Annotated in this window: 56 protein-coding genes, 1 tRNA gene, 1 pseudogene and 1 riboswitch (2 of these 59 only partly in view); of the genes and pseudogenes, 26 read left to right on the top strand and 32 right to left on the bottom strand. The window is 68.0% G+C overall.

Features of this window, described 5'->3' with window-relative positions; genetic code table 11:
• The 5 genes from ribH to AC3WLF_RS20360 form a co-directional block, all read right to left on the bottom strand.
• Positions 1–95 carry the 5' portion of a 6,7-dimethyl-8-ribityllumazine synthase gene (ribH, locus tag AC3WLF_RS20340; protein ID WP_010813763.1) on the bottom strand. 406 nt of this gene lie to the left of the window's left edge, so the window shows 95 of its 501 coding nt (coding positions 1–95); it begins with the start codon at positions 93–95; its stop codon lies off the left edge, out of view.
• Positions 96–168: 73 nt separating this feature from the next.
• Positions 169–1,278 carry a bifunctional 3,4-dihydroxy-2-butanone-4-phosphate synthase/GTP cyclohydrolase II gene (ribBA, locus tag AC3WLF_RS20345; RefSeq protein WP_010813762.1) on the bottom strand — a complete coding sequence of 370 codons (1,110 nt, stop codon included), beginning with the start codon at positions 1,276–1,278 and terminating at the stop codon, positions 169–171.
• 294 nt (positions 1,279–1,572) lie between these two features.
• Positions 1,573–1,818, bottom strand: a complete 246-nt coding sequence (locus AC3WLF_RS20350) for a hypothetical protein (protein ID WP_010813761.1) — start codon at positions 1,816–1,818, stop codon at positions 1,573–1,575.
• Positions 1,815–2,408: a hypothetical protein gene (locus AC3WLF_RS20355; protein WP_492356404.1), complete on the bottom strand. Its 594-nt coding sequence runs from the start codon at positions 2,406–2,408 to the stop codon at positions 1,815–1,817. Before AC3WLF_RS20355 ends, AC3WLF_RS20350 begins: the two co-directional genes overlap by 4 nt.
• Before the next feature lie 13 nt (positions 2,409–2,421).
• Complete coding sequence (locus tag AC3WLF_RS20360) at positions 2,422–2,718, bottom strand: hypothetical protein (protein ID WP_010813759.1); 297 nt, start codon at positions 2,716–2,718, stop codon at positions 2,422–2,424.
• A 470-nt stretch (positions 2,719–3,188) separates the two neighbouring features.
• Here AC3WLF_RS20360 and AC3WLF_RS20365 point away from each other — a divergent pair, with 470 nt between their 5' ends.
• Positions 3,189–3,431: a hypothetical protein gene (locus AC3WLF_RS20365; RefSeq protein WP_492318807.1), complete on the top strand. Its 243-nt coding sequence runs from the start codon at positions 3,189–3,191 to the stop codon at positions 3,429–3,431.
• 9 nt (positions 3,432–3,440) lie between these two features.
• Here AC3WLF_RS20365 and AC3WLF_RS20370 read toward each other — a convergent pair whose 3' ends face one another.
• The 16 genes from AC3WLF_RS20370 to glyA form a co-directional block, all read right to left on the bottom strand.
• Positions 3,441–4,061 carry a riboflavin synthase gene (locus tag AC3WLF_RS20370; protein ID WP_010813757.1) on the bottom strand — a complete coding sequence of 207 codons (621 nt, stop codon included), beginning with the start codon at positions 4,059–4,061 and terminating at the stop codon, positions 3,441–3,443.
• Between the two features lie 60 nt (positions 4,062–4,121).
• Positions 4,122–5,237, bottom strand: a complete 1,116-nt coding sequence (ribD, locus tag AC3WLF_RS20375; protein WP_492356405.1) for a bifunctional diaminohydroxyphosphoribosylaminopyrimidine deaminase/5-amino-6-(5-phosphoribosylamino)uracil reductase RibD — start codon at positions 5,235–5,237, stop codon at positions 4,122–4,124.
• Between the two features lie 52 nt (positions 5,238–5,289).
• Positions 5,290–5,838, bottom strand: a complete 549-nt coding sequence (locus AC3WLF_RS20380) for a GspH/FimT family pseudopilin (protein WP_492318805.1) — start codon at positions 5,836–5,838, stop codon at positions 5,290–5,292.
• Between the two features lie 7 nt (positions 5,839–5,845).
• Entirely contained in the window at positions 5,846–6,304 is a 459-nt protein-coding gene (locus AC3WLF_RS20385) for a type IV pilin protein (RefSeq protein ID WP_492318804.1), read from the bottom strand.
• Positions 6,301–7,824, bottom strand: coding sequence for a pilus assembly protein (locus AC3WLF_RS20390; RefSeq protein ID WP_492318803.1), 1,524 nt, complete (start codon positions 7,822–7,824; stop codon positions 6,301–6,303). Before AC3WLF_RS20390 ends, AC3WLF_RS20385 begins: the two co-directional genes overlap by 4 nt.
• Positions 7,825–8,147: 323 nt before the next feature.
• Positions 8,148–8,753, bottom strand: a complete 606-nt coding sequence (locus tag AC3WLF_RS20395) for a pilus assembly protein (RefSeq protein WP_492358739.1) — start codon at positions 8,751–8,753, stop codon at positions 8,148–8,150.
• Complete coding sequence (locus AC3WLF_RS20400) at positions 8,747–9,661, bottom strand: PilW family protein (RefSeq protein WP_492358740.1); 915 nt, start codon at positions 9,659–9,661, stop codon at positions 8,747–8,749. The genes AC3WLF_RS20395 and AC3WLF_RS20400 overlap by 7 nt, the downstream gene beginning before the upstream one ends.
• A complete protein-coding gene (locus tag AC3WLF_RS20405) occupies positions 9,658–10,050 on the bottom strand; it encodes a type IV pilus modification PilV family protein (protein WP_492351398.1) in 393 nt (130 codons plus the stop codon). Before AC3WLF_RS20405 ends, AC3WLF_RS20400 begins: the two co-directional genes overlap by 4 nt.
• Positions 10,051–10,178: 128 nt before the next feature.
• The gene (locus tag AC3WLF_RS20410) at positions 10,179–10,712 is read right to left on the bottom strand and encodes a GspH/FimT family pseudopilin (RefSeq protein WP_492318799.1); all 534 of its coding nucleotides are present in this window, start codon (positions 10,710–10,712) and stop codon (positions 10,179–10,181) included.
• Positions 10,712–11,167 carry a type IV pilin protein gene (locus AC3WLF_RS20415; RefSeq protein ID WP_492351397.1) on the bottom strand — a complete coding sequence of 152 codons (456 nt, stop codon included), beginning with the start codon at positions 11,165–11,167 and terminating at the stop codon, positions 10,712–10,714. Before AC3WLF_RS20415 ends, AC3WLF_RS20410 begins: the two co-directional genes overlap by 1 nt.
• A complete protein-coding gene (locus AC3WLF_RS20420; RefSeq protein ID WP_492351467.1) occupies positions 11,164–15,006 on the bottom strand; it encodes a pilus assembly protein in 3,843 nt (1,280 codons plus the stop codon). The genes AC3WLF_RS20415 and AC3WLF_RS20420 overlap by 4 nt, the downstream gene beginning before the upstream one ends.
• Before the next feature lie 35 nt (positions 15,007–15,041).
• Entirely contained in the window at positions 15,042–15,650 is a 609-nt protein-coding gene (locus AC3WLF_RS20425) for a pilus assembly PilX family protein (RefSeq protein WP_492356409.1), read from the bottom strand.
• Positions 15,647–16,681: a PilW family protein gene (locus AC3WLF_RS20430; protein WP_492351396.1), complete on the bottom strand. Its 1,035-nt coding sequence runs from the start codon at positions 16,679–16,681 to the stop codon at positions 15,647–15,649. The genes AC3WLF_RS20425 and AC3WLF_RS20430 overlap by 4 nt, the downstream gene beginning before the upstream one ends.
• A gap of 1 nt (position 16,682) precedes the next feature.
• The gene (gene pilV / locus AC3WLF_RS20435) at positions 16,683–17,312 is read right to left on the bottom strand and encodes a type IV pilus modification protein PilV (RefSeq protein ID WP_492318794.1); all 630 of its coding nucleotides are present in this window, start codon (positions 17,310–17,312) and stop codon (positions 16,683–16,685) included.
• Between the two features lie 133 nt (positions 17,313–17,445).
• Positions 17,446–17,913, bottom strand: a complete 468-nt coding sequence (gene nrdR, locus AC3WLF_RS20440) for a transcriptional regulator NrdR (protein ID WP_010813743.1) — start codon at positions 17,911–17,913, stop codon at positions 17,446–17,448.
• Between the two features lie 156 nt (positions 17,914–18,069).
• Positions 18,070–19,317, bottom strand: coding sequence for a serine hydroxymethyltransferase (glyA, locus tag AC3WLF_RS20445; RefSeq protein WP_010813742.1), 1,248 nt, complete (start codon positions 19,315–19,317; stop codon positions 18,070–18,072).
• A gap of 127 nt (positions 19,318–19,444) precedes the next feature.
• Positions 19,445–19,590: riboswitch (ZMP/ZTP riboswitch) on the bottom strand.
• 155 nt (positions 19,591–19,745) lie between these two features.
• On the opposite strand from glyA, the gene ybgC reads away from it, so the two are divergent.
• The 11 genes from ybgC to AC3WLF_RS20500 all read left to right on the top strand — a co-directional run bounded on the left by ybgC (position 19,746) and on the right by AC3WLF_RS20500 (position 30,396).
• On the top strand, positions 19,746–20,150 hold the full coding sequence (gene ybgC / locus AC3WLF_RS20450; protein WP_010813741.1) for a tol-pal system-associated acyl-CoA thioesterase: 405 nt from the start codon (positions 19,746–19,748) through the stop codon (positions 20,148–20,150).
• The gene (gene tolQ / locus AC3WLF_RS20455) at positions 20,147–20,830 is read left to right on the top strand and encodes a protein TolQ (RefSeq protein WP_011615851.1); all 684 of its coding nucleotides are present in this window, start codon (positions 20,147–20,149) and stop codon (positions 20,828–20,830) included. The genes ybgC and tolQ overlap by 4 nt, the downstream gene beginning before the upstream one ends.
• A 71-nt stretch (positions 20,831–20,901) precedes the next feature.
• Positions 20,902–21,345 carry a protein TolR gene (gene tolR, locus AC3WLF_RS20460; RefSeq protein WP_010813739.1) on the top strand — a complete coding sequence of 148 codons (444 nt, stop codon included), beginning with the start codon at positions 20,902–20,904 and terminating at the stop codon, positions 21,343–21,345.
• Between the two features lie 36 nt (positions 21,346–21,381).
• Positions 21,382–22,413 carry a cell envelope integrity protein TolA gene (gene tolA, locus AC3WLF_RS20465; RefSeq protein ID WP_492318793.1) on the top strand — a complete coding sequence of 344 codons (1,032 nt, stop codon included), beginning with the start codon at positions 21,382–21,384 and terminating at the stop codon, positions 22,411–22,413.
• A 207-nt stretch (positions 22,414–22,620) separates the two neighbouring features.
• Positions 22,621–23,994 carry a Tol-Pal system beta propeller repeat protein TolB gene (tolB, locus tag AC3WLF_RS20470; RefSeq protein WP_492318792.1) on the top strand — a complete coding sequence of 458 codons (1,374 nt, stop codon included), beginning with the start codon at positions 22,621–22,623 and terminating at the stop codon, positions 23,992–23,994.
• Between the two features lie 15 nt (positions 23,995–24,009).
• Positions 24,010–24,516 (top strand): peptidoglycan-associated lipoprotein Pal, encoded by a 507-nt coding sequence (pal, locus tag AC3WLF_RS20475; protein WP_340521164.1) that lies wholly within the window; start codon positions 24,010–24,012, stop codon positions 24,514–24,516.
• A 17-nt stretch (positions 24,517–24,533) separates the two neighbouring features.
• Positions 24,534–25,292, top strand: a complete 759-nt coding sequence (gene ybgF / locus AC3WLF_RS20480; RefSeq protein ID WP_010813735.1) for a tol-pal system protein YbgF — start codon at positions 24,534–24,536, stop codon at positions 25,290–25,292.
• A 127-nt stretch (positions 25,293–25,419) separates the two neighbouring features.
• Entirely contained in the window at positions 25,420–26,103 is a 684-nt protein-coding gene (gene queC, locus AC3WLF_RS20485; RefSeq protein ID WP_492318791.1) for a 7-cyano-7-deazaguanine synthase QueC, read from the top strand.
• Between the two features lie 26 nt (positions 26,104–26,129).
• Positions 26,130–27,245, top strand: coding sequence for a YeeE/YedE family protein (locus tag AC3WLF_RS20490; protein ID WP_492318790.1), 1,116 nt, complete (start codon positions 26,130–26,132; stop codon positions 27,243–27,245).
• Between the two features lie 56 nt (positions 27,246–27,301).
• Positions 27,302–27,377, top strand: a tRNA-Lys gene (locus AC3WLF_RS20495).
• A 118-nt stretch (positions 27,378–27,495) separates the two neighbouring features.
• A complete protein-coding gene (locus AC3WLF_RS20500; RefSeq protein WP_492318789.1) occupies positions 27,496–30,396 on the top strand; it encodes an EAL domain-containing protein in 2,901 nt (966 codons plus the stop codon).
• 21 nt (positions 30,397–30,417) lie between these two features.
• Here the strand turns inward: AC3WLF_RS20500 and AC3WLF_RS20505 are convergent, their stop codons facing one another.
• The 3 genes from AC3WLF_RS20505 to AC3WLF_RS20515 all read right to left on the bottom strand — a co-directional run bounded on the left by AC3WLF_RS20505 (position 30,418) and on the right by AC3WLF_RS20515 (position 31,797).
• Positions 30,418–30,924, bottom strand: coding sequence for a DUF3318 domain-containing protein (locus AC3WLF_RS20505; protein ID WP_492318788.1), 507 nt, complete (start codon positions 30,922–30,924; stop codon positions 30,418–30,420).
• On the bottom strand, positions 30,921–31,301 hold the full coding sequence (locus tag AC3WLF_RS20510) for a phage holin family protein (RefSeq protein WP_492353328.1): 381 nt from the start codon (positions 31,299–31,301) through the stop codon (positions 30,921–30,923). Before AC3WLF_RS20510 ends, AC3WLF_RS20505 begins: the two co-directional genes overlap by 4 nt.
• Before the next feature lie 169 nt (positions 31,302–31,470).
• Positions 31,471–31,797, bottom strand: a complete 327-nt coding sequence (locus AC3WLF_RS20515) for an ElaB/YgaM/YqjD family protein (RefSeq protein WP_010813729.1) — start codon at positions 31,795–31,797, stop codon at positions 31,471–31,473.
• Positions 31,798–32,053: 256 nt separating this feature from the next.
• On the opposite strand from AC3WLF_RS20515, the gene AC3WLF_RS20520 reads away from it, so the two are divergent.
• Entirely contained in the window at positions 32,054–32,692 is a 639-nt protein-coding gene (locus AC3WLF_RS20520; RefSeq protein ID WP_492318786.1) for a peroxiredoxin, read from the top strand.
• 149 nt (positions 32,693–32,841) lie between these two features.
• Here the strand turns inward: AC3WLF_RS20520 and AC3WLF_RS20525 are convergent, their stop codons facing one another.
• Positions 32,842–34,035, bottom strand: coding sequence for an acyl-CoA dehydrogenase (locus AC3WLF_RS20525; RefSeq protein ID WP_010813727.1), 1,194 nt, complete (start codon positions 34,033–34,035; stop codon positions 32,842–32,844).
• A 248-nt stretch (positions 34,036–34,283) separates the two neighbouring features.
• Here AC3WLF_RS20525 and AC3WLF_RS20530 point away from each other — a divergent pair, with 248 nt between their 5' ends.
• Entirely contained in the window at positions 34,284–35,093 is an 810-nt protein-coding gene (locus tag AC3WLF_RS20530; RefSeq protein ID WP_340526275.1) for an IclR family transcriptional regulator, read from the top strand.
• A 24-nt stretch (positions 35,094–35,117) separates the two neighbouring features.
• Here the strand turns inward: AC3WLF_RS20530 and kynA are convergent, their stop codons facing one another.
• Genes kynA through kynB form a run of 3 tightly spaced genes read right to left on the bottom strand, consistent with a single transcriptional unit; the run spans position 35,118 to position 37,958 of the window.
• Positions 35,118–36,002: a tryptophan 2,3-dioxygenase gene (gene kynA, locus AC3WLF_RS20535; RefSeq protein WP_492318785.1), complete on the bottom strand. Its 885-nt coding sequence runs from the start codon at positions 36,000–36,002 to the stop codon at positions 35,118–35,120.
• A gap of 13 nt (positions 36,003–36,015) precedes the next feature.
• Complete coding sequence (gene kynU, locus AC3WLF_RS20540; RefSeq protein WP_492318784.1) at positions 36,016–37,272, bottom strand: kynureninase; 1,257 nt, start codon at positions 37,270–37,272, stop codon at positions 36,016–36,018.
• A 35-nt stretch (positions 37,273–37,307) separates the two neighbouring features.
• Positions 37,308–37,958: an arylformamidase gene (gene kynB / locus AC3WLF_RS20545; protein ID WP_340525972.1), complete on the bottom strand. Its 651-nt coding sequence runs from the start codon at positions 37,956–37,958 to the stop codon at positions 37,308–37,310.
• A 158-nt stretch (positions 37,959–38,116) separates the two neighbouring features.
• Between kynB and AC3WLF_RS20550 the strand changes: the two genes are divergently transcribed.
• Complete coding sequence (locus AC3WLF_RS20550) at positions 38,117–38,599, top strand: Lrp/AsnC family transcriptional regulator (RefSeq protein WP_010813722.1); 483 nt, start codon at positions 38,117–38,119, stop codon at positions 38,597–38,599.
• On the opposite strand, the gene AC3WLF_RS20555 is transcribed toward AC3WLF_RS20550, so the two are convergent.
• On the bottom strand, positions 38,596–39,051 hold the full coding sequence (locus AC3WLF_RS20555) for a MarR family winged helix-turn-helix transcriptional regulator (protein WP_492318783.1): 456 nt from the start codon (positions 39,049–39,051) through the stop codon (positions 38,596–38,598). The genes AC3WLF_RS20550 and AC3WLF_RS20555 overlap by 4 nt on opposite strands.
• 16 nt (positions 39,052–39,067) lie before the next feature.
• A complete protein-coding gene (locus AC3WLF_RS20560) occupies positions 39,068–39,625 on the bottom strand; it encodes a flavin reductase family protein (RefSeq protein ID WP_492318886.1) in 558 nt (185 codons plus the stop codon).
• A gap of 156 nt (positions 39,626–39,781) precedes the next feature.
• On the opposite strand from AC3WLF_RS20560, the gene AC3WLF_RS20565 reads away from it, so the two are divergent.
• The 5 genes from AC3WLF_RS20565 (at position 39,782) to msrA (ending at position 45,165) form a co-directional block, all read left to right on the top strand.
• Positions 39,782–40,852 (top strand): 2,5-dihydroxypyridine 5,6-dioxygenase NicX family protein, encoded by a 1,071-nt coding sequence (locus AC3WLF_RS20565; RefSeq protein WP_492358741.1) that lies wholly within the window; start codon positions 39,782–39,784, stop codon positions 40,850–40,852.
• Complete coding sequence (locus tag AC3WLF_RS20570) at positions 40,849–41,670, top strand: alpha/beta fold hydrolase (protein ID WP_492318781.1); 822 nt, start codon at positions 40,849–40,851, stop codon at positions 41,668–41,670. The genes AC3WLF_RS20565 and AC3WLF_RS20570 overlap by 4 nt, the downstream gene beginning before the upstream one ends.
• Before the next feature lie 88 nt (positions 41,671–41,758).
• Complete coding sequence (locus AC3WLF_RS20575) at positions 41,759–43,012, top strand: acyl-CoA dehydrogenase family protein (protein WP_492358742.1); 1,254 nt, start codon at positions 41,759–41,761, stop codon at positions 43,010–43,012.
• The gene (locus AC3WLF_RS20580; protein ID WP_492358743.1) at positions 43,009–44,544 is read left to right on the top strand and encodes a class I adenylate-forming enzyme family protein; all 1,536 of its coding nucleotides are present in this window, start codon (positions 43,009–43,011) and stop codon (positions 44,542–44,544) included. Before AC3WLF_RS20575 ends, AC3WLF_RS20580 begins: the two co-directional genes overlap by 4 nt.
• Positions 44,545–44,622: 78 nt before the next feature.
• A complete protein-coding gene (gene msrA, locus AC3WLF_RS20585; protein WP_492358744.1) occupies positions 44,623–45,165 on the top strand; it encodes a peptide-methionine (S)-S-oxide reductase MsrA in 543 nt (180 codons plus the stop codon).
• A 35-nt stretch (positions 45,166–45,200) separates the two neighbouring features.
• On the opposite strand, the gene AC3WLF_RS20590 is transcribed toward msrA, so the two are convergent.
• Positions 45,201–45,947: an IclR family transcriptional regulator gene (locus tag AC3WLF_RS20590; RefSeq protein WP_492318777.1), complete on the bottom strand. Its 747-nt coding sequence runs from the start codon at positions 45,945–45,947 to the stop codon at positions 45,201–45,203.
• Between the two features lie 159 nt (positions 45,948–46,106).
• On the opposite strand from AC3WLF_RS20590, the gene AC3WLF_RS20595 reads away from it, so the two are divergent.
• From AC3WLF_RS20595 to AC3WLF_RS20620, 6 genes are read left to right on the top strand one after another with little or no spacing between them, the layout of a single operon-like run.
• A complete protein-coding gene (locus tag AC3WLF_RS20595; RefSeq protein WP_492358745.1) occupies positions 46,107–47,726 on the top strand; it encodes an acyl-CoA carboxylase subunit beta in 1,620 nt (539 codons plus the stop codon).
• Positions 47,727–47,779: 53 nt separating this feature from the next.
• Positions 47,780–48,940 (top strand): acyl-CoA dehydrogenase family protein, encoded by a 1,161-nt coding sequence (locus tag AC3WLF_RS20600; protein WP_492318775.1) that lies wholly within the window; start codon positions 47,780–47,782, stop codon positions 48,938–48,940.
• Positions 48,941–48,974: 34 nt separating this feature from the next.
• Complete coding sequence (locus AC3WLF_RS20605; protein WP_492358746.1) at positions 48,975–49,820, top strand: enoyl-CoA hydratase/isomerase family protein; 846 nt, start codon at positions 48,975–48,977, stop codon at positions 49,818–49,820.
• Positions 49,821–49,861: 41 nt separating this feature from the next.
• Positions 49,862–51,865, top strand: a complete 2,004-nt coding sequence (locus AC3WLF_RS20610; RefSeq protein WP_492358747.1) for an acetyl/propionyl/methylcrotonyl-CoA carboxylase subunit alpha — start codon at positions 49,862–49,864, stop codon at positions 51,863–51,865.
• Positions 51,862–53,670, top strand: a complete 1,809-nt coding sequence (locus AC3WLF_RS20615) for an acyclic terpene utilization AtuA family protein (RefSeq protein WP_492318772.1) — start codon at positions 51,862–51,864, stop codon at positions 53,668–53,670. The genes AC3WLF_RS20610 and AC3WLF_RS20615 overlap by 4 nt, the downstream gene beginning before the upstream one ends.
• Positions 53,671–53,723: 53 nt before the next feature.
• Entirely contained in the window at positions 53,724–54,734 is a 1,011-nt protein-coding gene (locus AC3WLF_RS20620; protein WP_492358748.1) for a tripartite tricarboxylate transporter substrate binding protein, read from the top strand.
• 47 nt (positions 54,735–54,781) lie between these two features.
• Here the strand turns inward: AC3WLF_RS20620 and AC3WLF_RS20625 are convergent.
• Positions 54,782–54,910: pseudogene (locus tag AC3WLF_RS20625) on the bottom strand (acyl-CoA dehydrogenase family protein) (its annotated part continues 861 nt past the right edge of the window); the annotation flags it as partial.

Consider the following 54,910-nt stretch of genomic DNA (forward strand, 5'->3'; position numbering starts at 1 on the left):
AGTTCGGCGCAGACCGGCTCGTTGAAGCGGGCCTGCACGATGCCGATACGCAGGCCTTCACCGTCGAGGTTGCTGGGGTAGAAGCCGTGATCCATTGTTCAGTTCTCCAGTTTTCGGGGGCGGCAACGGCGCTGGTGCGCGCTGCCGGGGTGTCCGGGTGGCGCAGGCTCAGTCGGCCTGGCCGTTCATGGGTTGGTAGCCGGTGACTTCAAGGTCGAACCCGGTCATGCTGGGCATGCGCTGCGGCGACGCCAGCACGCGCATCCTGCCCACGCCCACGTCCTTCAGGATCTGCGCGCCCATGCCGTAGGTGCGCAGGTCCGGCTTGCGGCGCGGGCGCGACTGCGGCGCGTCCAGCGCGCTGAACTGCGTGAACAGCTGGTCGGCCGAGTCGCCACAGTTAAGCAGCACGATCACGCCGCTGTCGGCCTCGGCGATGGCTTTCATTGCCGCCGGAATGCTCCAGGAATGCGTGGTGCACTTCACTTCCAGCAGGTCCAGCACCGAGAAGGGCTCATGCACGCGCACCAGCGTTTCCTGGTCCGGCGCGGGCGAACCCTTGACCAGCGCCAGGTGCGCCTGGCCGGTGGGCTTGTCGCGGTAGGCGATGCTGTGGAAGGTGCCGTAGGGGGTCTGCATGGCGCGCTCGCCCACACGCTCGATAATGCTCTCGGTGCGGCTGCGGTAGTGGATCAGGTCGGCAATGGTGCCGATCTTCAGGTCATGTTCCTGCGCGAACTCGATCAGGTCCGGCAGGCGCGCCATGGTGCCGTCGTCCTTCATGATCTCGCAGATCACAGCCGCCGGCGTCAGGCCTGCCAGCGCGCCCAGGTCGCAGCCGGCCTCGGTATGGCCGGCGCGGATCAGCACGCCGCCGGGCTGGGCCGTCAACGGGAAGATATGGCCGGGCTGGACCAGGTCGGCCGGCCTGGCGTCGCGGGCGACGGCTGCCTGCACGGTGCGTGCGCGGTCGGCGGCGGAAATGCCGGTGGTCACGCCCTCGGCAGCCTCGATCGACACGGTGAAGTTGGTGCCGTGCTGGGTGCCGTTGCGGCTGACCATCGGGTGCAGGTCCAGCTGGCGGCAGCGCTCGGCGGTCAGGGTCAGGCAGATCAGCCCGCGGCCGTGCTTGGCCATGAAGTTGATCGCTTCCGGTGTGACGAAATCGGCAGCCAGCACCAGGTCGCCTTCATTTTCGCGGTCTTCCTCATCGACGAGGATGACCATGCGGCCGGCGCGGATGTCGGCAATGATGTCTTCGGTACGGGCGATTTTCATGGCGTGCTGAACGGCAAATTGGGGCGAATCGAGCGAAAAACCGGCGAATAGCTGGGGCAGGAAACATGGCCGCGGTTGAAAGCGGCCGGACTGAGGCGGGGCGTCGGGCCGGGCCGGCCAGGCCATATACGCCCGGCAGGTTGCCCAGTCAAGCCGGGTATTGTACGCCAAGGCAGGCAAGGCGTGAGGCGACGGCGCCGGAAAGTACGGCGCCTGCCTGAAGCGGGTGGGGAGCGCGGTGCTGCATGGGCCGCCCCGTTGCCGGCAGGGTGCCGGCGCCTGGCCCGGCCGGGGCTATGCGGCGGCGGCCAGCGCGGTGCGGTCGTGGCCTGCGGCACGCAGCCGCGAGGTCCTGGCGATGCGCGCCCTGGCCGCGCGGGTCGCGTCAGCCAGCGCGAGCTCGCGCGTGAGGAAGCCGGCGTTGGGTTTGGTGAACCTGGCATGCGCATCCAGCGCATAGGTCCATTCCCACTTGCCGAAAGTGACCTCGGCCAGTGTCACGACAACGTGGCAATGCTGATAGAAAAAACTCTCGCTCATGCTTGTTTCCTGTGTGGGACAGCGCGCTGGCCATGGCCTGCAAGCCATGCGGGCCAGTGGCGGTCTGTCAGCCAGCCGCGCAGGGGCAGCCGGCCATCCTGTGGGTCGATGGCGGCGGCGCCGGCATCCTGGGCGATCTCGCAGAGCCGCCCCTTTGCGTGCGGGTCGCATGCGCAGATCATCATCAGCTGGCCTGCGGTCATTTGTCGCTTCTGCCGCCTCAGGCCGGCGCGCATGATGCCGGCGCCGATCACGCTGCCCAGCCACCGGCCGACCACGGCGCCCAGCGCCATGCCGCCGAGGTAGGCCATGAAGCCCGTGGCCGCGTTGACCGGCGTGCCGTAGCGGAACACGATCCAGGCCACCAGCAGCGCGCCGGCGGCCATGCCGGCCGCCGCGACTTCATTGCGATAGGTGATCTGCGCCGCGTCGGGCGCGGGCAGGCCTTCGGCCGGCTGGTTGTCGCGCTGGAAGAACCATGGCCCGTCGATGCGTGCGGGAGTCGCGGCCAGCTCGCCAAGCTGCGCGTGCGCGTGCCTTGCCGCGGCAATGTCGTTCAGCCGGAAATACAACAGGGTGAGCATGGTCATGCCTCGCTTGGTGTCAGGTCCATTTGCCGCTGGACCACGGAAAGCCTGCGAAGCGCCGGGCGCCTGGGCGCCGGAATGTCTTCGCCAGGGGGGAGGACGGCGGCTGCAGCCGCGGCCATCCGTTGCCCACGGCCTGGTCCCAGTCGATCAGCAGCGTGGCGGCACGGTGCAGGTGGGTCGCGGCCAGGCGCACAAAGCCCAGGCGCGCGCGCATCGGCGCAGTGGGATGCCGGTCACGCAGCAGGCGCGTGGCCGGAAGTCGCTGATACAGGATTCTGGCGGTGGGATCGGGCACAGTGAGTTCCTTCATGGGTGCCGGGCAGCAATCCGGCCGGCAGTTGAAAGCAACGGCGGGAGCGCCAGCTCGCGGACGAGCGCGCGGCGCGGCGGGCAGGGGAGCATGAAGGTCCAGGTGGTCCCCGTGAGTGACTTCAGCAGTCACCGGTGCTAGACGTTGTCGAGGGGGGAGGCCCGGGAACGAGTGGCGAGCGCCTGTGGGCATACATGGACTGCAAGCGCTGCTCAACCATTCTAGGCTTCGGGCGCTGCAGGCACCAGCTGACTTACAACAAAGCTGCCAGGCCCCGCGCGGCGCACCTCCCAGGGGGCCGGCGGTGCAAGCAAATTGCCACAGGAGGGGTTTGTCAGCGTATGCTCGCGACCAAAGGGGGGCACGCCCCGCCCTGAATGCCGCCGCGCTGGCAAGCGGCGGCCCGGACTTCAAATCAGGGCGCCGGCCCGATCGCGCCCGCGGACTTTGCACTACAAAGGGAGACAACCATGTCGAGGCAGATCAAGCACAAGGCCGAACTGCGTGCCCTGGTACGCGCCGAGCAATCGAAGTTCGCCGCTTGCGAGGGCGCCTGCTTTGGCGACGTGGTCTGGCACGCGCCGGACGCCGGCGGCTGCAACTGGAGCCTGTCCACGATGGAAGGCGGCAACAGCAGCGCCTGCGTGGAAGCGCTGCGCCCCTTCACCGACAAGCTGCGCGAGGCCTATAACGTGCCCGACGAGGGCAGGTAGCCCGCGCTATTACGCGGGGGCCTGCGCGGTCGACAGCATCCGCTCCACATAGCGGGCGATCAGGTCGATCTCCAGGTTCACGCGCGCGCCCGGCTTCAGTTCCTGCAGCGTGGTGACTTCCACGGTGTGGGGGATCAGGTTGATGGAGAACACGCAGCCGTCGGCTTCGTCATTGACGCGGTTGACGGTCAGCGACACGCCGTTGACCACGACCGAGCCCTTGTAGGCCAGGTAGCGCGCCAGCTCGCGCGGGGCGCGGATGCGCAGTTCATGCGATTCGCCCACCGGCGCGAAGTGCACGACTTCGCCCAGGCCGTCGACGTGCCCGGACACCAGGTGGCCGCCCAGGCGGTCGGCCAGGCGCAGTGCCTTTTCCAGGTTGACGCGGCCGGTGCTCTCCAGCCCCACGGTCTTGTCCAGCGACTCGCGCGAGACCTCGACGTCGAAACTGTCGGGCGCCATGGCGATCACGGTCATGCAGGCGCCCTGGATGGCAATGCTGTCGCCGATGATGACGTCCGACAGGTCCAGCCCGCCCGCGGCGATATGCAGGCGCACGCCGGCATCGGCGGCGCCCAGCGGGGTTACGGAATCAATGCGGCCGACTGCCGCGACAATGCCTGTAAACATGGTGGTGTCTTCTGCTTTGGGTATTTGGAATCTGGATACGCGGTGCCGGTGGGTGGCGCGCTACGCGTCGTTGCGCCGGGCAATCAGGCGCAGGTCGTCGCCGATCTGCCGGATCTCATGCCAGCGGAACTGCGCGGCGTCCTGCAGCCGCGCCAGCGGCGGCAGGTTGAACATGCCCTGGGCATCGCCCAGCAGCTTGGGTGCGAGGTAGATCAGCAGCTCGTCGGCGCAATGCTCGCGCACCAGCGAACCGTTGAGCTTGAAGCCGGCTTCCACGTGCAGCTCATTGATGCCGCGCCGGCCGAGTTCTTCCAGCATGCGGCGCAACTCGACCTTGCCGTGCGGGTTGGGCAGGACCACGACTTCGGCGCCGCGGCCTTCCAGTGCGCGCTGGCGTTCCCGGTCCTCCACCGCGCAGAACACCAGCACCGGCTTGGCGAACTCGCCGGTGTCCGGCGTCAGGATCTGCGCGTCCAGCGGGACCTCCAGCCGCGAATCGACCAGCACCCGCTGGGGCTGGCGCGGCGTGGCGATGGCCCGCACCGTCAGCGCGGGGTTGTCGTCGCGCACGGTGCCGATCCCGGTCAGGATCGCGCACGCACGTGCGCGCCAGGCATGGCCGTCGTCGCGCGCGGCCTGGCCGGTGATCCACTGGCTGGTGCCGTCATGCAGCGCGGTGCCGCCATCCATCGATGCCGCCACCTTGACGCGCACCCACGGCAGCCCGCGCGTCATGCGCGAGACGAAGCCGATATTCAGGTCGCGCGCTTCCTTCTCCAGCAGGCCGCAGCGCACGTCGACGCCGGCCTCGCGCAACCGCTGCAGGCCGCGCCCGGATACCGACGGGTTGGGATCTTCCATGGCCGCCACCACGCGCGCCACGCCCGCGCGCACCAGCGCTTCGGCGCACGGCGGCGTGCGTCCGAAATGGCTGCACGGCTCCAGCGTGACATAGGCGGTGGAGCCGGCCGGGTCCAGCCCGCGCGCCAGCGCGTCCTTCATCGCCTGGATCTCGGCATGGTCCTGCCCGGCCGGCTGGGTGAACCCCTGGCCGATGACCTGGCCATCCTTGACGAGCACGCAGCCGACGCGCGGGTTGGGCGTGGTGATGAACATGCCCCGCGCGGCGAGCGCGAGGGCCTGTTCCATGGCGGCGTGGTCGGTATCGGAAAACATTCGGCGGTTGCGTTTGCCTTGGCGCAGCGATCTGGAATACAGGGCTGCCGGGTTATGGTGGTCCGGAGGACTCCGTCGCATCGCAGTCAGCGTCGCGGCCGGGGGTGCAGAGTCGGATACGTCCCTGCGCGCCCAGCCTGACTTGCCGCTGCTCGCCACGGCAGCCGAGCGTGAAAGTGGCGGCCTGGAAACCGCCCTGCTCAGAACGAGAGTATCCCACAGGCAGGAATTTCAGCACATTCGTGCCGCGGGCGGTCTGGCGCAGCGTCACCCACAGGCAGGGCATGGCCGGTTCGACCACGGCCAGCACCGCGCGGCGCTCCGGGTCGCCGTCTGCCGCGACCAGTTGCCAGCCAGGGCCCAGCGTGGCCTCGCCCGGCAGCGGCTGCAGCGTCACCTCGAGGCGGCGCGCCAGTGCGGTGGCCCGCGCCAGCGCCAGCGATGCCGCCAGCCGGTCGGCCGCCAGTGTGACCTGCTGCCGGGCGAGCAGGCCGCTGAACACCGGATAGGATGCCGCCGCCAGCAGTGCCAGGATGGCCAGGCCGGCGAGCAGTTCGGCCAGGGTCAGGCCATGGTTGCGGCGGGGTGCGTGGCTGTTCATCGCGCCTTCAGCAATGGGACGGAAGCGGCCGTGGCACGGCTTCACCTTCGGGCAGCGTCAGCCACTGTCCGGTGCTGCGCAGGATCAGCACGCCGCACTCCGGATCTGGCCGCTGCGGCACGGCACGCAATTCAACACAGGTATCCAGGCCGGCCTGCGGGCATGCCGCGGCTGTCACGACATGACGCACGGTGCCGGTGTCCGGTACGGGAAGTGGCCATTCCCCGGCGGCCACTCCGGCACCGGGTTCGGCGGCAAACGTCATGGCGCCGACGGCATGGCGTTCCAGTTGCAGCATTCCCTCGGTCAGCGCGGTACGCGCCTGCGCCCGCCATCCCCGCATCAGGTGGCCGTGCCAAGCGGGCACGGCGACGGCCGCGAGGATGGCGAGGACGGCCAGCGCAACCGCAAGCTCGACCAGGCTGAACCCGGCCCGGGGCCGGGAGGCAGGCGCCGCGGCAGTCATGGCAAATCCTCCCGTGCCGGTCCGACGAGCTCGCGCCAGCGCAGGCGCCCGGTGCGCCGGCTGGCCATGGTTTGCGACACCCGCGTGACCGAGTTGCCATCGACAGCCCACAGCGACAGCTCATAAGCCTGGTGCGCGGTGCGGCCCGGCTGCACCGGTGCGGCGGGCAATTCGGCAGCGGTCACGAACACGCTGGCGCCTGGAGGCAGCAACTGGCCGGTGGCCACGTGCAGGCGTTCGCCGGTTCCGCTCTGGCTGACCGATTCCCCGGTTGCCGCCAGCACCAGGTAGCTGCGTTGCGCGCCATCGGGCGTGCGCGTCACGAACAGCAGATGGCCGGGGAAGACCGGCTGGACCTCCACCACCTGTTCGCCGGCATGGGGCAGGGTCAGATGCCAGCCGGCATCACCGGCGCCGGCAGGCTGCGCGCGCAGGATGTGCCCGCCATCTGCGGCCTGCGCCGCGACTTCCACCAACGGGCCCGCCGTGGCGGCGCGCGTGGACGACAGGTCGGGCACCGCTGCAAGTTCGTTGCCCGCGCCATAGACCACGACCGGCGCAGTCGGCGATCCGAGCAGCACGGGCGCTTCGGGCATGAGCGGTTGCGCCGACGCCTGCATCCGGTGGAGGCATGACACCGCGGGCGCACCGCCCGGCTGGGGCGCCTCCGTGAGGGGGAAGCGCCATAGCTGGCCGGCATCGTCCGTCGCATAGGCAGCGCGTGCCGTGCCTGTCATGTCAGACAGCACGCTGGCCGCCACCAGGTTGCCGGTTGCCGGCCAGCCCAGGCAGTCGTGCTCCGGCAATGGCAAGGTGCGGACGGCGTACTGCCCGGCCCATGCCGCGCCGGCAGGCTTGTCCAATGGCAGCAGCGCAAGGCCGGAGCGGGCTGCCTCCGACTTGTCATGGGTCGCGGCAGCCAGCGTCACGACTGCGTACCAGCGCAATCCGTCCTGGCCGGGAATGCCGGCGGCACGCACCGGGCCGCGCGCTGATAGTGGCAATGTGTCCGCGGCGGCGATCTCCCACAGCAATGCAAAGGGCATCGGACCGTCGGGATCCGAGATGTCTAGCGCGAATGCCGCAGCGGGGTTGCCGGTCCTGGCGCTGCCAGGGATGCCGCACAGCAAGACCGTGCGCCACTCGCCATGGATCGTCACATCCTGCGCTTCGGGGCGAGGGCAGGGCGGGGGCGCCAGCGGCGCGTCGTTCGCCGGCGTGGCGGCGGCATGGGGCAACAGCACGCCGGGCAGATAGGCGGCGCGCTCCTCGCCGGTCACGGCGTCGAACCCGTGCAGCAGGCCGTCGTTGGTGCCCAGCCAGACGACATGCGGGCGCAGGCTGTAGCGCGTGCGAAAGCCGGCGTGCCCGGGTTTGCCAGGCGCCCAGGCCGGAGGCGCCACCACCCGCACGCGCGCGCCTGCGGCATTGCCGAGTCGCGTGTCGCGCTGGCGCAGGGCCGCCTCGGTGCGGTCGCCGCGCAGCCATTCGAGGTGAGCGCGGTCAAGGCGGCCAAGCATGTCGGCGCTATCCGTATTCCGGAAGGCGGCATCGATGGCATCCCATTGCAGCGCGATGACGCGCTGCGGCGGCGCTGACGACGTGAATATGCGACGCGATCCGACAGGCCGATGGTCGAGGCTTGCGCCGGCCTCCCATAGATAAGGCGACAGCACTGGCGCCGGTCCTTGCCAGCCGACAGCGAACAAGCGCCCGGTCCATGGATATGCGCCGGCCGCGGTCCGGTAAGCCAGGGGCAGCCGGCCTGTTTCGGATCCGGTGGCGGCGGACGCTGGTGCAATGGCGATGGCCAGGCAGGCGAGGGCAAAGGCAACGAGGCGATTCACGGCTGGATCACGCTCTGTATCACGGCACGTGTCGCACGGCTGCGGCCGAAGCCGATGGCCGTGATCCGGATCCGTGGTGCCGGTGTGGTAGCGGAAGGGACATCCGGAGCGCTGTAGCCGGACGGTGGCTCTTCCAGAATCTCGGCGACATACCGCGGCAGTTCGCGCGTGCCGGCGGCACCCGCGGGCAGCACCGGCAGCGTCGCACCGGTGAAGCGGCCGAATGGCACGCCGACGGTGTCCGCGCTGGTGTCGGCCAGCAGCCAGGGCTGCCACACGGGCGGGCCGGTCACCGCTGGCCGGCACACGCCAGCCTGTTGGCCGCTGCCGCAGTGTCCCGGTGCCGGCCAGATGCCAAGCCGGCCCATCATGTCTTGCGATATGGCGGCCGCAAGCAGGTCCGACTCGGCATCAAGCAACGCGACCTCGGCGGCCCGGAATGCGATTTCGCGTTCGAGCTGCATGACGGCAAGTTGCCGCGCGGACAGCAGCATGTGCAGCGTGCCGGCAGCGGTCAGCACTATCAGCAGCAGCATCGTGGCGCAGAGCAGCAGCGTGACGGCGCCTGCATTGTGGCGACGTGGAAGGCGGCGGGCTAGCACAGCGTCTCCTGGCAGCGTGGCGCATTGCGCAGCCGCACCGTGGTGGCGAAGACGCGGCGGGCGGTGCTGGCCTGCGACGGCGGCACCGGCGCCAGATCGCCGGCGGCGGTGCCGGGTGCTGGCAACGGGTCGTCGCCTTTGCCCGGGCTTGCCGCCGCCGAACCCGGGCGCTCGCCGCGCACGGCAATGGCAATCTGCACGGCCACCACGCGATGCCAGGCGGATTCATCCAGCGAGTGGATCGCGGATGCCGTCTCGAAGCGGTCGGCCCGGCCGTCGCGGTCCGTATCCAGGCCGTAGCGCACTTGCAGTGATTCAACGCCGCGGACCAGCGCGCCGGAGGTCCAGCCAGTGCCGTCGATCACGCCACCGCGGCGTGCCGGGTAGCGGCACAGCAGTTGCGGCACGCCATCGCTGCCCGCCGCGACATAGATCAGGTTGGCTGCGACGTAGCCACTGCGCGCGTCAGCACTGGCCACGCGCGCGGCGACGGCGTAGCCGCTGCAGTCGGTCATGGTTTCATCGGGCTGCGACGGCGCCGCCGGCAGGCCGCTGCCGCTGAAGCGGACCAGCAGCGCATCGCTGCGGCCGACGCCGGCCCTGCCGCAGGACGGCACCGCACCGATGGCAGGCTGGCCGCAGTCGTCGGCGCCGCTGACGGCCGGTGGCGCAGGGTAGGAGGTGGCGGAAAGGGGCTCGCCCGGCCAGCCGGACTGGCGCAGCAGCGCGGCGATGATCGTCAGGGCGCGCTGGCCGCGTTCTTCGAGCAGGATGCGGTCGGTGGCGGTGAGGTAGGCGGTACGAGTGGCATGGAATGCCGCAACGGCTGCCGCGGTGACGATCAGGCCGAGTATCATTCCGACCAGCAGCTCGACCAGCGAGAATGCCCTGGATGCGTCCCGCCTCATGGCTGCCTCCACAACGCGATCGCGGGTATGCCGGCCTGCCCGCCAAGCCATCCTGCCATGATCAGTGGCGAATCTTCCGGGCACGGAAACGCCGGGTTGTTCCCGCACCGGCTCGACCAGAGGTCTGGTCGCCCGCTTTGCAGTGCCGGCTGCGCTGTATCCAGCTCTGCTATCTCCACGGCAAGGCGGGCGGACCGGGCCAGCGCGTCGAGTTCGCGCAGCTGGGCCAGCGCCTTCGGCGCCAGCCCCATCATTGGCATCAGCCCGGCACCAAGGACGATCAGCGCGCACAGCGTTTCATGCAGCGCGAATCCCGCGGGGCGGCCGGCGCAGCGCGGTCTGCGGCGCGGGCGGGCAGGTTGATGTGCTGGCTTGCGAAGATCCGGCATGGGCGGTCACCGAGACTGGCAGGGACCGTCAGACTAGCTGTCGCGAGCAGGCGAATACGTGCCTAAGCGTGGAGGATTTGCAGAATGTTGTTTCGGTCTTCCTGGGAACAGCTACCAGGCAGCCTCGCTTACTGGCACACCGTGGCTTGTGTCGGCACGGGCGCGCATACGCGGACCCTGCCCAACTGGCTGATATCGATGAGTTTCTGGTTGCCGGTGCCCAGTCCCATCAGCACCTGGGCAGACTGCATCGCATCTGCCAGCGTGCGGGTATAGCCTACGGGCGAGTAGGAGAGGACCCCCGACTGCGGCGTGCTGGAGAATGCTACGGTCAATCCCTGGGCGGAGGGTACATGCTGAACCAGCACGGTTTGGCCCGTGCAGTCCGCGCTTCGATTTGGGTTCAGGCAGACAGTCCAGCCGTTGCGCCAGTCATTACTGACCGGCGCCACGGTAACCCAGCTATTGCGCGATAGCGCATTGGCCCGTGCCAGGGAAAGCGAGGAAGCCAGCGCGTCTGCTTCAGTGGCAAGCGTGTTGCGCTGAATGAAGGAGGTGTAGGCGGGTGCCGCCATGCCGGCGAGGATGACCAGCACGACCAGCGTGACCAGCAGTTCGATCAGCGTGAACCCGGTCTGGGGTCGGGGGGCTTGGGCGCGCATCACCAGCACTCCTGGGGCAGGTTCGCGAAGGCGGCGACATTGTTGATCAGCACGCCGCGCTCGCCGGTGCTGCGCAGCAGCAGCGTGCCGCACCGGTTGTCGGCGATGGCGGGCGTGGCGCTGACCTGCACGCATTCGTTGAATGCCAGGCCTGCGCACGCGCCGGATGCGATCGTGTAGTTGCCGCTTTCCGAGGCTTGCGGGAAGCCGCGCCAGGCGCGCGTGCTGTCGGCGGGGTCGACATAGGAGTTGGCCTGTGCATACCGACGCTCCAGTGCCTGCATGGCCGTCATCAATGCGGCCTTGGCTTCGGTGCGGCGCCCGCGGGCAACATGTTCGGCGTAGCTGGGATAGGCAATGCCGGCGAGGATGCCAAGGATGGCGATGGCAATCAGCATCTCCATCAGCGTGAAGCCGCTGGCGTGGCGACGCCGGTCACGGTGGCAGAGCGTCATTTTGCGGCTCCGAAATTACGAATCTCGCGCCAGCCAAGGCGCCCGGTGGCGGGGTGCCCCCCGTCGGTGGCTGTGTTGCCGGACACAAGCGGCCTGCTGGACAACGACGCGCCTCCGCTGCGGCCGCCACCCGATGCACCGAACGAAAACACGTCGATGAACTTCAGCGTGGTGATCTGGCCGACTGCATTGCGCTGTGGATCCACCGTGGTCTTGGTCTGGATCAGCACCGGCGCTCCCAGGATGCCGAAGGTGGAGAGATCGCCGGTCGATGTCCCCGTGGCGGGCATGCCGGTCAGCGCATTGATCTGGTAGCGGCCGCTGTTGCTGGAGGCACCGCAAAGGTCATCGCCGGTCATTAGCGAGTTGAACCAGATCTTTCCGTAGGCTGGCACGAGCGCGGTGACCTGGCGTTCTCCGTTGCCCGGGAAATCAAAGTACCACCCCGCTTTCTGCCCAGTCTTTGAGCCGAGGCTATAGCTGCGTGACGAATATTCGTAAGCGCCCTTGCTGTTGCGGGTCAGGGTGACCGGGTTCAGCATGCTGCGGTCTGCGATCGACTGGGAGCCCCCCGCATCGTAGATGCCGTACATGGCGTTCCGGGTCAGCGTGCCGGTGGTGATGGTGTCGGCAGGCTCCAGGTACTTCCCGGTGCCGAACACCACCATGTAGCCGCCGGGCGCGTAGACCCACTTGGGCTGGACCGTGATCGGCTGCGGTTTTCCGCTGGCATCGCGAGCCTGGAACAGCGGCCGGCCGTAGTTGCCGCCGCCGTAGTAGGGCAGGGCCCCGGCAGCGTTCCAGGTGGATGGGCCGCCATTGAGGATGAACTTCCAGAGGCGGCCCTGGAGGTCGCCGGCGTAGGCGGCGACGGTCTGTCCGTCGGTAAGCCGCACCAGCGCCGGCGAGCTCAGCCCGTTGGCAATGCCTGCGGTGGCGTCCGCCGCCATCGAGATCTTCCAGTAATTGACGCCCAGTTGCCACGGCGTCCCGGCCGGCTTGTCCAGTGCCACGATGAACAGCACCGAAGGCGCGGCCGGATTGCTCGCGCCATCCGCATCGTTGGCATTCAGGCCGTTGCCCGTCATGGCAAACCACTTGTACACAGGCTTGTTGTCGGAGTCCTTGCCGGCAAACAGCTTGACGATCTGGGGCGGCGACATGACGTTGCCCATGTCGGCATCATCCTTGTCCGTGAACTCCCACAAGACATTGCCGCTTCCGACGCTGGCGGGATCGCTGACATTCAGCGCAAAGAGGCCTTGCGCGCCGCCACCCATGCCAGAAACCAGCACGGTCTGCCAGGCGTTGCCGACCCGGGCTTCCGCCACGGCAGGCGTGGCGTCCACGTACGGACGATGGATATAGCTCGGCGAGGTCAGCTGGGCCAGGCTGGCGAACACCGCGTTTGGCACGTAGGCAAACAGTTCAGAGCCATTGGCGGCATTGAATGCGTGGAGCATGCCATCGTTGGCGCCGATATAAACGGCGGCGGTACGCTGGCTGTGGGCCTTGTAGAAGGCGGTGTAGTCGCGTTCGGCGATGGTGCTGGACGGGGCCGCCATGTAGACGGGGCCCGAGTTGACGATGTCGCCCAGCAGTGAGTCGCGCAAGCGCATGGTCCCCGTGCTGCCGGTGGATTGCTCCTGGCTGCGTTCGCCGCGCAAATAGCTGAGCCGGCCCTGGGCCACGGTGTCAGTCTCTGTCGGCGCGAGCTTCAGTGCGGCCTTCTGCGCGGCGTTGAGGGATTTCCACTCGAAGGTGGCGCCCGCACCCGCGCCGGTTCCCGCATTGTCGGCCGTGCCCGACGGGACCCAGGTCAGCAGATTGCGGGCAGCGGTGCGGGCAGTCAGCACCTTGCCGGCCTCCCAGGTTTCGGTATTGGAGATCTGAACGCCGGTATTGGGATCATTGATCACCGCCAGTGCCGACAGGCGCCCGTTCCATCGCTGGTCGAATCCGGGAGTGAACAAGAGGGTGTCGCTCGCCACCTGGGAAGAGGTCAGTGCCACGCCAGACAATGTGCCGGCCGCGTTGACGATTTGCGCGAAGACCCTCTTGATGGAAGCGATCATGGCGGCCGGCTGCCCGGCCAGGAACCAGTTGGCGGGGACGTTGGATCCGCCCGACGATTCCCATTCGGCATTGCTGGTGACGGTGGCGCCGCTGGCCCCCTTGGTGCGGAACGGATTGCCATCACCGTTCTGGTCGTCAAAGCCGCCGTACTTTGCCGCCAGGTACATCTGGCTGCGGCGCTGTTCGTCGCCGACGCTGCCGTTCCCGTTCTCATTGACGTCGATGCTGAACGTGGTGACGCGCAATTCCGGCATATCCGGGCGGAAGCCGTAGGTATGCGCCCAATACGCGACGCCGGCCATATAGTAGGTGCCGTGGCCGCCGGAGCCGGTGTCGGCGCCAGCCAGGTTGGCGAGCGAGCTGTCGGGGCGGCTGTTGCCGGATGTTCCCGAACTCTCGAGATCGGCCACCGCCTGCGTCCAGGTCGTGACATCGAAGCTGTACTTGCTGTATTTCGATATCGCGTCAGCCGGCCGGGCCGAATCGTTGGCAGAGACCGGCTTGCCACCGGAGAGGTAGGTCGTCCTGATGTTGCCTGGGATGTATCGGTCCCAGTGCGTATTGATATCGGCAATGGCAAGGACGTAGTTCTTCTGGCAGCTGGCAAGGATGGGGTCTGTCCATTGCGTGTAGACCGGGAATCCATCCTTGTAGGCGCTGGCATTGTCGATGGCTTCGGGCGTTGGTTGCCGGCCTTGCAGGTAGCGGATGCTCTCGTAGTAGAGTTCGCCGACCGGATCCAATGACTTGTAGGCGCCGGAACGCCCGAACTGATTCAGGTAATTGATGACGCCGCTGATGTTCTCTGACGCGCTCTCGGGGTTCTGGATGAATACGCCGTCGTCATCCCATTCCCGGCGCAGGTTGCTGGCTTGGTTGAAATTGCTGTCGACGGTGTTCGGCCCCACATACTTCAGGGGCGCCCGCAGGACACCGCCATAACGGGTATTGGCGCTGTCGTTCAGGTAGCCAAACGCGCCAAAGCGGACCTTGTCGGCATTGCGCTGCATTTCGCCAACCGGCTTGTACCCGGTGCGATACAGCTTGCAGAGATCGGTGCGGGACCTGGCTTCGCTTGCGTCGCAGACTTGCACCCGTACCAGGTAGGTGCCCTGGTTCCTGTACTTGCCGGGGCTCGAGCAGCTGGCGCCGGATTCGGTGCTGTCCCCAAAGAACACCTTGTTGCCACATGAGGTGATGTACAAGGTCCTGCTGCTGAAAGGCGTGACCGAGGACGCCTTGTCGTAGGTCTTGCGGGGGAAGTAGGAGTTGCTGTTGAAAAAACTCTCCTGCAGCACAGCACGTTGCAGGATGGTCTGCGTGGCGGTGTCAACGACGCGGTCGCCCCCGGTCAGCGCGTAGCGCAGCATATCGATGGCCGAGGCCGTGGCCCAGTTCATGAAGTTGCCGCTGAACTGGCCCGCGCATGTGTGATCGGCCGTGTTGGCGTCGCCGGCAATGACAAAATAGCCATTGCTGGCGCTTCCGCTGTAGGTGTAGCACTTGAGCGGATTGAAGTAGCCAATGTATTCGGTGGTCGGCGAATACGAGCCGGAGCGATAGGCTGCCCCAACCGTGGGGAACTCCACCGAGAGCGTCAGCAGCAGGTTGGGATGGATATTCTGGTTGCGGCCGTACAGCGGCGCCTGCGCGATCTTGACGGTCGCGAGGCTGCTCTGTTCCGTTGCGGCAAGCAGCGGGCCCGCGGGCAGGCTGAGAAGCGCAGCCATTGCCGCGAAAATGAATTTCCGGATGCGGCTCATTTGCCGTGCTCCGCGACAGGCATGGACGTTGCCATTCATTCCCCCTTCCGGTAGTACGACTGCAACATGACCCGGGTCGCCGGGTTAGCGCCAAAGCCGACGGCCGTGACGCGGAAGATGTATGCGCCCTCGCTCGCGCCTGGCGACATGTCGCTGATCGGCTCGATGATGTAGCGCGGCAAGGCCGCAGGCAGCAGCCCGCCTGTCGCGGTCGGGAACCTGCGGCCGGTGAAGGTGCCGTAGGCGGTGGTGCGTGCGTTGGCGCCCGTCTGGCTGAAGTCAACGGCAAGCCAGTTCGGCGTGCCGTCGAGCACCGGGTCGCACAATCCCTGGAAGGGTGAGGCGCCGGTCACGCCCGTATTGCAGCCCGCCATGAACGGCAGCACATTCATCGTGGTGCCGGAGAAGATGGCCGACCGGCTGGTTGGGGCGGAAACACCCTGGATGTCGATTTCTGCATCCAGCAAGGCTGCCTCGGCCGCTTGCTGAGCCAGGTCCCGGTCGCGCTGGTTCGATGCCATGCGCTTGCTGCCAATGGCCAGCCGGGCACCGGCGATGGCGATGACGCTGATGATCAGCAGCATCACCAGGGCGGTGATCAGCGCGATGCCACGTGGGCTGGGGTGCGCGGTGCGGACGTTCATGTCGGCGAGCAGGTGGTGCAGGTGGCCATGTTCCGGAGCTGTACGGTGACGGTGTACAGGCGCCGCATCCGCTGCAGTTGCGTGGCCGGCGTGAAGGACGTGTCGTTGCCCGGTGAGCCCGGGAACAAGCGCCCGAACAGGCGAAAGGTTGGTGGATCCCGAGGCGATGCGCTGGCGGTATCGCCCATCAGCACCATGGCCATCTTTATGGCGACGACGTTCTGCCAGGTGGTGGGCAGGGCCAGCACCTCGGTGGCCGACAGGAAGCGGTCCGGGGTCTGGTCGAAATTCGTATCCACGCCGTAGAGCACCTGGAAGACTTCGACGCCTGAGATCAGCGAAACAGCCTGATATGCCGTGCCGGCCGTGAGGATTTCCTTGTTGGCGGCGTCCCGTGGACGATAGCCACACATCAGCTGAGGCATGCCGCTGGCATCGTTGCTGACATAGAAGACCGCCATGCCGCGCGCGAGGTCTGCGTCTTCCCAGGCCTGCGGCTCGGCGACGCCATTGCCGGAGCAGTCGATCATGCTGTTGTCCGGAACGGTGCGGTCCTGCTGTGTGCCGGAGCCGAAGAAGCGGACCTGCAGCACGTCGCTCTTGTTCACGGCGCCCGCCTGGGCTGGACACGCGAGGTTTTGCGCCGGATTGCCGAGGTCTTGCGTGGGGGCGCCGCAGCTGTCGAGCCCACTGATGGTCGGCGACAGGCTCGTGGTGGTGAGCATGACGCCTCCAGGGCTGGGCGCCGGTGGCCCGCTGGCGCCGGGCGAGGCCGCGGCGCTGTTGCCCGCATAGTTGCTCCAGGCGGCCTGGCGCACGATCCGCACCACGGTATCCACCGCAAAGCGGCCTTTCTCATCCAGCGCAGTGGTGTCGTCGATGCTGTTGTAGTTGGCTCGCCCGGTCAGGTAGAGCGCCGCGGCAGCCATGATCAGGAGCAGGCTCAGCGTCATCGCCACCATCAGCTCCACCAGCGACAGCCCCAGTTGACGATGCCGACCGGCGTTGGGATACGTCCTGGCGTTGCGCATGTCAGTTCACCGTACCCTGCGTGGCCACGATGACCACCTGGGGGCGCGTGCCCATATCGGACATGTCGACCCGTGCCGCGACCGTTTTGGCTGCAAGCCGGGAGATCCAGCCGATCTTGATGACTATCGGGGCGTCGTCCGCGCGGCCAGTGGCCGAGGGCGTGCATCCCCATGAGAAGCCGGTGGCCTGGTCGTAGGCGACCATGTCCCGGCAAATCACGGCGCGTCCGCCAGGCAGGCCTGTGCTGACACGTTCCCAGAACTCGGCGACATCGAAATCCGCCAGTTGCTGCGCGCACCCGGCCGCCGTGCCCGGGCAGGCGACAGCGTACGGGCTGTTTGCCGCCGTGAGCGCAGGCGGCTGCCCGCTGGCCGTGTCGATGAAGTAGCGGTTCGGGGTGATGGCTTCCGCCGCCGCGCCGGTTTGCGAGACGGCCGGATTGGCACGCATGCGCTCGGCCATCTCGGTGGCCAGCTGCATGGCAGTGGTGTCGTAGGAAGCTTGTTGCGTGAAGCGGGATGAATTCAGCAGCAGGCTGGCGACGCCGAGCACGCCAACCGCCAGAACGACAATTGCCACCAATGCTTCGAGCATGGCAAAGCCGGCTGCCCCGCGGCAGCGTTGACCCATTCTGACCCCCGTCAAAAGACGTCCGACTTCGTTAACTTCTTTTTTTTGGTCTGCAATCCCGGGCCCTTTTAATATGCGACAGCGGGCCTTGCGGAAATGCAACGGGGATTAAACAACGATTTTGTTACTTTTGCTACCCCTTCCGAGGGGTGGACGCCGCAAACTCATCCAGCACGTCGCGGAATTCCGACACGTCCTCAAAGCTCCGGTACACCGAAGCAAAGCGGATATACGCGATCTTGTCGAGCTTGCGCAATTCGCGCATCACCAGTTCGCCGACCTGGCTGCTTGGGATTTCTTTCTCTCCCAGTGCCAGCAGCTTTTCTTCGATGCGGGTGATGGCTTCGTCGATGGCTTCGGCCGAGACCGGGCGCTTGCGCAGCGCCAGGCGCATGGAGTCCTTCAGCTTGGCGCGGGTGTAGTCCACGCGCGAGCCGTTTTTCTTGACGATGGCGGGGAAGAACAGCTCGATCCGCTCATAGGTGGTGAAGCGGCGGTCGCAGGCTTCGCAGCGGCGGCGCCGGCGCACGGCATCGCCGTCTTCCGACATGCGCGTGTCGAGTACCTGGGTATTGGAATGACCGCAAAAGGGGCATTTCATGCCGGACCACCTTCAGTTGAACCCCGTCGCCTTGTCCGTGTTGTCGTTCTGCGGAGGCGGGGCGGGTTGGCGAGGCCCGCAGGCCGGTGCCCGAGGACGCCGGCTTGCGGAGCTGCCGGCCGCTCATGCGAAATCCGCATGGGCGGCCTCGATGCATCAGCCGTAGACCGGGAAACGCTTGGTCAGGGCTGCCGCCTGCTCGCGCACGCTGGCGATATTGGCGGCGTCGTGCGGGTTGTCCAGCACGTCGGCGATCAGGTTGCCGACGATGCGGGCTTCTTCTTCCTTAAAGCCGCGCGTGGTCATGGCCGGCGAGCCCAGGCGGATGCCCGAGGTCACGAACGGCTTTTCCGGATCGTTGGGGATGGCGTTCTTGTTGACGGTGATATGCGCCTCGCCCAGGATGCGCTCGGCTTCCTTGCCGGTGATGTTCTTGGCGCGCAGGTCGACCAGCATCACGTGGCTTTCGGTGCGGCCCGAGACGATGCGCAGGCCGCGCGCGATCAGGGTCTCGGCCAGCACGGCGGCGTTCTTCACCACTTGCTGCTGGTATTCCTTGAACTCAGGCGTCAGCGCTTCCTTGAAGGCGACGGCTTTGCCGGCGATCACGTGCATCAGCGGGCCGCCCTGGATGCCGGGGAAGATGGCCGAGTTGATGGCCTTCTCGTGCTCGGCCTTCATCAGGATCACGCCGCCGCGCGGGCCGCGCAGGCTCTTGTGCGTGGTGGTGGTGACGAAGTCGGCGTGCGGCACCGGGTTCGGGTAGACGCCCGCGGCGATCAGGCCGGCGTAGTGGGCCATGTCGACCATGAAGTAAGCGCCGATCGACTTGGCAACCTTGCTGATGCGCTCGAAGTCGATGCGCAGCGCGAAGGCCGAGGCGCCGGCGATGATCAGCTTGGGCTTCTTCTCCTGGGCCAGCTTTTCCAGCGCGTCGTAGTCGATGTCTTCCTGGGCGTTCAGGCCGTAGCTGACCACGTTGAACCACTTGCCGCTCATGTTCAGGGCCATGCCGTGGGTCAGGTGGCCGCCTTCGGCCAGGCTCATGCCCATGATGGTGTCGCCCGGCTTGAGCACGGCGAAGTACACGCCCTGGTTGGCCTGCGAGCCCGAGTTGGGCTGCACGTTGGCGGCTTCGGCGCCGAACAGCTGCTTGACGCGGTCAATGGCCAGCTGCTCGACGACGTCGACGTACTCGCAACCGCCGTAGTAGCGCTTGCCGGGGTAGCCCTCGGCGTACTTGTTGGTCAGCTGCGAACCCTGGGCGGCCATCACGGCCGGCGAGGTGTAGTTCTCGGAGGCGATCAGCTCGATGTGGTCTTCCTGGCGCTGGTTCTCCTGCTGGATGGCGGCAAAGACCTCGGGGTCGATCTGGTCGATCGTAAAACGGCTGCGTTCGAACATGGCGAAACTCGTCTGAAAAATAGGGAATCCGATTCACGCATCGGGGATAGGGCGCGCGGGGAAGGCTAGCGGCGACCAGCACCGGCGGCTCGTTGTAACCGTCGGTGCAGGGCGCACCCTGCTTCCCATTCGCTGCCCAGGCGAGCGGCAGGCGCAAGCAACTTCACGCCTAGGCGTGCTGAACGTTACGCGAACGCGCAATGAACGTCACGCCAGAGAACTTGCGCTTCCTCGTGGTAGTGCCCACTGACTTCGCCAGTCGCGCAAGATGGAATGGTTGCGCGCAGTGTAGCGCGAGGCGGGCGCCCGCCGCAAGCCGTCGGCCCCGCCAGGCAAGCACTGGCAAGGGCTGGCCAGCAACTTGCTGTTGCAAAGTCGTCATGCGGGTTTACACGAAACCGCTATCGCTCTCCGTTACAATCGCGGCCATGACAAACTTTGTCTGGACCCTGCGGGTGTACTGGGAAGACACCGACGCGGGCGGCGTAGTGTTCTACGCCAACTACCTGAAGTTCTTCGAGCGCGCCCGCACCGAGTGGCTGCGTGCGCTCGGCATCGAGCAGCAATCGCTCGCCGACGAGGCGGGCGTGGTCTTTATCGTCCGCAGCACGGCGGTGGACTACAATGCGCCCGCCCGGCTGGATGACCAGCTCGAAATCCGCACGCGCATCGACCGGGTCGGCCCGGCGTCGGTCCAGTTCACCCAGGAAGCCTGGCGTGGCGAGCTGATGCTGGCCTCTGGCGCGATCCGTGTTGGGTGTGTCGATCGAAGCACTTTCCGTCCCGCCCCGATTCCCGACCCCGTTCTAGCTACCATCAAGTCCGCACGATGAATCCCGTGACCGTCACGCAAGACATGTCGATCGTAACGCTGGTGCTCCACGCCAGCCTGCTGGCACAGGCCGTCATGGCGCTGTTGCTCGTCATGTCGCTGTTTTCGTGGACCTATATCTTCCGCAAGCACCTGGCGCTGCGCTCGGCGCGCACCCAGACCGAGGGGTTCGAACGCGACTTCTGGGCCGGCGGCGACCTGCAGGCGCTATATAACAGTGCCGTCAACAACCGCCACAACACCGGCGCGCTGGAGCGGATCTTTGAATCCGGCATGGGCGAGTTCCTGAAGGCGCGCGAGCGCGGCAACGAAGCCGGCGCGCTGCTCGATGCGGCCCGGCGCGCGATGCGCGCGGCCTACCAGCGCGAGATGGATGTGCTGGAATCGCACCTGCCGTTCCTGGCGTCGGTGGGTTCGGTGAGCCCATATATCGGCCTGTTCGGCACGGTCTGGGGGATCATGAACGCTTTCCGCGGCCTGTCGAATGTGCAGCAGGCGACGCTCGCATCGGTGGCCCCCGGGATTGCCGAGGCGCTGGTGGCGACTGCGATCGGCCTGTTCGCTGCCATTCCTGCCGTGATCGCCTACAACCGCTATGCCACGGAGATCGACCGCCTGGCGATCCGGTTCGAGAGCTTCATGGAGGAGTTCCTGAACATCCTGCAACGGCAGGCGCGTTAACCGCACACGTATCGAATCTAATCCAGACGGTCCGGGCGCAAGCCCGGGCCGGCGTTTCCAGGAGTCCTGCAATGGCAGCCATTCAGCGCCGTGGCGGCTCGCGCCGCCGGGCCAGCGCCGACATCAATGTCGTGCCGTACATCGACGTCATGCTCGTGCTGCTGGTCATCTTCATGGTGGCGGCGCCGATCGTGAGCCCCGCCACCGTCGACCTGCCCACCGTGGCCAACGCCACGCCGCAGCAGAAGGCGCCGCCGATCGTGGTCACCGTGCACGAGAGCGGCCAGCTGACCGCGCGCGGCAAGGACAGCGCCGGCAATGCCTTCGAGCGCAAGCTCGACAAGCAGGGCCTGCTCGACTTCGTGCACCAGCGCCAGAACGAGAATCCCGACCAGCCGGTGGTGATTGCCGCCGACCGCGCGGTCAAGTACGAGGCGGTGCTGGACGTGATGTCGATCCTGAAAGCCGACGGCGTCAAGCGCGTCGGCCTGATGGTCAAGTCCAAGACCTCCTGACGCATTGAAGCGCCTATCTGATTGCCGTTGCGCCTGATGAAGACCGTCGCCGCCTATCCCTACCAGCCGGTCAAGGAGCGGGGAACCCTGCGTTCCTTCCTGTTCGCGCTCTTCATGCACATGCTGCTGGCTGTCGTGCTGTACTACGGCGTGCGCTTGCAGAGCAGCACCCCCGTCGGCGCCGAGGCCGAGCTGTGGGAAGAGATTCCGGCCGCCACCGCGCCCCCGCCGCCGCCGCCGCCGGAGCCGGAGCCGGTGGTGCAGCCGCGCCCGGCCCCGCCGCTGCCCGAGGTGAAGAGCAAGGTCGAGGACGACGCCGACATCGCGCTGGAGCGCCAGAAGCGCCGCGCCGAGGCGGCGGCGCGCGAAGAGGCCGAGCGCAAGCAGGCGGCTGCCCGCAAGGAAGCCGAGCGTAAAGAAGCGGAACGCAAGGAAGCTGCGCGCAAGGAAGCGGAGCAGCGCGAGGCCGAGCGCAAGGAAGCCCAGCGCAAGGACGACGCGAAGAAGAAGGCAGCGCAGCAGGAACAGCAGCGCAAGGAACAGGCCGAGCGCAAGGAAGCAGAACGCAAGGAAGCGGACGCCAGGGCCAAGGCCCAGGCGGACGCCAAGGCCAAGGCTGACGCCGAGAACAAGGCCAAGGCCAAGGCGGATGCCGACGCCAAGGCCAAGCGCGAGGCTGCGGCCAATGCCCAGCGCAAGAGCGAGCTGGCGCGCCTGCAGGCGCTGGCCGGCGGCTCCGGCGCGGGCGGCGGCGGCGTGGGCAGTACGGCCGGCGCGGGTGCCGGCGGCGGTGGCAAGGCGTCGCCGGGCTATGCCGACCGCGTGCGCCGCCGCGTCAAGCCGAATATCGTCTTTGGCGAGGACGTGCCGGGCAACCCGACCGCGGTGGTGTCGGTGCAGCTGGCGCCGGATGGTTCGCTGCTGTCGGCGCGGCTGTCCAAGTCCAGCGGCAACTCGGGCTGGGATAATGCCGTGCTGCGCGCGGTGGAACGTTCCGACCCGCTGCCGCGTGATGAGAACGGCAAGGCGCCGGCCAGCTTCACCATTACCTTCCGGCCGAAGGACTGAGTGGCCTGGGCGGCATGATTTGCAACATAATGCAACCTTCATCGCCGGGTCTTGGTCCCAGCGCTAGCATGACAGGTTGCCTGACGCGGCCGGCAGTGTGCGATACGCACGCAGACGGGGCATGCGCCACGCGCTGCAATGCCCATTTGCCCGTGTTGCCGATTGCCTGCCGTGCCCGACGAAACTTGAAATCGACTGAGGAGCAGCATGCGAAAGCTTTGGGCCCCCAACTGGCTGTCCGCGAGGCGGCACAACGCAACCCAACCCGAATCCCAACGCGCCATCGGCCGGCATCCGCTGGCCGGCCGCCGCGCGCTGATGGCCTGGCTGGCCGCGGCGATGACGATGGCAGCCGGCGCCGCGCACGCGCAACTCAACGTTGAGATCTCCGGGGTCGGGTCCAGCCAGATCCCGGTTGCGACCGCCAACTTCCAGGGCGAGGCCCAGTCCCCGCAGAACCTGACCGCGATCATCCGCGCCGACCTGGCGCGCAGCGGGCGCTTGCGCAATGTCGATCCGGGCGGCGCCACGGTGGCGGAATCCGCCAATGTCGACCTGGGCAGCTGGAAGTCGCGCGGCGCCGATGCCTTCGTCGCCGGCAGCGTGACTCCGGCCGCCGGCGGCAAGTATGAGGTTCGCTTCCGCCTGTACGACACCGTCAAGGGCCAGAGCCTGGGCGGGCTTGCCTTTACCGTCAACCAGTCCCAGCTGCGCGTGACCGCGCACAAGATCGCCGACTACATCTATGAAAAGCTGCTCGGCGAGCGCGGCGTGTTTGCCACGCGCCTGTCCTACGTGTCGAAGGTCGGCGGCCGCTACCAGCTGCTGATTTCCGATTCCGATGGCCAGAACGCGCAGGTGGCCCTGACCAGCAACGAGCCGATCATTTCGCCGTCGTGGTCGCCGGACGGCGCGCGCGTGGCCTATGTCTCGTTCGAGGCCAAGAAGCCGGTGGTGTACGTGCACGACCTGGCCAGCGGCAAGCGCACCCTGGTATCGAACCAGAAGGGCAACAACAGCGCGCCGTCGTGGTCGCCTGATGGCCGGCACCTGGCGCTGGCGCTGTCGCGAGACGGCAATACCCAGGTCTACCAGGTCAATGCCGACGGCTCCGGCATCCGCCGTCTGTCGCGCAGCAGCGCCATCGACACCGAGCCGCAGTATTCTCCGGACGGCAAGAGCATCTACTTCACCAGCGACCGCGGCGGTGCGCCGCAGGTCTACCGCATGCCCGCTTCCGGCGAGGAAGGTGGCGGTGCGCAGCGTGTCACCTTCAAGGGCAGCTACAACGTCAGCCCGCGGGTTTCGCCAGACGGCAAGTACCTGGCGTACATCTCGCGCGCGGGCGGCTTCAAGCTGCAGCTGCAGGACCTGAGCAACGGCGACGTGACGTCGCTGACCGATACGGCCAACGACGAAGCGCCCAGCTTTGCCGCCAACGGCAAGTACATCCTCTATGCCACCCGCGTGGGCGGTCGCGCGGTGCTGGCGGCGGTTTCCACTGACGGGCGTACCCGGCAGGTTCTGTCCCTCCAGTCCGGCGATGTTCGCGAGCCGTCCTGGGGTCCTTTCATGCAATAACAGGAGTCATTCACCATGCCCCAACTGATGAGCAAAACCCTTGCCGTTGCCGCACTGCTGGCCCTTGGCGCCTGCAGCTCCGGCGTCAAGCTGGACGACACCGCCAAAGCCGGTGCCGGCGCGGGCACCGGTGCCGATCCGCGCGCAGTGACCCCGGTCACGGCCGCCGATCCGCTCAACGATCCGAACAGCCCGCTGGCCAAGCGCAGCGTGTACTTCGACTTCGACAGCTACTCGGTCAAGTCCGACTACCAGGGCATGCTGGGCGAGCACGCCAAGTACCTGGGCTCGAACAAGGGTCGCAAGATCCTGATTCAGGGCAACACCGACGAACGCGGCACCAGCGAGTACAACCTGGCGCTGGGCCAGAAGCGCGCCGAAGCCGTGCGCCGCTCGCTGGCTTCGATGGGCGTGCCCGACGGCCAGATGGAAGCCGTCAGCCTGGGCAAGGAAAAGCCCAAGGCCACCGGCCATGATGAAGCCTCGTGGGCCGAAAACCGCCGCGCGGACATCAACTACTGATCTCTGGACTGCCTTTCATGAAAGCACGCGTTTCCACCCTGTTGTGGCTCGCCGCCGTCGCCGGCGGCGGCATGCTGCCGCTGTCGCAGGCGCATGCCGGAGTGTTCGATGATGACGAGGCGCGCAAGGCGGTCATCAGCCTGCGCGACCAGTTCAACGGTTTCCAGGCAACCGCGACGCAGCGCATCGAGCAGAACAGCCGTACCACGCTCGACATGCAGAACCAGCTCGAGGGCCTGCGCCAGGAAGTGGCGCGGCTGCGCGGCCAGAACGAAGTGCTGCAGAACACGGTGGACACGCTGCAGAAGCAGCAGAAGGACTACTACGCCGACCTGGATGCGCGCCTGAAGAAATTCGAGCCGCAGCAGGTCACCGTCGAAGGCCGCGAAGGCCTGTCGCAGCCGGGCGAAAAGCCCGAATACGATGCCGCGCTCAAGCAGTTCCAGGCGGGCGACTTCAAGAGCGCCGGGAGTTCGTTCTCGGCGTTCGTCAAGAAGTACCCCCAGAGCCCGTACGTGCCGCTGGCGCAGTACTGGCTCGGCAACTCGCTGTATGCGCAGCGCGACTACAAGGGCTCCACCTCGGTGCTGCAGACCATGATCAATAACAACCCGACGCATCCCAAGGTGCCGGATGCGATGATCGCGGTCGCCAACAACCAGCTCGAGTCCGGCCAGAAGGCGGCCGCGCGCAAGACACTGGAGCAGGTGGTGGCCAAGTATCCGGGCACCGAAGGCGCGCAGGCGGCCAGCAACCGGCTGAAGACGTTGAAATAACACCGGAAGCGGCCGGCACGCCCGGTCCTGTCTGCAAGGCCCGCTTCGGCGGGCCTTTTTCTTGGGTCGCGCTAAAATACGCGATTCGCCTGAATCTTTTGCGCGCCGAGGCGGCGCGCTTCCCATCATGACCAAACGCGCCATCGTCCTGCTGTCCGGCGGACTAGACTCTGCCACCGTACTCGCCATGGCCCGCGCCCAGGGCTTCGAGACCTATGCGCTGTCGATGCGCTATGGCCAGCGCCACTCCTCTGAGCTGGAAGCCGCCAAGCGCGTGGCGGCCGCGCTGGGCGCCACCCGCCACGAGATCATCGACCTGGACCTGCGCCGCTTCGGCGGCTCGGCGCTGACCGACGACGCGCTGGCGGTGCCGACCGACGGCGCTTCCGACGGCATCCCGGTCACCTACGTGCCGGCGCGCAACACCATCATGCTGTCGCTGGCGCTCGGCTGGGCCGAGGCCGTCGGCGGGCGCGACCTGTTCTTCGGCGCCAATGCGGTCGACTACTCCGGTTACCCGGACTGCCGCCCGGAATACGTCGCGGCCTATGAAACGCTGGCCAACCTCGCCACCAAGGCCGGGGTCGAGGGCGACCGCTTCCGCGTGCATGCGCCCATCATCGACATGACCAAGGGCGAGATCATCCGCGCCGGCATCGCGCTGGGGGTGGACTACAGCCTGACGGTGTCGTGCTACCAGGCCGACGACGACGGCCGCGCCTGCGGCGTGTGCGATTCGTGCCGCATCCGCCGGGCCGGCTTTGAAGCCGCCGGTGTGCCCGATCCGACCCGCTACCAGGCCGCTGCCTGATCACAAGCCGACGTCCACGCCCCTACATGCCTGAAATCGACCTCGCCGCGCTCTCGCGCACCGTGCTGCTGAGTACGTTCGTCCTGACCTTCCTGTTTGGCGCCGTGCTGCAGCGCACGCACTTCTGCACCATGGGCGCGGTCTCCGACATCGTCAACATGGGCGACTGGAGCCGCATGCGCATGTGGGTGCTGGCGATCGGCGTGGCCATGATCGGCACCGGCGTGCTGGCCTGGACCGGCGCGATCGACCCTACCAAGACCATCTACACCGCCAGCAAGCTGGGCTGGCTGTCGGCGCTGGCCGGCGGGCTGATGTTCGGCTTCGGCATGGTGCTGGCGTCGGGCTGCGGCAGCAAGACGCTGGTGCGCATCGGCGCGGGCAACCTGAAGTCGCTGGTGGTCTTTGTCTTCCTGGGCCTGTCGGCCTACATGACGCTGCGCGGGCTGTTCGGCGTGGTGCGAGTGAATACCGTCGATGCGGTGGCGCTGACGCTGCCCACCACGCAAGACCTGCCGTCCATGCTGGCGCAGGGCACGGGGCTCGCGCGCGGCGCGCTGCAGCTGGGCCTGGGCCTGGCGCTGGGCGGCGTGCTGGTGGTGTGGGCGCTGGCGGGCCGCGGCTTCCGCTCGTTCGACAACCTGCTTGGCGGCATCGGCGTCGGGCTGATCATCGTGGCAATGTGGTATGTCTCGGGCCACCTCGGCTATGTAGCCGAAGACCCCAATACGCTTGAGGAACTGTTCGTCTCGACCAACAGCGGCCGCATGGAAAGCCTGAGCTTTGTCGCCCCCTATGCCTACACGCTCGACTGGCTGATGATGTTCAGCGACAAGAGCAAGGTGGTGACGGTCGGCATCGTCAGCGTGTTCGGCGTGATCGCCGGCGCGGCGGCCTATGCCCTGGCCACGCGCACATTCCGCTGGGAAGGCTTCGGCAATGCCGAGGACGTCGCCAACCATATGGTCGGCGGCATCCTGATGGGTGCGGGCGGCGTGACCGCGCTGGGCTGCACGGTCGGGCAGGGGCTGTCGGGCGTGTCGACCCTGGCGCTTGGCTCGTTTATCGCGCTGGCGGGTATCCTGGCCGGTGCAGTGCTGGCATTCCGCTACCAGATATGGCGTCTGGAGCGCATGGCCTGAGGAGCGTGCTTGACACATCGAGAACCGCATCCCTATAATCGCGGTTCTGTTTTTTCGGGTCGTTAGCTCAGTCGGTAGAGCAGCGGACTTTTAATCCGTTGGTCGCGTGTTCGAGTCACGCACGACCCACCAGTATTACGAAGGGCCTGTGGCGCAAGCCACAGGCCCTTTTTGCGTCTGGCATGCCCCGCTAACGGGGGGGTGCTTTAACTAGTTCGAGGTAGAGACTTAGGACTGCCTGCGCAGCACAATGGATCAGCCGCGGCGTGTTGACCGCGGTCCATCAGGATGGCCGCGAGACACGGCCCACCAACAAGACCCTATGCGGCAAGCAGGCGTTTCCTTGCCGGCCAGCGGGCACGTGCTGCGCATTATCTGGCCGTTCGTACCGGTGGTCGTTGCGCTGGCGTTGTTCTGCATCGCCAGCCTGGACCTGTTGTCGGCCGCGCGCGCCTTTGTCGCGGGCGAGAGCCAGTGGTCCAAAGGCCAGAAGAACGCCGTGCTGCACCTGCTGCGCTACGGCGAGGATCGTGATCCGGCGGATTTCGAGGCATACCTGGAGTCGATCGCGATCCCGCTGGGCGACCACCGCGCGCGCCTGGAGCTCGACCGCGACGAGCCTGACCTGGAGCGCATCCATGAAGGGCTGCTTGCCGGCGGCAACCATCCCGAAGACATTCCGCGGATGGTGCGGCTCTACCGGAATTTCCGCCATATCCAGGAGGTCGATGCCGCGATTCGCGTGTGGGCCGCGGGCGACATCGAGATCTTTGCGCTGCACGAACAGGCGCTGACCCTGCGCCGGCTGACCAGCCAGCCCGGCTGCGGCGATGAGTGCGTGGCGCCGGTGCTGCGCAACATTGCGCGGATCGACGCCAGGCTGACGCCGCTGGAGCGGGCCTTTTCGGGCCATCTGGGCCAGGCCTCGCGCCGCGTGACGCGGCTGCTGACCAACGGCAGCGCGGTGATGGCGGCCGCGCTGCTGATGTCGGCGATCCTGCTGTCGGTGGGGCCGCTGCGGCGCGAGCGCCGGCTGCGCGAGGCGCTGGCGCAGCGCGAAGAGCAGCTGCAGCTGGCGGTGGAGGGCAGCAACGACGGCCTGTGGGACTGGCATCTCGGCCGCGGCGAGCTGTACTTCTCGCCGCGCTGCGCGCAGATGCTGGGCTACCAGGACACCGAGCTGCCGCATGCGCGCGAAACCGTGCTGGGCCTGCTGCATCCTTCCGAGCTGGCTGCCTTCGAGGCCAAGCTGGCGCACCATCTGCGCAGCGGCGAGCCCTACGATGCCGAATTCCGCCTGCGCAACCGTGCCGGCGATTACCTGTGGGTGCGCGCCCGCGGCCGGCTGGTGCGCGGGGCGGGGCGCCGGCGCGCGCGCATGGCGGGGTCGCTCACGGATATTTCCGACCACAAGCGCTACGAGACCCAGCTCTTTGCCGAGAAGGAGCGCGCCCAGGTCACGCTGCAGGCCATCGGCGACGCGGTGGTGACGGCCGATGTGTGGGGGCGCGTGGAATCGCTCAACCCCGCGGCCGAGGCCCTGACCGGCTGGCGCGAAGCCGACGCCCGCGGCCTGCCGCTGAGCAGCGTGTGCGTGCTGCGCGACGAGGAAAGCCTGGCGCCGCTGCCCGATATTGTCACGCTGGCGTTGCGGCAGCGCTGGCGCAGCCGGTCGGCGCAGCTGGTGCAGCGCGATGTGTCCGGGCTGCCCGGACAGGCGCTGGCGGTCAAGCCATCGGTAGCGCTGATCCGCGACCGTGCCGCGCAGGCCATCGGCGTGGTGGTGGTGCTGCACGATATCAGCCAGGAACGCGCCCATGCGGCGCGGCTGGCGTACGAGGCCAGCCACGATGCGCTGACCGGCCTGGTCAACCGCGCCGAGTTCGAGCGCCGGCTGGACGCGGCGATCACGCGGGCACGGGTGCAGGGCACCACCCATACGCTGATGTACCTGGACCTGGATCAGTTCAAGGTGGTCAACGACACCTGCGGCCATGCCGCCGGCGACGAGCTGATCCGGCAGATGGCTGAGGTCATGCGCAGCCAGCTGCGCCGCAGCGACACGCTGGCCCGGTTGGGCGGCGACGAGTTCGGCGTGCTGCTGGAGCAATGCGGCCACGCCGACGGCGAACGCGTGGCCGAGGCCTTGCGCCACGCCATTGCCTGTTTCCGCTTTGCGCATCGCCAGCGCACCTTCACGCTGGGTGTCAGCATTGGCCTGGTGACGCTGGACCGCCAGACCGTCAACGTCGCCGAGGCGCTGAGCGCGGCCGACGCGGCCTGCTACGTGGCCAAGGAGGGCGGGCGCAACCGCGTGCAGGTCTACCATCCGCTGGACAGCGTGGTGCAGGCGCGCCACGGCGAGATGGAGTGGGTCAGCCGCGTGCATGCGGCGCTGGCGGCTGGCCGCTTCTGCCTGTACTCGCAGGAGATCGTGCCGGCGCACGATGGCGCGCTGCCGCAGACGGGCCGCCATGTGGAACTGCTGCTGCGCATGGTCGATGAACGTGGCCGGCTGGTGCCGCCGATGGCCTTCTTGCCGGCCTGCGAGCGCTACAACCTGATGCCGATGATCGACCGCTGGGTGGTCGAGACCGCGTTTCGCACCCTGGCGGGACGGCAGGCGGAGATTGCCACCTGCGCGATCAACCTGTCAGGCTCGTCGCTGGCGGACCTCCAGTTTCCCGACTTCGTGCGCGAGCAGGCGCAGCGCTTCGGCATTGCGCTGGACGGCATTTGCTTCGAGATCACGGAAACCGCAGCGATCTCCAACCTGGCGCAGGCCGGCGCGTTCATCCTGCAGCTGCAGCAGCTGGGCTGCAAGTTTGCGCTGGATGACTTCGGCGCGGGCATGTCTTCGTTCACCTACCTGAAGCACCTGCCGGCGGCCTACCTGAAGATCGACGGCAGCTTCGTGCGCGACATGCTGGCCGACCCGGTCAACCTGGTGATGGTGGAGGTGATCCAGCGCATCGGCCACGCCATGGGCAAGCAGACCATTGCGGAATTCGTTGAGAGCGAGGCCATGCTCGAACGGCTGCGCGAGCTGGGCGTAGACCTGGTGCAGGGCTACCACATTGCGCAGCCGGTGCCGTTTGCCCCGGCGGATCCCAACGCCGGCGACCGGGCGGCGCTGGCGCTGGCGGGCTGAGCCGCCAGGCCCGGCGGCGGGTCAGGGAACGAGCGGGTCGCGGAAGCCGGTATCGGCGCCGGGCGGGGTGCCGGCCGGCGCGGGCGTCGGCGCGGTTGCGGGCGGCACGGCCTGGTGCCTGGCTTCGCGCCAGGTGTTGTACACCCAGTAGGCGGCGCCGGCTGCCAGGCCGACCTTGGACAGCTTCCAGGTCCAGCGCAGCACCGGCGTGCGCTTGACCAGCGGCAGCGCCAGCGTCATTACGGTGCTCAGCAGCGGGTAGTCCTTGGTCATGCCGACCACTTTCATCCACGACCCCGGACGGGCGATGCGCGGCAGCCAGTGGCCGATAGTGCCCAGGCGGTGCGCGCCAGCCCGCACCTCATGCAGGGCCTGCAGGCAGTCGTAGCGTTCCAGCGCGGCGCGGGTCAGCAGCAGTTCCTTGCGCACCGCCAGCGGCAGGCGCACCTCTTGCGTGAACCGGGCCCGCCGCGGGTGTTCGCGGCGGTCGTGTCCGGCAGCGCTGTCGTCGGGTTCCAGGGGGCTCATCGGCGCAGGATCTCCCGGTCTTTGTCGATTTCGGCGAGCGTGGCCTCCAGCATCGGCGGGGCGTTGCGCACCAGGTTGCGTGCGTACGCCAGGCAAATCGCGCACAGCACCAGGTAAAGGACCGTCAGTGCGCCCAGTGCCTGCCAGCGGTAGGTGTCCCAGAACAGGATGGCGATCAGCCCGGTCAGCGTGACCAGCCCGATGCCAAAGAACACCAGGCCGAAGCAGGCCAGCAGCGCGACCTTCATCAGGCGCGTGCGTTCCTCGGCAAGCTCCACGCTGGCGAGTTCGAGGCGGGTCTGGACCATGGCCACCAGCGAGCCGGCCAGGTTGCGCACGGATTCGAGGAGCTTGGGGGAAGGGGGGGATTCGCTCATGCGGCTCCGGCGTGAAAGAGCGGCGCGACGGCGTGGGCCGTACGCGCCTTTCCAGCAGGCGGGCCGGGTGTGGCGGCTGTTGTGTCGCCAGCCCCGGCCACTGGCAACCCGATGACCGGGTTGCCGCTCAGGCGCGGCACACCAGCACGCCGCGCCGGGTTGGAATCGCTTACTTGCGGTTCAGCAGCAGACCGATCAGCAGGCCTACGCCGGCCGCCACGCCCACGGCGCGCCACGGGTGGTCATGCACGTAGTCGTCGGTGGCGCGTGCCGCGGCCTTGCTCTTGGTCACGACGGCGTCTTGCAGGTCCTGGGCCTTTTCCTTGGCTTGCTTGAGCAGGCCCATGCCACGCTCGCGCAGTTCGGCGGCCTTTTCCCCGGTGGTCGAGGCGGCTTGCTTCAGCAGTTCCTCGGCGTCGGACAGAACGGTCTTGACATCGCTCATCAGTTTCTCCTGTTTGCGGGCGGTTGGTTCGGTTTGTGCGGATTCTGACATTTTCTACGCTCCGAGGCTAACGGCAATTGTCGGTCTGATACTTAGCATATGTGGCGGGCGGCCGTGGTTTCAAGGCTGCAAGCCAGTGCGCGTGCCGCTTCGCTGCCTAGTATCGTCAGCATGCCGGAAAGCAAGCCTGATGAATGTCAGAAAATGTCTATATGACTTCGAGTGATTTTGTAGTGACTTTATATTCGTTTGGGTTGGATATCAATCCGGATACTCTGGTTCCACCCCGAAATCAGGAGAACAGAACATGGCTTTGCGTCTTGGCGATATCGCCCCGGACTTCGAGCAGGATTCGAGCGAAGGCCGCATTGGCTTCCATGCGTGGCTTGGCGACAGTTGGGGCGTGCTGTTCTCGCACCCGGCCGACTACACCCCCGTGTGCACCACCGAGCTGGGCCTGACCGCGAAGCTGAAGGATGAATTCGCACGCCGCGGCGTCAGGGCGATCGCGTTGTCGGTGGACAACGTGGACTCGCACCGCGGCTGGATCCAGGATATCAACGAGACCCAGTCGACCACGGTCAACTTCCCGATCCTGGCCGATGGCGACCGCAAGGTGTCGCAACTCTACGACATGATCCACCCGAACGCGAACGAGACCCTGACGGTGCGCTCGCTGTTCATCATCGACCCGAAGAAGAAGGTGCGCCTGATCATCACCTATCCGGCCAGCACCGGGCGCAATTTCAACGAGATCCTGCGCGTGATCGACTCGCTGCAGCTGACCGACAACCACAGCGTGGCCACGCCGGGCAACTGGCAGGACGGCGACGACGTGGTGATCGTGCCCTCGCTGAAGGACGAGGCGGTGATCCGCGAGAAATTCCCCAAGGGCTACCAGGCGGTGCGGCCGTACCTGCGCCTGACGCCCCAACCCAACAAATGAACGCGGCCCCGCGTGAAGGCGGGGCCGGCGTGCAGGACAGGCGTTTTATCGACGGGGGCAGCCTCGTCGTCTCCTTGGTAGTGTGCTTGGCCCGGCTTTGCAGCCGGGCTTTTTTATTGCGGAGAGCTGTCCGTTGGTCGCGGATGCGATCAGAAGAAGGCCTGGAGGCCGGTCTGGGCACGGCCCAGGATCAGCGCGTGGATGTCGTGGGTGCCTTCATAGGTGTTGACCACCTCCAGGTTCACCACGTGGCGGATCACGCCGAACTCATCCGAGATGCCGTTGCCGCCCAGCATGTCGCGCGCCACGCGGGCGATGTCGAGCGACTTGCCGCACGAGTTGCGCTTCATGATCGAGGTGATTTCCACTGCGGCGGTGCCTTCGTCCTTCATGCGGCCCAGGCGCAGGCAGCCTTGCAGGCCGAGCGTGATCTCGGTCTGCATGTCGGCCAGCTTCTTCTGCACCAGCTGCGTGGCGGCCAGCGGGCGGCCGAACTGCTTGCGGTCCAGGGTGTACTGGCGCGCGGTGTGCCAGCAGAATTCGGCGGCGCCCAGCGCGCCCCAGGCGATGCCGTAGCGGGCCGAGTTCAGGCACGTGAACGGGCCCTTCAGGCCGCTCACGCCCGGCATGATGTTCTCTTCCGGCACGAACACCTGGTCCAGCACGATTTCGCCGGTGATCGAGGTGCGCAGGCCGACCTTGCCGTGGATGGCAGGTGCCGACAGGCCCTTCCAGCCTTTTTCGAGGATAAAGCCGCGGATCGCTTCCTTGCCGTCGTCGCCTTGCAGCTTGGCCCAGACCACGAACACGTCGGCGATCGGCGAGTTGGTGATCCACATCTTGGCGCCGGTCAGCTCATAGCCGCCGTCGACCTTCTTGGCGCGGGTGACCATCGAGCCCGGGTCGGAGCCGTGGTTCGGCTCGGTCAGGCCGAAGCAGCCGATCCATTCGCCGGTGGCCAGCTTGGGCAGGTACTTCTGCTTCTGCGCTTCGGTGCCGAATTCAAAGATCGGCACCATCACCAGCGACGACTGCACGCTCATCATCGAGCGGTAGCCCGAATCGACGCGCTCGACTTCACGGGCGATCAGGCCGTAGCTGACGTAGTTCAGGCCCGGGCCGCCGTATTGCTCCGGGATGGTGGGGCCGAGCAGGCCCAGTTCGCCCATCTCGCGGAAGATCTCCACGTCGGTCTTCTCGTTGCGGAACGACTGCAGCACGCGCGGCATCAGCTTGTCCTGGCAGTACGCCGCGGCGGCGTCGCGCACCATGCGTTCGTCGGCGGTCAGTTGCTGGTCCAGCAGCAGGGGGTCGGCCCAGTGGAATTCGGCGTTGGCAGCCATGCAGGTCTCCTTCGGTAGCGCGGGGGGAAGCATCGGGGGCGGGGCGAATGGTCGCTTGCCGCACCGGCGCTTCCGGGAATCATGACGGGTTCGGTGATCTTCGCGGAGGGTTTTTGTAGTTCCGCATTGCGGAACTGTGTTCCGTTGAATTAGTATATCGCAATGGCTTTGCCGTGCAACAGGCAAAACCCCCGACACCCATGCCTTTGTGCGATGAGCGGACAACCGCCGACCTGAGAGGAGCCGCCTTGACCAGTCCGTCACTTTCTCCCGATGCCACGCCGCCCGCGCCGGTGCGCGACAGCGATCCCAACTTCGTTACCGCGCTGGCGCGCGGGCTGGAGCTGATGCGCTGCTTCCGCACCGGCGAGGCAATGCTCGGCAACCAGGACTTCGTGCGCCGCACTGGCTTCCCCAAGGCCACGGTGAGCCGGCTGGCCGGCACGCTGGTGCAGCTCGGTTACCTGCGCTATGACGAAAGCCTGGGCAAGTACGCGCTGGATGCCGGCGTGCTGGCGCTGGGCTATGCCTACCTGTCGGCGTCGGACGTGGTGTCGCTGGCGCGGCCGCATATGCTGGCGTTCGCGCAGTCGTACGGGGTCTCGGTCTCGCTGGGCAAGCGCGAGCGCATGGAAGTGATCTACCTGGAATCGATCCGCAACGATGCGGGCGTGATGCTGGGGCTGGGCGTGGGCTCGCGGCTGTCGCTGGTGTCCAGTTCGATGGGGCGGGCATACCTGGCCGCGCTGCCGGCGGCGCGGCGCGAGCGGGTCATGGCTGAGTTCAGCCAGGCGTTCCCGGAACAGTGGAAGCAGCAGGAGACGGCCACGCGCGCCGCCCTGGCCGAGGCGCAGCAGCGCGGCTATGCGGCGTCGTTCCGCGACTGGCATCCGGCCATCCATGCCTGTGCGGTGGCGTTCCGGCCGGTGGGGGAGAAGGAGCTGCACATGCTGAGTTGCAGTGCTTCCTATGGGGCGGTGGATGAATCGGTGTTCCACCAGACGCTGGCGCCGGCGTTGCGGGCGCTCGCGGCAAGGTTGTCGGACCCGGCGGGGTGACGGCCAGGTCCGACGCGCAAGGCGTTACAGGTCGGTGCGCAGCTTCCACAGTTCCGGGAACAGCACCACATCCAGCATCTTGCGCAGGTAGCTGACGCCCTCGGTGCCGCCGGTGCCGCGCTTGAAGCCGATCACGCGTTCGACCGTGGTCACATGGCGGAAGCGCCACTGGCGGAACGAATCCTCCAGGTCCACGAACTTCTCGCCCAGCTCGTACAGCTCCCAGTGCGCCGACGGATTGCGATAGACCTCCAGCCACGCCGCCTCGACCGAGGCGTTGTACGCAGTCGGCTGGGTCCAGTCCCGCTCCACGCAATCCGCATCGACCGCAAAACCACGTCGTGCCATCAGCCGGATCGCCTCGTCATAAAGCGACGGCGTCTTCAGCGCGGTCTCCACCAAGGCCAGGTGCTCCGGCCGGTGCGCATGCGGTTTCAGCATGGCCGCGTTCTTGTTGCCGAGAATGAACTCGATCTCGCGATACTGGAACGACTGGAAGCCCGACGACATCCCCAGGTAAGGCCGCATCGCGGAATACTCCGGCGGCGTCATCGTCGCCAGCACGTTCCACGCCTGCACCAGCTGGTCCATGATGCGCGACACCCGCGTCAGCATCTTGAACGCAGGCGGCAGGCTGTCGGCCTTGACCGACTCGCGCGCGGCGCGCAGCTCGTGCAGCATCAGCTTCATCCACAGCTCGGTGGTCTGGTGCTGCACGATAAACAGCATCTCGTTGTGGTCCGGCGACAGCGGGTGCTGCGCATTCAGGATCTGGTCCAGGCCGAGATAGTCGCCATAGCTCATGTCCTTGGCGAAATCCATCTGCGCGCCGTGCCAGCCGTCGCCCTGTGCTTTCGTGCCTGCCTCGCTGGCCGCGGCGGAGAAGGGGCATCCCTTGAATTCACTCATGATGCGCTCCCGATCAGGTCACCTGGCCGCGCGTCTGGAAGCGCGCGTCGCGATAGGCGCCGCTGTCCAGCACGTCGCGCAGGATTTCCACAGCATCCCACACCTCGGCGAAGCTGGTGTACAGCGGCGTGAAGCCGAAGCGGGCGATGCGCGGCTCGCGGTAGTCGCCGATCACGCCCCGCTCGATCAGGGCCTGCACCAGCGCATAGCCGTCCGGGTGCTCCAGGCTGACCTGGCTGCCGCGGCGCGCGTGCTCGCGCGGCGTGACCAGCGTCAGCGGGTGGTGGCCGCAACGCGCCTCCACCAGTTCGATGAACAGGTCGGTCAGCAGCAGTGACTTGGCGCGCAGCACCTGCATATTGGTCTGGGCGAAGATGTCCAGGCCGCATTCGACCATCGCCAGCGAGGTCACAGGCTGCGTGCCGCACAGGAAGCGGCGCACGCCTTCCACCGGGCGATACTGCGGATCCATCGCGAACGGCGCGGCATGGCCCCACCAGCCCGACAGCGGCTGCCAGAAGGCATCGCGCAGCGCCGGCGCGACCCACACGAAGGCGGGCGAACCCGGGCCGCCGTTCAGGTACTTGTAGGTGCAGCCGATGGCGTAGTCGGCCCCGGCCGCCTTCAGGTTGACCGGCACCGCGCCGGCGGAGTGGCACAGGTCCCACACCGTGAGCGCGCCGCGGGCGTGGGCGAGTTCGGTCAGCGAGGCCATGTCGAGCATCTCGCCGGTCTTGTAGTTGACGTGCGTGAGCATCAGCACGGCGGTGTCGGCGCCCACGGCGGCGTCGATCTCGGCCGGCGAATTGACCAGGCGCAGCGAATAGCCCTGCTGCAGCAGATCGGCCAGGCCTTGCGCGATGTACAGGTCAGTGGGGAAGTTGCTGGCCTCCGACACGATCACCTTGCGCGCCGGGTCACGCGACTGCTGCACGCGCAGCGCCGCGGCCAGCACCTTGAACAGGTTGATCGAAGTGGTGTCGGTCACCACCACTTCATCCTGGCCGGCGCCGACCAGCGGGGCCAGCTTGTTGCCCAGCCGCTGCGGCAGCTCGAACCAGCCGGCGGTGTTCCAGCTGCGGATCAGGCCCTCGCCCCATTCCTCGGCCACCACCTGGGCGGCGCGCGCGGCGGCGGCGCGCGGGCGCGCGCCCAGCGAGTTGCCGTCGAGGTAGATCACGCCCTCGGGCAGCGCGAACTGGTCGCGCAGCGGGCGCAGCGGGTCTTGCTGGTCGAGCCGGATACAGTGCTCGCGGTCAAATGTCGTCATGTCGTGGGATTGGCCAGGGGTTGTTCGGGAATGGTTCAGTCGAGGCTGCGCAGCACCGCGCGCACCGGGCTGGCATCGAGCCCGGCAAAGCGCAGCGGCAGCGCGATCAGTTCGTAGTCGCCGGCATCGACCTCATCCAGCACGATGCCTTCCAGGATGGCCAGCCCGTGCCGGCGCACGGCGTTGTGCGCGTCCATGGTCTTGGATTCCTGCGGGTCCAGCGACGGTGTGTCGATGCCCACCAGTTGCACGCCGTGCGCGGCCAGCAGCGCGATGGTCTCGGCCGCGACCGCGCAGAAATGCGGGTCCCACTGCGCCAGCGGCGCCTGCCGGTAGGTGCGCAGCAGCACGCGCGGCGGCAGGCCGGCCAGCGCGTGTTCAATATGGCGCGGCTCGACCACGGGCGAGGCGCCGATGCAATGGATCACGCGGCAGGTGCCGAGGTAGGGCGTGAGCGGCACGGCGCCGATCGGCGCGCCGTCGGCAGCGTAGTGCAGCGGGGCGTCGGCGTGCGCGCCGGTATGCGGGGATAGCGTGATGCGGCCGACATTCACCGGGCAGTGCTCGTCTATCTGCCAGGCCGGCTGCTGCTGGAACGGCGTGTCGCCGGGCCAGACCGGGGTGGCGGGGGAGAGCGGCGGGCTGATGTCCCAGAGCCGGCGCGGGTCTTGATTGGGGGCGGTCATAAGGGTGCGCGGCGCCTTTGCAAGGCGCCGTCGTTGTCTGCCTCGATGACGGAAATCATAGTCAAAATTGCCGGCAAGAGGCTTGCTAAATGAACCGCCGATGCCATCATCTTTCGCATAAAATGCGAAGAATTGATGATTAGTCGAAGGAAATTCGAATGAACCTCGATCCCACCGACCTGCGCATCCTGACCTGCCTGCAGGAGAACGGCCGCATCAGCAACCAGGACCTGGCCGACCGCGTGGCGCTGTCGCCTTCGGCATGCCTGCGGCGGGTGCGGCTGCTGGAAGAGTCAGGAGTGATCGGCGGCTACCGCGCCTGGTTCGACGCCGAGCAGCTCGGGCTGGAGCTTGAGGCGATCGTGCAGGTGTCGATGCGCCATGACGTGGAAGGCTGGCACGACACCTTTATCGCCGCGGTTCAGTCATGGCCGGAAGTGCTGTCGGCGTACATCATCACTGGCGACAGCAACTACATCCTGCGGGTGCAGGCGCGCAACCTGAAGCACTACTCGGACTTCATCGTGAACCGGCTGTACCGCACCAAGGGCGTGATGGATATCCGCTCGAACATCGTGTTGCAGCGGATCAAGGTGGACAGTTCGCCGCTGGCGATCCTGAAGGCGGCGGAGGGCGCCTAGCGCTGCGTATGCAGCGCGATCAGCTGCCGCAGGGTTTCTTTCAGCAGCGCACCCTGGCGCGGGCCAAAGTCGTCCAGCACTGCGCGCTCGTGCTGGGCGGCGCGCGCCAGCAGCGGCTGGGCCAGCGCGAGGCCGCGCGGGGTGATCGAGATCAGCGCCTGGCGGCGGTCGGCCTGGCCGGCGCGGCGCGTCACCAGCCCGTCGGCGGCCATGCGGTCGACCAGCTTGGTCAGCGTCGGCTGCTTGGTCAGCGTGATTTCGGCGAGCGTGCCGATGGTGCAGTCGGGGCGGTCGGCCAGCGTGGCCAGCACGCGCCATTCCTGCACGGACAGGCCGCTGGCCTCCACTTCGCGGTGGAATTCGCCCGAGATCAGGTGGCTCGCGCGGGCCAGCAGGTAGGCCAGGTAGCCATCGACAAAGGGCAGGGGGGAGTGCGCGGGCAGGTCCGCCATGATGGGCCCGGTGCGGTCAGGGGACGAGGGGGGCGGTGGTGGTGAACTGGCCGCCCTGGAATACCAGCGGGCCGTCGCTGCCATCGAGCACGCCGCAGCGCTCGACCTCGCCCACGAAGATGATGTGGTCGCCCTCGTCGTAGCGGCTGCGGTTGTGGCATTCGAACCAGGCCAGGGCATTGGACAGGATCGGCAGGCCGGTGGCCGAGAGCCGGTAGTCGACGCCGGCGAAGCGGTCGCCCTTGAGGGTGGCGAAGCGCTGGCACAGCTCCAGCTGCGAGGCCGACAGCACGTTGATGATGTAGTGGGTGCCGTCGCGGAACATCGGCAGGCTGTTGGCGCGCGTGGCCATGCTCCACAGCACCAGCGGCGGATCCAGCGACACCGAATTGAACGAACTGGCGGTGATGCCGATGAACGGCGCCGCGCCGGCGGCGACCGACGCGGCGCTGGCGCGCGTAGTGATCACCGTCACCCCGGTTGCGAACTGCGACAGGGTGCGGCGGAAGTGCTGCGCATCGAAATCTGGTGCGGCGGCGCTGGTGATCTGTGGCTGGGCCTCAGGCATGCCCATGGGGGCTCCGCTGGAGTTCATGAAATTTCATATATATTATTCGCGCCATGGGCATCGAGTACAAGCCCGGCGACCACCAATCCGCGATGCGGGCGTTGGCTGGCGCACAAAAACAGGCGAGCCCTGCCGCCAGACAAGAACAACCGGAGACAAGTCATGCTCATCGAGCAGATCGAACACCGCTGGCTGGCGGCGTTCCGGCGCACGCTGGAACTCTGTGCCCTGCAGGGTGCGGAAGTCGTTGGAATTGTAACGGAGTCGCAATCCCGCCCTGTCAACGTGGCCTTGGCCGAACTGGCCGTGCAGTCGCTGGGCGCCACCCCGGTGCGGATCCAGGTGTCGACACCGGCACTTAGCGCGCCCGCGCCGGTGCGCTCCACCGGCGCCAGCGATGCCTTGCAGGGTCTCGCGCCGGTGGTGGCGGCCTTGTCACGCTGTCACCTGGTGCTGGACTGCACGGTGGAGGGCCTGCTGCACGCGCCGGAACTGCCGCTGATCCTGCGCGGTGCCGACGGCATCGTGCCGCGCATGCTGATGGTCAGCAACGAACATCCCGAGATCCTGGAACGCTGCCAGCCCGACCCGGCGCTGGAAGGCACCGTGCGCGCCGCCATGAAGCGCCTGCGCGGCGCGCGCGAGATGCGCGTGCATTCGCCGGCCGGCACCGAGCTGCGCATCGGCCTGGCCGACGCCCGCGTCGGCGGGGTCTGGGGCTTCTGCAACAAGCCCGGCCAGGTCTCGCACTGGCCCGGCGGGCTGTGCCTGGCGTTCCCGGCCAGCCGCCAGGTCAACGGCACGCTGGTGCTGGCGCCGGGCGACGTCAACCTGATCTTCAAGACCTACCTGCGCGATACCGTGGTCTGCCATATCGAGGACGACTACATCGTCGGCGTCGAGGGGCAGGGCGTCGACGCCGACATGATGCGCGGCTACTACCAGGCCTGGGCCGACCGCGAGGGCACGCGCGATGCGTATGCCGTCTCGCACGTGGGCTGGGGCCTGAACCGGCTGGCACGCTGGGACGCGATGACTTTCTACGACAAGCGCGACTGCAACGGCACCGAGCTGCGCGCGTTTGCCGGCAACTTCCTGTTCTCGACCGGCGCCAACGAGGTCGCCGGACGGCATACGCTGGGCCATTTCGACCTGCCGCTGCGCAACTGCACGGTGTCGCTGGATGGCCGCAACGAGTTGGAAGCGGGCACGCTGGTGGAGGTGGCGGCATGAGCGCGAGCGCGACGATGCAACGCCACGCCAACGGCATCGCCACGCTGGCCTGGGGCGATGGCCCGGTGGCGGTGGTGATGCTGCACGGCATCGGCGGCGGCAAGGCCGCCTGGCCCGCGCAGGGCGAGGCGCTGGCGCAGGCCGGCTACCGCGCCGTGGCCTGGGACATGCCCGGCTACGGCGACAGCGCCCTGATCGATCCCTATGACTTCGACGGGCTGGCGCAAGCGCTGGCGCCGCTGCTGCAGGCCGAGCGCGACGCCGGCCGGCGCGTGGTGCTGCTGGGCCACAGCATGGGCGGGATGGTGGCGCAGCAGGCCTGCGCGGCCGCGCCCGCGCTGATCGACGGCATGGTGCTGTCCGGCACCTCGCCCGCCTTTGGCAAGGGCGACGGGCCCTGGCAGCGCGACTTCATCGCCGCGCGCACCGCGCCGCTGGACGCCGGCAGGACCATGGCCGAGATGGCCGCCGGGCTGGTGCGCACCATGGTCGCGCCCGATGCCGAGCCACAAGCCGTGGCCTTTGCCACGGCGGTGATGGCGGCAGTGCCGGCGCCCACCTACCGCGCGGCGCTGGGTGCGCTGGTGCGCTTCAACCAGCGCGACGCGCTGCCGCGCATCGCGGTGCCGGTGCTGGCGCTGGCCGGGCAGCACGACACCAATGCCGCGCCCGAGGTGATGGAGCGCATGGCGCAGCGCACTCCCGGCGCCGAGTACCGCTGCCTGCCGGATGTCGGCCACCTGGCCTGCATGGAGCGGCCGGCGCTGTTCAACGAGGCAGTGCTGGATTTCCTGCACCGGCACTTCCCCGTGCACTGAACCACGCCGCTTCCCGGCAACGCAACACAAGAACCGCCGCCGCGCCGCCACTGCATCCGGCGCGAGCAGGAAAACAGGAGACCGCGACATGCCATCCGGCCAGCTCGACTTCATTCCCGCCATCGGTACGGCGGACGTCACCCCGCAACAAGCGCGCCTGCTGGCGCTGGCCAACCGCCTCGGCCGCGAGCGCTTCGCGGCGCGCGCAGCCACCTGGGACCGCGAGGCCAGCTTCCCCTTCGCCAACTATGCCGACCTGCGCGAGGCCGGCCTGCTGGCCCTGTGCGTGCCGCAGGCGTTCGGCGGCGAGGGCGCGGACTTTGCCACCTACTGCATGGTTGGCGCCGAGATCGGCCGCTTCTGCGGGGCCACGGCGCTGACGTACAACATGCATATCTGCTCGACCATGTGGACCGGCGTGCTGTCCGACGGCATCGACATGACGCCTGAGCAGCGCGCCGAGCACGAAGCCCGGCGCGAGCTGCATTTCTCGCGCGTGGTGCGCGACGGCGCGGTCTATGCGCAGCCGTTCTCCGAAGGCTCCGCTGCTGCCGCGGGCAAGGCGCCGTTCGGCACCACCGCGCACAAGGTCGAGGGCGGCTGGGTGCTGAACGGGCGCAAGATCTTCGCCTCGCTGTCGGGCGCGGCCGACTACTACGGCATCCTGTGCACCGAGGCCCGCGGCGACCAGCATCCCGACATGCGCGACACGCTCTATATCGCCGTGCCCGGCAATGCGGAAGGGCTGACCGTGACCGGCGAGTGGGACCCGATGGGCATGCGCGGGACGGTATCGCGCACGCTGCTGCTCAAGGACGTGTTCGTGCCCGACCATGAGCAACTGATGCCGCGCGGCGTCTACTATCGTGCTGCGCAGACCTGGCCGGCAATGTTCTTCACGCTGTCGCCGACCTACCTGGGCGTAGCCCAGGCCGCCTACGACTTCACCGTGCAGTACCTGCGCGGCGAGGTGCCGGGCCAGCCGCCGGTCAGGCGCCGCATGTACCCGACCAAGCAGATCGCGGTGGCGCAGATGCGCATCCAGCTGGAAACCATGCGCTCGCTCTTCTGGCGCGTGATCCATGAGGCCAGGCCCAATCCAACCAAGGACGAGCGCCTGCGCCTGTACGCCGCGCACTACACCGTGATGGAAGGCGCCAACGACATCGCCCGGCTGGCGATCCGCACCTGCGGCGGGCAGTCGATGCTCAAGGACCTGCCGCTGGAGCGGCTCTACCGCGACTCGCGCTGCGGCGCGCTGATGCTGCCCTGGACCGCCGAGCTGATCCTGGACCGCATGGGGCGCGAGACCCTGTACGAATCCGGCGAGCGCGACGAATGAGCGCCGCCAGCCGCGCCATGCGCGCGGGCGCCGCCGGGCTGGGCGCGCTGCCGGCCATGCTGCATGGCCATGCCGCCGCGGCGCCGGGGCGGCCGGCGTTGCACTACCTGGGCCGCACCTTCACCTACGGCAAGCTGTGGCGGCGCGTCGAGCGTGCCAGCGCCCACCTGGCAGCGACGTGGGGCATCCGCGCGGGCGACCGCGTCGGCACGCTGTGCCTGAACCACGAGCTGCAGCTGGTGCTGCTGTTCGCCTGCGCGCGTATCGGGGCGATGTTCGTGCCGCTGAACTACCGGCTGGCGCCGGCGGAGCTGCGTACCATCGCCGCCCACGCGCAACTGGCCGCGCTGTTCCACGACGAGCGCCATGCAGGGCTGGCGCGGGAGGCTGGCGGCGGCTGCCAGGCCGCGCATCTCGACCGGCTGATCGACCATCCCGCGCCGTTCGGCTTGGCCCATGCGCCGGTGCCGGACGATGCGCCGCTGCTGCTCGCCTACACCTCCGGCACCACCGGCAAGCCCAAGGGCGCGGTGCATACGCAGGCCGGGCTGCTGGCCAATGCGCGCGCCAGCTGGTGGGCGCACGGCATGACCGCGGACGACCACGTGCTGTCGGTGCTGCCGATGTTCCATGTCGGCGGGCTGTGCATCCAGACGCTGCCGGCGCTGCTGGCCGGGGCGCAGGTCACGCTGCACGACCGCTTTGCGCCGGATGCCTGGCTCGGCGCGGTTGCGCAGGCGCGGCCGAGCCTGTCGCTGATGGTGCCGGCCACGCTGCGCGCGGTGCTTGAGCATCCCGGCTGGCCCGGGGCCGACCTGTCGGCGCTGCGCGGCGTGATGGCAGGTTCGTCGACCATCCCGCTGTCGTATATCGAGGCCTTCCATGCGCGCGGCGTGCCGCTGGGGCAGGTCTATGGCGCGACCGAGACCGGTCCGGTGTCGGTGGTGCTGAAGCTGCAGGATGCGGTGGCCCGGCCTGGCTATGCCGGCTGGCCGCAGCCGGAAGCGCAAGTCCGGCTGGCCGGCCCGGACGGTGCCGAGGTGGCGCAGGGCGCAGTCGGTGAACTGTGGGTGCGCGGCGCCAACGTGATGGCTGGCTACTGGAACCAGCCTGATAACGGCCTGGCCGACGGCTGGTTCCATTCCGGCGACCTCGCGCACCGCGATGCCGGCGGCTGCATCGAAGTCGTCGGCCGCAGCAAGGACATGATCATCTCGGGTGGCGAGAACATCTATCCCGCCGAGATCGAGAACGTGCTGGTCGGCCTGCCCGGGGTGCAGGAGTGCGCGGTGGTCGGCGTGGCCGATGCGCGCTGGGGCGAGGTGCCGGTGGCGGTGATCGTGCCCGCGCCGGGCGCGCCGCGCGACGCGCTGGGGGCGGAGCCGCTGCGCGAACTGCTGGCCACGCGCATTGCCCGCTTCAAGCTGCCGCGCGAGGTGGTGCTGCTGGACGACCTGCCGCGCAGCGCGCTGGGCAAGGTGCTCAAGCCGCAACTGCGCGCGATGCTGGAGGCGTGGCGCCAGCCTGGCTGAATCTGCTGCAAGGGCGCCAATCTGCGCTTATGCTTGAGGCCGTGACACCACAGACGACAACGCAAGGGGGCGGCGCAAATGGAACATGGACTTGAAACGGCCACGCTGGGGGGCGGGTGCTTCTGGTGCCTGGAAGCGGTCTACCAGCAGGTCGATGGCGTGGTGGCGGTGGAGTCCGGTTATACCGGCGGGCACATGGATCACCCGACTTACCAGCAGGTTTGCGAGGGGGATACCGGGCACGTCGAGGTGGTCCGTGTCACCTTCGATCCGTCGGTGATCAACTTTCGCCAGATCCTGGAGATCTTCTTCGCCATCCATGACCCGACCACGCCGGACCGGCAGGGCAACGACGTGGGGCCGCAGTACCGGTCGGCGATCTTTACGCATTCGGAGGCGCAGCGGGCCACGGCGGAATACGTGATGCGGGAGTTGGCTGCCGCCAAGGTCTTTGATGCGCCGATCGTGACGCAGGTCGAGCCGGAGCAGCCGTACTGGCGCGCCGAGGCAAGTCACCAGAACTACTATCAGGACCATCCGAGCCAGGGGTACTGTGCCTTTGTGATCTCGCCGAAACTGGCCAAGTTTCGAAAGCAGTTTGGAGGGAAGTTGAGGAAGTAGGGACCGGGCGCCCGGGTCGGCGCCAAAAGCCGACCCTAGTTTCCCTGCGCAAACATCGCGCCGACAATCGCCCCCATCTCATGCCGCCGCGCCGCCGGCATCCGCGAGGCGGTCGACATGATGCTGATGGCGGCCTCGGCGCCCATTTCCAGGGGCAGTGCATAGCCCACGCCTGCCACCCCCTCCGCGCCGGCAAGCGCATAGCCCAGCTTGCGGGCGCGCTCTACGCCGCGCAACAGCCTGAGCAGGCTCAGGCCACCGGCCGCGTACTCGGCGCGGTGCCGCTCGTAATGCGCGCGCACCGCCTCGTTGTCCATCGTCGCCAGCAAGGCCATGCTGCCGGTGCCCTGGCCCAGCAGGCGGGAGGTGCCGGTCAGCAAGTGGAAGGTCTTGATGCGGTGGCTGCCTTCCTCGGTATGCAGGCAGTGCCCGTGGTCGCCGATGCGCACGGTCAGGAACACCGCATCGCCCGTGAGCCGGGCCAGCGCCTTCATCTTGCTCACCAGCACGCTGTTGGGCGGCGGCCGGTTCATCGCACGCAGGCCCAGCGCCATGGCGGCAGTGCCCAGGTGATAACGCTTGCCCGCCGACTCGCGCTCGATATACCCCGCGGATTCCAGGAAGCGCGCCATCCGGTGCGCGGTGGTACGGTCAATCTCCGCTATCGCGGCGAGTTCCGGCAGGGTCAGTCCCGCCTCGTGATGCTCGGCAAGCAGCCGGAGCAGGGCGAAGGCACGGGACAGGCTCTGCACGCCGCCGGGCGAGGGGGTCTTGGTTGGCATGGAAAGGTGCGTCGGGGAACGCTTTGGGGGTGGCGGATGCCGCGCCCCGCGTCCTGGGTTTCTGGCTTGTGCACATTATGCACAGACTGATCGATTGCGGTTGTCCCGGGCGGCGTGGTGGTTTGCAATCCATGCATCACGGAACCTCACGCAAGCGCCATGATTCCCATCGACTCACGCATCGACTCATCTTCCGACGCCTTCGCCAGCCAGCGCGCCGGCATGCAGGCCCTGATCGACCGCCTCCATGGCCTCGAACAGCGTGCCGTGGCCGCCTCGGAGCGCGCCCGGCCCACCTTTGCCAAACGCGGGGCACTGCTGCCGCGCGAGCGCATCGGCCGCCTGCTGGACGCAGGCGCGCCGTTCCTGCCGATTGCCACGCTGGCCGGCTTCGGCATGGACGACCCCGACCCCGAGACCTCCATCCCCGGCGGTTCGCTGGTGGCCGGCATCGGTTTCGTCTGCGGCGTGCGCTGCATGGTGCTGGCCACGGATTCCGGCATCGACGCCGGTGCCATGACCGAGGCCGGCAACATGAAGCTGATGCGCTGCCAGGAAATCGCGCTGGAAAACCGGCTGCCATTCATCCACCTGGTGGAATCGGCCGGCGCCAACCTGCGCAAGTACCGCGTTGACAAGTTCGTGCGCGGCGGCGCGCTGTTCTACAACCTGGCTCGCCTGTCCGCGGCCGGGCTGCCGGTGATCACGGTCGTGCATGGCTCGTCCACGGCGGGCGGCGCCTACATGCCGGGGCTGTCCGACTACGTGGTGATGGTGCGCAATCGCGCGCGCGCCTTCCTGGCGGGGCCGCCGCTGCTGAAGGCCGCCACCGGCGAGATCGCCACGGACGAGGAACTGGGCGGCGCCGACCTGCACGCCACGCTCAGCGGCCTGGCCGAATACCTGGCCGAGGACGACGAGCACGCGCTTGCCACCGCGCGCGATATTGTCGCCAGCCTGGACTGGCCGACCGTCGCGGCAGGGCCCGCGCAGCCCGCGCGCCCGCCGCGGCTCGACCCGTCGGAGCTGGATGGCGTGATGACGCTCGACATGAAGCGCCCGGTGGACATGCGCGAGGTGATCGCGCGCATCGTCGACGACTCCGCCTGGCTGCCGTTCAAGCCCGACTATGGCCCCGGCACGGTGTGCGGCCACGCCCGCATCGAAGGCAATACGGTCGGCATCATCACCAACAACGGTCCCATCGACCCGGCCGGCGCCACCAAGGCCGCGCAGTTCATCCAGCTATGCAACCAGTCGGACACGCCGATCGTGTTCCTGCAGAACACCACCGGCTTTATCGTCGGCCGCGCCTCGGAAGAGGCCGGCATGATCAAGCATGGCGCCAAGATGATCCAGGCGCTGTCGAACTCGACGGTGCCGCAGGTCACGCTGTACTGCGGGGCCTCGTTCGGGGCGGGCAACTTCGGCATGTGCGGGCGGGGCTTCCGGCCGCGCTTCTGCTTCTCGTGGCCGAACGCGCGCACCGCCGTGATGGGCGGCGAGCAGGCCGCCATGACGCTTGAGATCGTGGCGCGCCAGCAGGCCGCGCGCAAGGGCGTGCCGGTCGATGAGGCGCAGCTGGCCAGCCAGACCGCCGATATCGTTGCCAACTTCGAGCGCCAGGCCAGCGCCTTCATCACCAGCGGGCTGCTGCTGGACGACGGCGTGATCGACCCGCGCGACACGCGCGCCGTGCTGGCCTTCGTGCTGGCCACCGCGCGCGAGGCCAGCCTGCGCAAGCCGCATGCGATCCAGTTTGGCGTCGGGCGCTTCTGAGCGCCGGCGCCATCCAGACACGTCCCAAACGAACAAGACACCAGGAGACCACCATGCTTTACACGGAAGACCACCGCAACATCATGGACAGCATCCGCCGCTTCGTCTCGGCGGAGATCGATCCCTTCGTCGACGAGTGGGAAGCCGCCGAGATTTTCCCGGCGCATGCGCTGTTCAAGAAGATGGGCGACCTCGGCTTCCTCGGCATCACCAAGCCGATCGAATACGGCGGCATGGGGCTCGACTTCTCCTACGCCGTTGCCGCCGCCGAGGCGCTGGGCTATGCCCGCGCACAGGGCGTGGGCATGGGCGTGGGGGTGCAGACCGACATGGCGACGCCGGCGCTGACCGCGTTCGGCTCGGACGAGCTCAAGCGCAACTACCTGGCCCCTGCCATCGCCGGCGACATGGTGTGCTCCATCGGCGTGTCCGAAGCCGGCGCCGGTTCCGACGTGGCCTCGCTCAAGACCCGTGCGGTGCGTGATGGCGACGACTATGTCATCTCCGGCTCCAAGATGTGGATCACCAACGGCACCCAGGCCGACTGGATCTGCCTGCTGTGCAATACCTCCGACGGTCCGGTCCACAAGAACAAGTCGCTGATCGTGGTGCCTCTCAGGGAAGACGGCAAGCGCGTGCGCGGCGTGGAAGTGCAGAAGATCAGGAAGTTCGGCATGTGGTCGTCCGACACTGCGCAGATCTTCTTTGACGAAGTGCGCGTGCCGGTGCGCAACCGCATCGGCGACGAGGGCATGGGCTTTATCTACCAGATGAAGCAGTTCCAGGAAGAGCGGCTGAACGGCGCGGCGCGCCGGCTGGCCTGCAACGCGCTGATCGAGGAGACCGCCGACTACCTGCGCCAGCGCGTCGCCTTCGGCAAGCCGCTGCTCGACAACCAGTTCATCCAGTTCAAGCTGGCCGAGCTCAAGACCGAGATGGAGGCGCTGCGCGCGCTGGTCTACATGGCCACGCAGACCTATATCGATGGGGGCGATGTGATTGAACTGGCGTCGATGGCCAAGCTCAAGGCCGGGCGGCTGTCGCGCGAGGTGGCCGACTGGTGCATGCAGTTCCAGGGCGGCATGGGCTACACCTGGGACAACCACGCGTCGCGCGCCTATCGCGATTTCCGGCTGGGCTCGATCGGCGGCGGGGCGGACGAGGTCATGCTCCAGGTCATTGCCAAGCAGATGGGCCTGATGTCGCGCGGCTGACGCGATCCTGAACCAACTACCAGCCAGGATCGCCATGCCTGACAGCTCATGCAACGATGGCGTGATCGTGCGCCGCGCCGGCGGCGTACTGTTCGCCACCCTCAACATTCCTGCCACCCGCAATGCGCTGGCGCCCGAAGTGGTGGCCGCGCTGGCCGCCGTCGTGGCGCAGGCCGAAGCCGACCCGGAAGTGCGCGCGCTGGTGCTGCGCGGCGCCGGCGGCAGCTTCAGCGCAGGCGGCAACGTGGGCAGCTTCCAGTCCCGGCTCGATGCCGACACCAGCCAGGAAGACCCGGTCGCCACGCGCAACCGCCAGTTCGGCTACTTCATGGAGCGGCTGAGCGTGCTGCCGGTGCCGGTGATCGCCGCGGTTGAGGGCGCGGCCATGGGCGGCGGCATGGGCCTGGCCTGCGCGGCCGACATCGTGCTGGCTACGCGCGATGCGCGCTTTGCGTTGTCGGAGACCACGCTGGGCATCGTCGCCGCGCAGATCGCCCCCTTTGTGGTGCAAAGGCTGGGCGCTGCCGCCACGCGCCGCCTGGGCCTGACCGGCGAGCGCGTCAGTGGCGAGGCAGCGGCAGCCATCGGCCTGGTCGACCAGCTCGCGGCCGACAGCGCGGAGCTGGACGCCCTGATTGCCGAGTGGCTGACGCGCATCGGCCGTTGCGCCCCCAACGCCAATCGCGTGTTCAAGGCACTGGTCGGCCGCTGCGGCCACGAGCCGCTGGGCCCGCTGCTGGATCAGGCCTCGCGCCAGTTTGCGCAATGCATGCGGCGCGAGGGCGCCGAAGGCGTGGCGGCATTCCGCGACAAGCGCGATGCCGCCTGGACCGTTCGCTTCGATGCCGACACGGTGCGCGCCGCGCAGTCGACCGGCTGACCGCGCCGGCCGCATCTTCCAAGAGATTCACAGGATTTCCCATGTCTGCTACCCGCCGATCCTTCCATACGCTGCTCGTCGCCAATCGCGGCGAGATCGCGGTGCGCATCATGCGCACCGCCCGCCGCCTCGGGCTGGCCACCGTGGCCGTATATTCCGAAGCCGACCGCCACAGCCCGCACCTTGCCTGCGCCGACCGTGCCGTGTGCATCGGCGCGGCCGCGCCGCGCGAGTCGTACCTGAACCTTGCCGCCATCATCGAAGCTGCCCGCGCCAGCGGTGCCGATGCGGTCCACCCCGGCTATGGCTTCCTGGCCGAGAACGCCGCCTTTGCCGAGGCGGTCAGCGCCGCCGGCCTGGTCTTCGTCGGCCCGCCCGCCGCGGCGATCCGCGCCATGGGCAACAAGGCCGAAGCCAAGCGGCTGATGCTGGCTGCCGACATGCCGTGCGTGCCCGGCTACCAGGGGGCCGCGCAGGATGACGCCACGCTGCTGGCCGAGGCCGGGTCCATCGGCTTCCCCCTGATGGTCAAGGCCGCGGCGGGCGGCGGCGGGCGCGGCATGCGGCTGGTGCGCGACGCGGCGGCGCTGCCCGCGGCGCTGTCGAGCGCACGCTCCGAGGCGGCGGCTGCCTTCGGCTGCGACGAGCTGATCCTCGAGCGCGCCGTGATCGCGCCGCGCCACGTCGAGATCCAGGTCTTTGCCGATACTCACGGCAATGTCATCCATCTCGGCGAGCGCGACTGCTCCGTGCAGCGCCGCCACCAGAAGGTCATCGAGGAAGCACCGTCGCCCGCGGTCGGCCCGGTGCTGCGCGCGCGCATGGGCGAGGCCGCCGTGCGCGCGGTCAAGGCCATCGGCTACGTCGGCGCCGGCACCATGGAGTTCCTGCTCGATGCCGAGGGCAGCTTCTACTTCATGGAGATGAACACCCGGCTGCAGGTCGAACACGCCGTGACCGAGGCCATCACCGGCTTCGACCTGGTCGAATGGCAACTGCGCGTGGCGGCAGGCGAGCCGCTGCCGGTCACGCAGGACCAGGTCCGGCTCAACGGCCATGCCATCGAAGTGCGACTCACCGCCGAGGACGTGCCGGCCGGCTTCCTGCCGCAGGGTGGGCCGCTGCTGCGCTGGCGCCCGCCTGCCGCCGGCCGCGACGTGCGTGTGGACCATGCGCTGGAAGAGGGCGGTGCCATCCCCACCCACTATGACTCGATGGTTGCCAAGCTGGTCGCGCATGGCGCCGACCGCGAAGACGCGCGCCGCAAGCTGCTGCGCGCGGTGCAGGACTGCACGCTGCTGGGCGTGCCGACCAACCAGGGGTTCCTGGCCGCGTGCCTGGCGCACCCGGCATTCGCCGGCAATGACGTGCATACGGGCTTTGTCGACACCCATATGCAGGCGGCGCTGCAGGCCCCGGTGCCTCCGGTGCATGTGACGGCAAGCGCCGCGCTGGCCGCGTCGGGGCTGCTGGGCGGCAACGGCAAGCCGGCCACGCTTGCGCGTGCGGCCTCCAGCGTGGTGCTGAATGCGGCCGGCAAGGACTGGGAAGCGTTCCTGCGCGTGTGCGCCGACGGCTGGCGCGTGAGCCTGTGCCAGCGCGGTGAAGACCACCCGCCGGTGGAATGCAGGCTGCGCGTGCTGCGCGCCGATGCCGCCAGCGGCACGGCCCTGGTCGAATGCGACGGCGTGGCCTATCCGCTGGTGTTCGCCGCCGAAAAGCACGCCCTGCACCTGTTCCAGTCCGGCCGCGCCTGGCACTTCCCGCTGCACGATCCGCGCCGCCGCCGCGATGCCGGCGACGCCGACGGCGTGCTGCAGGCGCCGCTGACGGCCCGCATCGTCGCGGTCAATGTGGCCGAGGGCGACCACGTGCAAGCGGGCCAGGCGCTGGTGGTGCTGGAGGCCATGAAGATGGAGCACGCCATCGTGGCGCCGTTTGCCGGCGTGGTGGCGGAACTGCCGGCGCGCGCCGGCGGGCAGGCCAGTGCCGGGTCGTTGCTGGCACGGGTGGAGGCCGATGTGGCCGCAAAGGAGGAAGCATGAGCGAATCCGTGCAAGGCGAAGCGCGCGCCGGCAAGACTGTGCGCATCGGTGGCGCTTCCGGCTTCTGGGGCGATTCCGCCATCGCCACGCCGCAACTGCTGGCAGTGCCCGGCCTGCAATACCTGGTCTATGACTACCTGGCCGAGACCACCATGTCGATCCTGGCACGCGCCCGCGCCAAGGATCCGGCGCAGGGATACGCCACCGACTTCGTGCACGCGGCGATGGGGCCGAACCTCGGTGAAATCCTGCGGCGGGGCATCCGTGTCGTTGCCAATGCCGGCGGCCTCAATCCGCACGGCTGCCGCGACGCACTGCTCAAGGTGGCGGCGCAGCAGGGACTGTCGCCGCGCATCGCGGTGGTCAGCGGCGACGACGTGCAGCCGCGCTTCGCGCAGTGGTGCGCCGAGGGTCTGACTGACCTTGCCGGCAATCCGGTGCCAACCACCGAGCCCTGGTCGGCCAACGCCTACACCGGCGCGCAAGGCATTGCCCGCGCGCTGGCGCTGGGCGCGGACATCGTCATTGCCGGGCGCTGCGTCGATAGCGCCGTCGTGGTGGGCGCGCTGGCCCACGAGTTCGGCTGGAACTGGACCGACTGGGACCGCCTCGCCGCCGGCACGCTGGCGGGCCACGTGATCGAGTGCGGCGCCCAGGCCACGGGCGGGCTGTTTACCGACTGGCAGCGCGTGCCCGGGTGGGAGCGCATGGGGTATCCCGTGATCGACTGCGCGCACGACGGCAGCTTCGTGCTGAGCAAGCCAGAGGGCACTGGGGGACTGGTCGACCCGGCCGCGGTCGCGGAACAGGTGCTGTACGAGGTCGGCGATCCCGCCAACTACCTGATGCCGGACGTGACCTGCGACTTCCGCATGGTGCGCACCGAACTGGTCGAGGCCGGGCGCGTACGCGTGCATGGCGCGCGTGGCCGGGCACCTGGCACGCACTACAAGGGCAATGCCACCTGGCAGGACGGCTACCAGATCAGCCTGATGATGGCGATCCGCGGCATCGATGCCCCCGCCAAGGCGCGCCGCACTGCGGAGGCGCTGCTGGCGCGCACCCGTGCCATGCTGGCAGAACGCCAGATGCCGGACTACACCGAGACCGTGGTCGAGCTGCTCGGCTGCGAATCGCAATATGGCCCGCATGCGCGCGCATTGCCGACGCGGGAAGTGGTGCTGCGCATCGGCGCGCGCCATCCGCTCGCCAGGGGGCTGAGCTTCCTGCAGCGCGAATGCTCTTCTGCGGGGACGTCCATGGCGGCGGGCACGCGCTCTTCCTTCGCGGGTCGGGTCGACATCCAGCCCGTGGTGAAGGTGTTCTCCTTCCTGGTGCCCAAGCCGGAGGTGCCGATGCGCGTGGAGTTCGAGGCTGGCGAGATCCTGCTGCCCAACGCGGCAGTGAGCGCGCCGCAGGCGATGCCGCCGCTCGCGCTCGAGGCGCCGGCATCGCCTGCGCTTCCCCGCGAGCCGCGCGTCGAGCGGCCACTGGTCACGCTCGCCTATGCGCGCAGCGGCGACAAGGGCGATGACGAGAACATCGGCGTGATCGCCCGCAAGCCTGAGTACCTGGCACTGCTGCGCGAGCAGCTCACCCCGCAAGCCGTGCGCGCGTACTTTGCCCACCTGGTGCAGGGCGAGGTCGAGCGCTTCGACGTGCCTGGCCTGCACGCGCTGAACTTCCTGATGCACGGCGCGTTGGGCGGTGGCGGCGTGGCGAGCCTGCGCTCGGACCCGCTGGGCAAGAGCTACGCGCAGATGCTGCTGGACTTTCCGCTATCCGTACCCCGCAGCTGGGCATAGACCCGGCCAGAGACCTTGCGCGCCGGCACTGGCGCGCGCAACCAGGAGGAGACATGATCCGACCCAAGCCCGACACGCGCATCCGGCGCCAGCTATGCCTGGGCCTGTTCGCAGGACTGGCCGCAGGCAGCCTCGCCGGCCCCATGCCCGCCATGGCGCAGGGCGACGCTTATCCCAACCGCCCGATCCGCGTGGTCGTGCCGTACACGCCCGGTGGTGTGTCGGACGCCGTGACGCGGCTGGTGATGCAGAAGCTGGCGGAACGCATCGGCCAGCCGGTGGTGGTGGAGAACCGCCCCGGCGCCAACGGCATGATCGGCTCGGAGAACGTCGCCAGGTCCGCGCCGGACGGCTACTCGCTGCTGGTGGTGGTGGCCGGGCACGCCATCAACCCGAGCCTGTATCCGAAGATGAGCTATGACCCGCTCAAGGACCTCACCGGCGTCAGCATGATCGGGCGGATTCCGCTGCTGCTGGTCTCCAGCGCGCAGCTGCCGCCGACCACGGTGAAAGAGCTGGTGGGCTGGGGCAAGGCCAATCCCGCGAAGATGACCTTTGCCTCCAGCGGCAATGGCTCCGGCGCGCACCTGGCGGGCGAGCTGTTCGCGCAGTCGGTCGGCATGAAGATGACGCACGTGCCTTACAAGGGCATTGCGCCGGCGCTGCCTGATTTGTTCTCGGGGCAGGTCGCCATCATCTTCGATTCGGTGCAGACCATGATGCCGCAGGTGAAGGCGGGCAAGGTGCGCGCGCTGGCGATCTCCAGCCCGACGCGCTGGCCGGCCGCGCCGGAGGTGCCGACCATGGCCGAAGCCGGTTATCCGGGCGTCACGGCAGGCAGCTGGATCGGCCTGATCGCACCGGCGATGACGCCGCCGGCGGTGCAGGCAAGGCTGGCCCGGGAAATGGAAGCGGTGCTGCAGCAGCCTGACGTACGGTCAAGGCTGATCGACTATGGGATTGATCCGGTCGGCGGCAAGCCGGAGCAGTTCCAGGCGTTCATCAAGGCCCAAGCGGTGCGATGGGGTGAAGTGGTGAAGAAAAGCGGAGTGCGGCTGGAGTAAGAGGAAGGCGGCTGCGGACGGCACCTGGCGACGCCGTCCGCAGCCTGCTACAGGCTCAGTTGCTTCGCTGCCAGGTCCTTCATGATTTCCTCGGCGCCGCCGCCGATCATCATCACCTCGACCTCGCGATACAGGCGCTCCACCCGGCTGCCGCGCATATAGCCCATCCCGCCCAG

The sequence above is a fragment of the Cupriavidus sp. FW306-01-F10A genome (genome assembly GCF_058782785.1).

Coding starts and splice junctions, on each gene's coding strand:
- ribBA (WP_010813762.1), bottom strand. CDS start 1,278: ATGAAAATCGCCCGTACCGAAGACATCATTGCCGACATCCGCGCCGGC.
- AC3WLF_RS20350 (WP_010813761.1), bottom strand. CDS start 1,818: ATGAGCGAGAGTTTTTTCTATCAGCATTGCCACGTTGTCGTGACACTG.
- AC3WLF_RS20355 (WP_492356404.1), bottom strand. CDS start 2,408: ATGACCATGCTCACCCTGTTGTATTTCCGGCTGAACGACATTGCCGCG.
- AC3WLF_RS20360 (WP_010813759.1), bottom strand. CDS start 2,718: ATGAAGGAACTCACTGTGCCCGATCCCACCGCCAGAATCCTGTATCAG.
- AC3WLF_RS20365 (WP_492318807.1), top strand. CDS start 3,189: ATGTCGAGGCAGATCAAGCACAAGGCCGAACTGCGTGCCCTGGTACGC.
- AC3WLF_RS20370 (WP_010813757.1), bottom strand. CDS start 4,061: ATGTTTACAGGCATTGTCGCGGCAGTCGGCCGCATTGATTCCGTAACC.
- ribD (WP_492356405.1), bottom strand. CDS start 5,237: ATGTTTTCCGATACCGACCACGCCGCCATGGAACAGGCCCTCGCGCTC.
- AC3WLF_RS20380 (WP_492318805.1), bottom strand. CDS start 5,838: ATGAACAGCCACGCACCCCGCCGCAACCATGGCCTGACCCTGGCCGAA.
- AC3WLF_RS20385 (WP_492318804.1), bottom strand. CDS start 6,304: ATGACTGCCGCGGCGCCTGCCTCCCGGCCCCGGGCCGGGTTCAGCCTG.
- AC3WLF_RS20390 (WP_492318803.1), bottom strand. CDS start 7,824: ATGCTTGGCCGCCTTGACCGCGCTCACCTCGAATGGCTGCGCGGCGAC.
- AC3WLF_RS20400 (WP_492358740.1), bottom strand. CDS start 9,661: ATGAGGCGGGACGCATCCAGGGCATTCTCGCTGGTCGAGCTGCTGGTC.
- AC3WLF_RS20405 (WP_492351398.1), bottom strand. CDS start 10,050: ATGCCGGATCTTCGCAAGCCAGCACATCAACCTGCCCGCCCGCGCCGC.
- AC3WLF_RS20410 (WP_492318799.1), bottom strand. CDS start 10,712: ATGCGCGCCCAAGCCCCCCGACCCCAGACCGGGTTCACGCTGATCGAA.
- AC3WLF_RS20415 (WP_492351397.1), bottom strand. CDS start 11,167: ATGACGCTCTGCCACCGTGACCGGCGTCGCCACGCCAGCGGCTTCACG.
- AC3WLF_RS20420 (WP_492351467.1), bottom strand. CDS start 15,006: ATGAGCCGCATCCGGAAATTCATTTTCGCGGCAATGGCTGCGCTTCTC.
- AC3WLF_RS20425 (WP_492356409.1), bottom strand. CDS start 15,650: ATGAACGTCCGCACCGCGCACCCCAGCCCACGTGGCATCGCGCTGATC.
- AC3WLF_RS20430 (WP_492351396.1), bottom strand. CDS start 16,681: ATGCGCAACGCCAGGACGTATCCCAACGCCGGTCGGCATCGTCAACTG.
- pilV (WP_492318794.1), bottom strand. CDS start 17,312: ATGGGTCAACGCTGCCGCGGGGCAGCCGGCTTTGCCATGCTCGAAGCA.
- nrdR (WP_010813743.1), bottom strand. CDS start 17,913: ATGAAATGCCCCTTTTGCGGTCATTCCAATACCCAGGTACTCGACACG.
- glyA (WP_010813742.1), bottom strand. CDS start 19,317: ATGTTCGAACGCAGCCGTTTTACGATCGACCAGATCGACCCCGAGGTC.
- ybgC (WP_010813741.1), top strand. CDS start 19,746: ATGACAAACTTTGTCTGGACCCTGCGGGTGTACTGGGAAGACACCGAC.
- tolQ (WP_011615851.1), top strand. CDS start 20,147: ATGAATCCCGTGACCGTCACGCAAGACATGTCGATCGTAACGCTGGTG.
- tolR (WP_010813739.1), top strand. CDS start 20,902: ATGGCAGCCATTCAGCGCCGTGGCGGCTCGCGCCGCCGGGCCAGCGCC.
- tolA (WP_492318793.1), top strand. CDS start 21,382: ATGAAGACCGTCGCCGCCTATCCCTACCAGCCGGTCAAGGAGCGGGGA.
- tolB (WP_492318792.1), top strand. CDS start 22,621: ATGCGAAAGCTTTGGGCCCCCAACTGGCTGTCCGCGAGGCGGCACAAC.
- pal (WP_340521164.1), top strand. CDS start 24,010: ATGCCCCAACTGATGAGCAAAACCCTTGCCGTTGCCGCACTGCTGGCC.
- ybgF (WP_010813735.1), top strand. CDS start 24,534: ATGAAAGCACGCGTTTCCACCCTGTTGTGGCTCGCCGCCGTCGCCGGC.
- queC (WP_492318791.1), top strand. CDS start 25,420: ATGACCAAACGCGCCATCGTCCTGCTGTCCGGCGGACTAGACTCTGCC.
- AC3WLF_RS20490 (WP_492318790.1), top strand. CDS start 26,130: ATGCCTGAAATCGACCTCGCCGCGCTCTCGCGCACCGTGCTGCTGAGT.
- AC3WLF_RS20500 (WP_492318789.1), top strand. CDS start 27,496: ATGGATCAGCCGCGGCGTGTTGACCGCGGTCCATCAGGATGGCCGCGA.
- AC3WLF_RS20505 (WP_492318788.1), bottom strand. CDS start 30,924: ATGAGCCCCCTGGAACCCGACGACAGCGCTGCCGGACACGACCGCCGC.
- AC3WLF_RS20510 (WP_492353328.1), bottom strand. CDS start 31,301: ATGAGCGAATCCCCCCCTTCCCCCAAGCTCCTCGAATCCGTGCGCAAC.
- AC3WLF_RS20515 (WP_010813729.1), bottom strand. CDS start 31,797: ATGTCAGAATCCGCACAAACCGAACCAACCGCCCGCAAACAGGAGAAA.
- AC3WLF_RS20520 (WP_492318786.1), top strand. CDS start 32,054: ATGGCTTTGCGTCTTGGCGATATCGCCCCGGACTTCGAGCAGGATTCG.
- AC3WLF_RS20525 (WP_010813727.1), bottom strand. CDS start 34,035: ATGGCTGCCAACGCCGAATTCCACTGGGCCGACCCCCTGCTGCTGGAC.
- kynA (WP_492318785.1), bottom strand. CDS start 36,002: ATGAGTGAATTCAAGGGATGCCCCTTCTCCGCCGCGGCCAGCGAGGCA.
- kynU (WP_492318784.1), bottom strand. CDS start 37,272: ATGACGACATTTGACCGCGAGCACTGTATCCGGCTCGACCAGCAAGAC.
- kynB (WP_340525972.1), bottom strand. CDS start 37,958: ATGACCGCCCCCAATCAAGACCCGCGCCGGCTCTGGGACATCAGCCCG.
- AC3WLF_RS20550 (WP_010813722.1), top strand. CDS start 38,117: ATGAACCTCGATCCCACCGACCTGCGCATCCTGACCTGCCTGCAGGAG.
- AC3WLF_RS20555 (WP_492318783.1), bottom strand. CDS start 39,051: ATGGCGGACCTGCCCGCGCACTCCCCCCTGCCCTTTGTCGATGGCTAC.
- AC3WLF_RS20560 (WP_492318886.1), bottom strand. CDS start 39,625: ATGGGCATGCCTGAGGCCCAGCCACAGATCACCAGCGCCGCCGCACCA.
- AC3WLF_RS20565 (WP_492358741.1), top strand. CDS start 39,782: ATGCTCATCGAGCAGATCGAACACCGCTGGCTGGCGGCGTTCCGGCGC.
- AC3WLF_RS20570 (WP_492318781.1), top strand. CDS start 40,849: ATGAGCGCGAGCGCGACGATGCAACGCCACGCCAACGGCATCGCCACG.
- AC3WLF_RS20575 (WP_492358742.1), top strand. CDS start 41,759: ATGCCATCCGGCCAGCTCGACTTCATTCCCGCCATCGGTACGGCGGAC.
- AC3WLF_RS20580 (WP_492358743.1), top strand. CDS start 43,009: ATGAGCGCCGCCAGCCGCGCCATGCGCGCGGGCGCCGCCGGGCTGGGC.
- msrA (WP_492358744.1), top strand. CDS start 44,623: ATGGAACATGGACTTGAAACGGCCACGCTGGGGGGCGGGTGCTTCTGG.
- AC3WLF_RS20590 (WP_492318777.1), bottom strand. CDS start 45,947: ATGCCAACCAAGACCCCCTCGCCCGGCGGCGTGCAGAGCCTGTCCCGT.
- AC3WLF_RS20595 (WP_492358745.1), top strand. CDS start 46,107: ATGATTCCCATCGACTCACGCATCGACTCATCTTCCGACGCCTTCGCC.
- AC3WLF_RS20600 (WP_492318775.1), top strand. CDS start 47,780: ATGCTTTACACGGAAGACCACCGCAACATCATGGACAGCATCCGCCGC.
- AC3WLF_RS20605 (WP_492358746.1), top strand. CDS start 48,975: ATGCCTGACAGCTCATGCAACGATGGCGTGATCGTGCGCCGCGCCGGC.
- AC3WLF_RS20610 (WP_492358747.1), top strand. CDS start 49,862: ATGTCTGCTACCCGCCGATCCTTCCATACGCTGCTCGTCGCCAATCGC.
- AC3WLF_RS20615 (WP_492318772.1), top strand. CDS start 51,862: ATGAGCGAATCCGTGCAAGGCGAAGCGCGCGCCGGCAAGACTGTGCGC.
- AC3WLF_RS20620 (WP_492358748.1), top strand. CDS start 53,724: ATGATCCGACCCAAGCCCGACACGCGCATCCGGCGCCAGCTATGCCTG.